Genomic DNA, 54,439 nt, shown 5'->3' with positions numbered 1-54,439 from the left:
CATGCGCGTGATCGGCGATGAGCCGCGCCATCGGCAGCTGCGCCCCGCCCACGGCGATGGCGGTGAGATCCAGCAGGCACATCCCGGCCCGCGCCTGCACCTCGGGCGGCAGATCTTCACAGGCGAGCGAGCGCAGGAGCGTGTCGATGTCCATGCCGCCATCCTGCCACGGCGCCCGCGGCCCTGCCTGACCGAAGTCGACATTCCCGCCCCCCGCCTGCGACATGCCGCCCCGCGTCGCGCCGCTCCCGAGGGCACGCCCGCCGTTGACGCCGCCTCCGCCTGCGTCCACTCTCGCGCGGTCCAGACAGGCGGATCGGAAAGGGAGCGCCATGCCCGAGCAGGAAATCTTCACCGGCAGCTTCACCCAGCAGGAGCCCATCCCCGAAGAGGGGATCGCCGCGGCCGTCGCCGTGATGCGCCACGGACGCCTGCACCGCTACAACGAGGCCCCGGGCGAACGCTCCGAAACCGCGCAGCTCGAACTGGAGTTCGCCGCGCAGATGGGCGCGAAATACGCGCTTGCCGTGGCCTCGGGCGGCTACGCGCTGGCCACGGCCCTGCGCGCGCTGGGCGTGAAGCCCGGCGAGCCCGTGCTCACCAATGCCTTCACCCTCGCACCGGTGCCCGGCGCCATCGCCGCGGTGGGCGGCGTGCCTGTCTTCGTCGAGGTCACCGAGGCGCTCACCATCGATCTCGCCGATCTCACCGTGAAGATCGGCTCCAGCGGCGCCCGGGTGCTGCTGCTGTCGCACATGCGCGGCCACCTCTGCGACATGGACGCCCTCATGGCGCTCTGCACCCGCGCCGGGGTGCAGGTGATCGAGGATTGCGCCCACACGATGGGCGCGCGCTGGGCCGGCCGGCTCTCGGGCCGCGACGGGATCTTCGGCTGCTACTCCTGCCAGACCTACAAGCACGTGAATTCCGGCGAGGGCGGGCTCCTCGTCAGCGACGACGCCGAGGCTATGGCCCGCGCCACCATGCTCTCGGGCAGCTACATGCTCTATGGCCGCCACCCCGCCGGCCCGCCCGAAAGCACCTATGAAAGCCTGCGCTACGACACACCCAACATCTCGGGCCGGATGGACAACCTGCGCGCCGCGATCCTGCGCCCGCAGCTGGCCCGGCTCGATGCCCAATGCGCCGCCTGGAACGCCCGCTACCAGGTGGTGGAGCAGGGCCTGCGCGGCACCCCCGGTCTGACCCTGATCGAACGCCCGCAGGCCGAGGCCTACGTCGGCTCCTCCTTCCAGTTCCTGCTGCTGGACTGGCCGCCCGAGGCCATCGCGTCCGTGCTCGAAGGCTGTGCCGCGCGCGGTGTGGATCTGAAGTGGTTCGGCGGCGCCGAACCCGTGGCCTTCACCTCCCGCTACGACAGCTGGCGCTACGCCCCGTGCGCGCCGATGCCAAAGACGGACCGCATCCTGCGCGCCATACTCGACATGCGCCTGCCGCTGACCTTCAGCCTCGATGACTGCGCCCTCATCGCCCGCATCCTGCGCGACGAGATCTCCCGCGCCGCCCCGGCGGGCTGACGGGCGCTTCCTCTCGCGCCATATACCTCGGGGGGAGCCGCCGCAGGCGGCGGGGGGGCAGCGCCCCCTGCCGTGCGCTCCGCCCGAGGCCGTTTTCACGTTGACACCCCCGCGCGGCCCTGTATAAGCCTGCCATCCCGGCTCTCGCAGCCGGGCTATTCATTTGGTGTTGGTGGCCCCCGCAAGGGGATGCCTGTCAGCCGCAAGGCCAAGGACAACGCCCTTCAACAGCGCCCTTCCGGGGCGCGGACATATCGAAGGAGATCAGCCGTGACCAAACGCACGTCTGCCAAGTACAAGATCGACCGCCGCATGGGCGAAAACATCTGGGGCCGCCCGAAGTCCCCGTTCAACCGCCGCGAATACGGCCCCGGCCAGCACGGCCAGCGCCGCAAGGGCAAGCTGAGCGACTTCGGCATCCAGCTGCGCGCCAAGCAGAAGCTGAAAGGCTACTACGGCGATCTGACCGAGAAACAATTCCGCCGCATCTACGGTGAAGCCGAGCGCGTGAAGGGCGATACCGGCGAGAACCTGATCGGCCTGCTGGAGCGCCGCCTGGACGCCGTCGTCTACCGCGCGAAATTCGTGCCGACCGTCTTCGCCGCCCGCCAGTTCGTCAACCACGGCCACGTGCTCGTGAACGGCAAGCGCGTCAACATCCCCTCCTACCGCGTGAAGGAAGGCGACGTGATCGAGGTCCGCGAGAAATCCAAGCAGCTGGCCGTCGTGCTGGAAGCCGTGGCGCTCGCCGAGCGTGACGTTCCGGACTACATCGAGGTCGATCACTCCAAGATGACCGCCACCTTCGTGCGCACCCCCGGCCTCGCCGACGTGCCCTACCCGGTGGTGATGGAGCCCAACCTCGTCATCGAATACTACGCGCAGAACTAAGCCTCTGCCGCGATCCCGCGACAAGGGAGGGCTGCGCATCCGGCGCGGCCCTCCTTTCTTTTTGCTCCCCAATCCGCAGCGCCCCCGAGGCGCAAAGGACACGCTCCCATGACCGACCCCCAAGATCGCAAGACGGCCGAAATCGCCGATCAGATCGCCGCCGATCCGCTGCTCGCCAAGGAGGCTTCGCCCGAAGCCGTGGCGCTGGCCGAAATCCTGCTCGCCCGCCACGGCGCCGACAGGATCGCCGCCGCCTTCGTCACCCTGTTCCTGGCGCGCGAAGCCGAGGCAAAGGCCGAGAAACCCGCCCGCGGCAAGGAGGCCAAGGGCCCGTCCGTGGCCCGCGACGATTTCGCCGACTGCTTCTGGATCCGCCTGTCGCTGGGCCATGACCGCAAGGCCGAGGCCCGCTGGCTGCTGCCCATGCTGCTCACGAACGGCAACATCGAGAAATCCGCCGTGGGCGCGATCCGCGTGCGCGACGAGGAAACCTTCGTCCAACTCGATCTCACCTGCGAAGAGGCCTTCTTCGCCGCCATCGGCGAGAGCATGATGCTGGAGGACAACATCAAGGTGACGCGGCTTGAGGGTGAGCCGAACCTGCCTTCCCGCGGTCCGCGCCCCGGCGGCCGCTCCGACCACCGAGGTGGGGACCGCGGCGGCTACAAGGGTGGCTACAAAGGCAAGCGCGACGACGATCGCGGCGGCTACAAGGGCGGTTACAAGGGCAATCGTGACGATGATCGCGGCGGCTACAAGGGCGGCTACAAGGGCAAGCGCGACGACGATCGCGGCGGCCACAAGGGCGGTTACAAGGGCAATCGTGACGATGATCGCGGTGGCTACAAGGGTGGTTACAAGGGCAGTCGCGACGATGATCGCGGCGGCTACAAGGGGGGCTACAAGGGCAGTCGCGACGATGATCGCGGTGGCTACAAGGGTGGCTACAAAGGCAAGCGCGACGGCGACGAGCGTGGGGCCGGCAAGCCCTATGGCGGCAAGCCCAAGTCTATTGGCGGCAAGCCCAAGGCCTACGGCGACAAGCCCAAGGGCAAGGGCTTTGCCAAGCCGGGCGGCAAGCCTTTCGGCAAACCTGCCCCGAAACCGGCCGCCCGCCCGAACCTGTCTGATGCCAGCGTGTCGCTGCGCAAGAAGGGCGGCGGGCGCCCACATACCGCCAGCAAGCGTGGATGAGCCTGGCTTGATCCAGATGCAAACGCCGCCCCTCGGGGCGGCGTTTTCCGTTTTCCGGTGCCTTTGGCGCGGGGCGGCAAGGGTCAGAGCGGCAGCGGGCGTTCCTCGGCGATGGCCTCCATCGCGAAGAAGGAGGTCACGCTGTCCAGTTCCACCCCGTCGATCAGCCTCTGGTAGACGCCGTCGTAGCTGTCCATGCTCTCGGTCACGACCTTCAGCAGGTAATCGTAGTCGCCGCTGATGCGGTGGAAATCGATGACTTCGGGGATCGTCAGCACGTGGCGGCGGAAGGTCTTCAGCCAGTCCGCCGAGTGGTGCCGCGTGCGGATCATCACGAAGACGACGAGCCCCAGCCCGGTCTGCCGCCGGTCGATGCGCGCCCGCGCGCCCTTCAGCACCCCGCGCGCGTTCAGCGCGTTCAGCCGCCGCCAGCAGGCATTCTGCGACATCCCCACCCGCTCGGCCAGATCCCGCTGCGAGAGGGTGGCGTCCTTCTGAAGCTCCGCGAGGATGCGGAAATCGATCTGGTCCAGCGGCTTTTCGGTCATGCATGGTCTCCGGGTTTTCCGGCGCCGCGCCCCGCATGAACGGCAGGGGTGGCGGCAATGTGTCAAATGACACGCACATAGATCAATTTCCCGACAAATGAAATGGAAATTGCGAATATTCCGTTCCAAATGGGAAGGATTTTGCATGCGTCGGTGGGCAGATTCCCCCTGCAAGCACAGGATACCGATCACATGACCCTCTCCCAGTTCCATCACTCACTCGAAACCCCGGGCCTGCTGGGAGAGCTGAGGGCAGGCTTGATCGGGGAGGGCGCGATGATTCCCGGCCTGAACGGGGATGTGCCGCTGGTCTATGCCGACTATGTTGCGTCTGGCAGGGCCCTGCGGCAGGTCGAGGAATTCATCGCGTCCACCGTCTTGCCCTTCTATGCCAACAGCCACACCGAGGCCTCCTACTGCGGTGGCTACATGACCCGGATGCGCCGCGAAGCCCGCGCCGAGATCGCCCGCATCACCGGCGCCGGGCCGGATTGCGCGGTGATCTTCACCGGCTCCGGCGCCACTGCCGGGCTGAACCGCCTCGTCTCGCTCTTCGGCGTGGCGCAGGCGCGCAAGGCGGTCGTCTTCATCGGCCCCTACGAGCATCACTCCAACATCCTGCCATGGCGCGAAAGCGGCGCCGAGGTGGTCGAGATCCCGGAGGCGCCCGAAGGCGGGCCGGATCTCGCCGCGCTGGCCGAGGCCCTGCGCGCCCACGCCGAGGCCGACCTCAGGATCGGTGCCTTCTCCGCCGCCTCCAACGTCACCGGCATCATCACCGATCCCGATCCCGTCACCCGGCTGCTGAAGGCCCACGGCGCGCTTGCCGTCTGGGATTATGCCGGCGCCGGGCCCTACCTGCCCATCACCATGGGCGCCGATGCCGCCACCGCCAAGGATGCCGTCGTCGTCTCGCCGCACAAGTTTCCCGGCGGCCCCGGTGCCTCCGGCGTGCTGATCCTGCGCAAGTCGGCCGTGCGCCGGCGCGCGCCCAGCTGGCCGGGCGGCGGCACCGTCTCCTTCGTCTCGCCCTGGGATCACGCCTATTCCGAGGACCTGGCCACCCGCGAAGAGGCCGGCACCCCCAACGTGATCGGCGACATCCGCGCCGCGCTGGCCTTCCTCGTCAAGGAAGCCGTGGGGGAAGACGTGATCGCCGAGCGCGAATGCGCCTACAACGCGATGGCGCTCGAAGGCTGGAAGGACAACCCGCGCCTCACCCTGCTTGGCGTAGACAAGCCCCACCGGCTGCCGATCTTCTCCTTCCTCGTGCGCGACGCGCAGGGCGCGCCGGTGCACCAGCAGCTCTTCACGCGGATGCTGTCGGACGTCTGCGGCATCCAGGCCCGCGGCGGCTGCGCCTGCGCCGGCCCCTACGCCCACCGGCTGCTGGGGATCGACAGGGCTGCTTCCGAGGCGCTCTTCAGCGATCTTCAGGCCGGGCGCGAGCTGCGCAAACCCGGCTGGGTGCGGCTGAACTTCAGCTATCTCATGGCGCCGGACACGGTGCGCTACGTGATCGACTCGGTGAATGCGCTCACCCTGCGCGCCGCCGAACTGGCGCCGCTCTATGCCGCCGATCCGGCCACCGCGCGCTTCCGCCCCGCCCACGCCGCCTGAGGCTGCGGCGGTGCCCCGCCGCCCTGGGGGCGAATAAAAGGGCACCCGCGCCTTCCTCTCGCCCGAAATACCTCGGGGGAGCCGCCGCGGGCGGCGGGGGCAGCGCCCCCATCTTGCCCGGCCATCCGTGCCCGCCTCCCGGCGCGGCGCTTTGGCGCGCGCAGGGGCGCACATTCCGTTGCAGTTCTCAGCGCCTTGCCTGTAGAACGGGCGCACAAAGGAGTGTGAGCATGCGTGCAGGCATCGAGCCCCAGCCGGGGATCATGGAAATCGCCCTCTACGAGGGTGGGCAGTCGAAGATCGAAGGGATGAGCGACGTCGTGAAGCTCTCCTCCAACGAGAACCCGTTCGGCGCCAGCGAAACCGTTCAGGAGGTGATCCGCCGGGCGGCGTTGTCGGTTCATCGCTACCCCTCCACCGATCACGCCGAACTGCGCGCCGCCATCGCCGAGGTGCACGGGCTGGACGCCGAACGCATCATATGCGGCGTCGGCTCCGACGAGATCATCACCTTCCTGTGCCAGGCCTATGCCGGGCCGGGCGACGAGGTGCTCTACACCGAACACGGCTTCCTGATGTACAGGATCTCCGCCCACGCCGTGGGGGCGACGCCGGTCGAGGCGAAAGAACGCGAACGCACGGTGGACGTGGACGCGCTGCTCGCGGCCTGCACCGAGCGCACCAAGCTGGTTTTCGTCGCCAACCCCAACAACCCGACGGGCACGATGATCGGCGGCAACGAGATCGCCCGCCTCGCCGACGGCATCCCCGAGGGCGCGATCCTCGTGCTCGACGGCGCCTACGCCGAATACGTCGAAGGCTACGACGGCGGCGCGGCGCTGGTGGAAGCGCGCGACAACGTGGTGATGACGCGCACCTTCTCCAAGATCTACGGGCTCGGCGGCCTGCGCGTGGGCTGGGGCTATGCGCCCAAACCGATCATCGACGTGCTCAACCGCATCCGCGGCCCCTTCAACCTGTCCAACATCGCGCTGGCCGCCGCCGAGGCCGCCGTGCGCGACACCGCCTACACCGAGAAATGCCGCGCCGAGAACACCCGGATGCGCGCCTGGATGGCCGAGGCGCTGGCCGAACTGGGGGTGCCCTCGGATACCTCCTGCGGCAACTTCATCCTCGCGCGTTTCCACGATGCCGACGAGGCCGAGGCCTGCGATGCCTACCTGAAGCGGCAGGGGCTGATCGTGCGCAAGACGGGCGGCTACAAGCTGCCCCACTGCCTGCGCATCACCGTGGGCGACGAAAGCGCCTGCCGCCGCGTGGTGGCGGCGGTCCGGGCCTTCAAGGAGCAGCCCGCATGAGCGCACCCGTCTACGATCGCGTCGCGCTGATCGGGCTGGGCCTGATCGCCTCCTCGATGTTCTGGGCGATGAAACGCGCCGGCCTCGCGGGCGAAGTCACCGGCTATGCCCGCTCCGCCGAGACCCGCGCCACCGCGCGCGAAATCGGCCTGTGCGATCGTGTCTGCGAAACGGCGGCCGAGGCCGTCGAGGGGGCCGATCTCGTGGTGCTCTGCGTGCCCGTGGGCGCCATGGGGGCCGTGGCCGAGCAGATCGCGCCGCACCTGAAACCGGGTTCCACCGTGAGCGACGTGGGATCGGTGAAACAGGCGGTGATCGATGCCGTCGGCCCGCATCTGCCCGAGACCGTGCATTTCGTGCCCAGCCACCCGCTGGCGGGCACCGAGCACTCCGGCCCGCGATCGGGCTTCGCCACGCTCTTCGACAACCGCTTCACCCTGCTCGTGCCCGTGGAGGGCACCGACCCGGAAGCGACCGCCCGCCTGCGCGCGCTCTGGGAAGGCATGGGCGCCAACGTCGAGGAGATGGACGCCGAACACCACGATCTGGTGCTCGCCGTCACCTCCCACGCGCCGCACCTCATCGCCTACACGATGGTGGGCGTCGCCGACGATCTGCGCCGCGTGACCGACAGCGAGGTGATCCGCTACTCCGCCGCCGGTTTCCGGGATTTCACCCGGATCGCGGCCTCCGACCCCACCATGTGGCGCGACGTGTTCCTCAACAACAAAGCCGCCACCCTGGAAATCCTGGGCCGCTTCACCGAGGAGCTCTTCGCGCTCCAGCGTGCCATCCGCACCGGTGACGGCGACCAGCTCTTCGACTACTTCACCCGCACTCGTGCCATCCGGCGCGGCATCATCGAGGCGGGGCAGGACACCGACGCGCCGGATTTCGGCCGCGTCCTCCCGCGCCCGGCAGGCAAGACCGAGGCGGGCAAGACCGAGGCGGGCAAGACCGAGGCGGGCGGATGAGGCGCAGGGCGCAGGCCGGGCGGGCCATCGCGGCCCGCGCATCGGCGCTGGCGGCAGGGCTCGCGTTGGCCGCCTCCGTGGCCTCCGCCGCGCTGGCGCCCGAAACCTCCCTGCGCCCGCTGCCCCGCGCCTCCGAAGCGGCGCCATCCGCGCCCGCCGGCAGCGGCGCGGCCGCCGAAGCGCAACCGGCGCCGCGGCCGGTCTACGTGCCGGTCTTCTACAAGGCCGAGGTGCGCCCGACGCCGCGACCGGGGGGCGCCGGGAGCCAGCGGGCCAAGGCGCTCGTCGCGCCCCGTGCGGCGCTGGCGGACGGCCCGGCCTCCGCTCTGGCCGTGGCCGCCTCCCTGCGGCCGTCGCTGCGGCCGCGCGGGCTGCGCGCGCCGGCGCCTTCGAACCGGCCGGCCAAGGCCGCCGTGCTGCCGGCCTCAACGGCCGTGCGCACGCCGGTGCCGACCGTCGCGATCAACAGCAAGCTCGGCAAGGTCTGCGGCAGCAAGGAGATCATCGGCCGCAAGCTCGCCCCGATCCCGGGCCGCATCAACGGCTGCGGCATCGCCGATCCGGTGCAGGTCTACGAAGTGAGCGGCGTGCGCCTGTCCAACCCGGCGCGGATGGATTGCGTCACCGCCAAGGCCCTGAACGACTGGACGAAATCCGCCGTGAAACCCACCTTCGGCCGGCTCGGCGGCGGCATCCGCGAATACCGCGTGGCCGCGGGCTACGCCTGCCGCACGCGCAACAACCAGCCGGGCGCCAAGATCAGCGAGCACGGCAAGGGCCGCGCCATCGACATCTCCGCCTTCACCCTGAAGAACGGCCAGACGATCACCGTGCTGCAGGGCTGGAACCGCAAGGTCGAGGGCAAGCTGCTGCGCAGCGTCCACAAGCAGGCCTGCAAGCCTTTCGGCACCGTGCTCGGCCCCAATGCCGACAGGTTCCACCGCGATCACTTCCACCTCGATACCGCCCGCTACCGCTCCGGCAGCTACTGCCGCTGATGCGCGCCGCCCTAGGCAGGGGGCGGCGGCGTGCCTATGTTCACACGACCGTGACCGCAGCAAGGAGGGCCCCGTGCGGCTGAGCGATCTGGCAGATGGCGTAACCCGGCAGGTGGAAAACCTCGGGGCCAGCGTTTCGGAAACCTTTCTCGAGCCCACGGTGAGGCTCGGAGTCACCGGGCTGGCGCGCTCGGGCAAGACGGTCTTCATCACCTCGCTGGTGGCCAACCTGCTCGACCGCGGGCGGATGGCGCAGTTCACGCCGGAAATCAACAAGACGATCCGCGCCGCCTACCTGCAACCGCAGCCCGACGACACGATCCCCCGGTTCGATTACGAAAGCCACCTCGCCGCGCTCACCGGCCCCGCGCCGCACTGGCCCGAAAGCACACGCTCGGTGTCCGAGTTGCGCCTGAGCTTCCGGGTGCAGCCCACGGGGCTCCTGGGCGGGCTCTCGGGGCCGCGCACCGTCCATGTTGATATCGTGGACTACCCGGGCGAATGGCTGCTGGATCTGGCGCTGCTGGATCAGGATTACGCCGGCTGGGCCGAGCAGGCGCTGGCCAAGGCGCGGGCGCGCGCCGAGGGCGCCGATTTCGCGGCGATGGCGGCGGCCGCCGAGGCCGATGCCCCCTTCGAGGAGCCGCGGGCCAAGGCGCTGGCCGAGGCCTTCACCGCCTATCTGAAGGCGGCGCAGGCGGCGGGCTTTTCCGATTGCTCGCCGGGGCGCTTCCTGTTGCCGGGCGAGATGGAGGGCTCTCCCGTGCTCACCTTCGCGCCCCTGCCGCGCCCCGAGCGGCCCGCCCGCCGCGGGCTCTGGCGCGAGATGGAGCGCCGCTTCGAGGCCTACAAGGCGCAGGTGGTGAAGCCCTTCTTCCGCAACCATTTCGCCCGGATCGATCGGCAGATCGTGCTGGTGGATGCGCTCGGCGCCATCCACAACGGCCCGCAAGCCGTTGAAAACCTGCGCCAATCCATGGGTGAGATCCTCTCTGCCTTCCGGCCGGGCCGCAACGGTTTCCTGCAACGGCTGCTGCTGGGCAAGCGGGTGGAGAAGATCCTCTTCGCCGCCACCAAGGCCGATCACCTGCACCACCGCCAGCACCCGCAGCTCACCGCCATCATCGAGGCGCTGGTGCGCGATGCCCGCGACCGGGCCGATTTCGCCGGTGCGCAGACGGGCGCGCTCGCCATCGCCGCGCTGCGCGCGACGGTGGAGGAAACCCGCACCCACGCGGGTGAAAGCCTCGATCTCGTGCGCGGCACGCTGCTGGAGACGGGCAAGCCCGCCGCCTTCCACCCCGGCACGCTTCCCGATGATCCCGCCCGCCTGCTTGCGCCGGCGCGGCAGGGGGCGGAAAGCTGGCTCGACGGCGATTTCGCCGCGATGCGCTTCGCCCCGGCGCCGCTCACGCTGAAACCCGGCGAGGGGCTGCCCCACATCCGGCTCGACAGGGCCGCGGAGTTCCTGATCGGAGACATGCTGACATGAGCGATACCCGCCCCACATCCGCCCGCGGGCCTGTCCTGATCGACATCGAGGAGGGCGAGGCGCAGGCCGGGGCAGCGTCACCCGCCACCGCGCCGCCGGTGCCCGATGCGCTGCCCCCCTCGGGTGCGGCGATGCAGCAGATCGCCCAGATCGCCGTGCGCCCGCGCTCGCGGCTGAGCCGCTGGTTCTGGGGGCTCTTCGGGGCGCTCTTCACCTTCGTGCTCTCGGTCGCGGCCTGGGATTTCGTCACCGGGCTGCTCGCCCGCAACCCGATCCTCGGCAACACGGCTCTGGCGCTGGTGGCGCTCTTCGTGGCGGTGATGCTGGCCATCGCGGGGCGCGAATGGCTGGCCTTCGCGCGTCTGCGCAGGATCGACACGATCCAGCACGCCGCCACCGAGGCCCTGACCCGCGCCGATCTCGGCGCCGCCCGCAAGGTGGCGGGCGATGTTCGCAAGCTCTACACGGGCCGCGCCGATCTGGAATGGGCGCTGGCGCGCTTTGCCGAGCGTGAGGCGGACCAACTGGACGCCGACGCCCTGCTCGGGCTGGTGGAAACCGAGATCCTCGCGCCGATCGATGCCGCCGCCATCCGCGAGGTGGAGGCCGCCGCGCGGCAGGTGGCCACCGTCACCGCCATCGTGCCGCTGGCGCTGGCCGATGTCGTCGCCGCGCTCACCGCCAACGTGCGCATGGTGCGCCGGATCGCCGAGCTTTACGGCGGTCGCGCCGGCACGCTGGGCAGCTGGCGGCTGATGCGCACCGTGGTGGCCCATCTCGTGGCCACGGGGGCCGTGGCCGTCGGCGATGATCTGATCGGCTCCGTTGCCGGGGGCGGGGTGGTGAGCAAGATCTCGCGCCGCTTCGGGGAGGGCATCGTCAACGGAGCTCTCACAGCGCGCGTGGGCGTGGCCGCGTTGGAGGTCTGCCGCCCGCTGGCCTTCTCCGCCCGCAAGCGCCCCTCGGTGACGGGGATCGTGCAGCGCGCCCTGCGCGGGCTGTTCGGAAGCTGAAGGCGGCCGGGCGCGCCAGCGCGCGCCCCCGTCCGGTGCCTGTCAGAGCCGGGGAACGGCGCCTGCCGGGGCGTCGCGATCCTCTACCCCCATGCGCAGCCCGCGCCCGATCCGGTGGGCCAGCGCCGAAAAAGCGTTGGCGGTGTCCTCGGGCAGGGTCTCGGCGAGGGTTTCGTCAAACAGCGCCAGCCACAGGGCGAAGTGGTCCGGTTTCACGTCCCCGGCCGCGAGGTGGGCACGCATCGGGTTGCCCGAATAGCCGCCTTCCAGAAGGATCGCATTGGCCCAGAAGGCCGCGATCTTCGCTTCATGCGCTTCCCAGGCGTCCCGGCTGGTGCCGACGTGGCGCAGGAACACCGGGCCGAGCACCGGATGCACCCGGATCTTCGCGTAGAAGCGGGTGACGACGGTTTCGATCTGGGGGCGGGTGATGGGAAAACGCGCAAGCATCGGGCCTGTCCTGCAATGTCTGCGCCAGCCATAGCGAATGCCGTGCCGGCGCGCGAGCGGGCGCGGCGCCGCAGGGGGGCTTGAAGGCGTCGGCGGGGGCCTCAGCCGTCGGCCGCCGGGGTGGAGAGCTGCGGCGCTTCCGCCGGGGCGGCGCAGTTCAGGGTGGTGCGCACGATGCCCTTCACCTCTTCGGCTGTGGTTTCGATGGCGTGATCGATCAGGATTTCCGGCTCATCGATGAGCGCGCGCACCTTCTCGCGCGTCTGCGCCACTTCGCCCTCGATCCGCTGCACCCGTGCCTGCACTGCCTGCAAGGCCTCGCTGCCGGCCTCGCCGGAGGCGCTGCGGATGTCGGCAAGATCGCCGCGCAGCCCCGCGAGGTTGTCGTTCAGGGCTGCCAACTGATCGCGCACCGGCTGCACTTCGATGAGGTTGCTGGCGAAGGTGGCGGTGATGCCGTCCACCTTCTTCACTGTCAGGTAGGCCACAAGCAGGCAGGCGAGCGCCAACAGCAGCGTTGCGTTCAGAAGCGCAAGCGCCAGATCCTTGAGAAGCTTCAGGAAACGGTTCTGCTCTGCCATCGGGGGCCTCGTGGTCTAAAGGGCTTTCGCCTCACTATGCACGGGCGGGCAGGGGGGCGGTCAAGCGCTTCCCGCGTGAAGCCAGCGCGCGGCGGAGGCGCGCACGGCGCGCGTCAGCGGCGCCAGCGGCTCCCGCACCAGCCGGTTGACCTGCCAATGCAGCGCCACGTCGAGCACCGGCCGCGTGCCGAGCGCCACCAGCCGGCCCGTGCGGATGTGCTCTGCCACCAGCGCCTCCGGGTTCATGCCCCAGCCGAGGCCCAGCAGGGCGCCGTCCACGAAGGCCTGCGTCGAGGGCAGGAAATGGGTGGGGAAGGGGGCCTCGCGGCCCAGCTCCTGCTGCACCCAGCGCTTCTGGAGCGCATCGCGCGTGGTGTAGGTCATCCCCGGTGCCTGTGCGAGCGCCTGCGCGGTGATGCCCTCGGGGAAGTGGCGTGCGGCGAAGCCGGGGCTGGCGGTGGCGATGTAGCGCAGCGCGCCCAGCGGGCGGGAGTCGCAGCCCTGAACGGCGGTGCCGTGGGCGGTGACGGCGGCCATCACCTCGCCCCGGCGCAGCCAGTCGGCGGAGTGATCCTGATCGTCCACCACGATGTCGAAGAGCAGGCCTTCCGCTTCGGCCATCGCCGGCAGGAACCAGGTGGCGAGGCTGTCGGCATTCACCGCGATGCGCAGCTGCGCCCTTTCGGCGGGTTTGCCGAGGTCTTCGGCCAGCGCGCGCTCCAGCAGCGCCACCGCCTCGCCGTGGCGGCACAGACGCGCCCCGGCCGCCGTGGCCTCGCAGGGGTGTCCCCGGCGCACCAGCACCGTCCCGATGCGCTCCTCCAGTGCCTTGATGCGCTGGGACACTGCCGAGGGCGTGATCCCGAGCGCGGCGGCGGCGGCCTCGAAGCTGCCCGTGCGCACCACCGCGCGCAGGGCCTCCAGATGGGCATCGGCAAACATTAGAAATCCTTAATCAATACAAGGAACATTAATTTGTCTTGCGCGCCTGCCTGCCGTAGTCAAGCCACCAGACGCCCGAGGCCACCCATTCCAACCGCAGGACACCATCCATGAGCGCCTATTTCGCCGGCTTCGCCCTCGGCTTCAGCCTGATCCTGGCCATCGGTGCGCAGAACGCCTTCGTGCTGCGGCAGGGGCTGCGCAACGAACACGTGCTGCCGGTGGTGCTGACCTGCGCGCTGTCGGACGCGGTGCTGATCGCGCTCGGGGTGAGCGGCTTCGGCGCCATCGCCGGGGCCGCGCCCTGGCTGATCCCGGCCTTCCGCTGGGGCGGGGCGCTCTTCCTGCTGGGCTACGGTGCGCTGGCCTTCCGGGCCGCCTACCGGGGCGGGGCGGCGCTTTCGGCGGGCGATCAGCCGCGCCAGAGCCTTGCCGCCGCGCTCACAACCTGCCTCGCGCTGACCTGGCTCAACCCCCATGTCTACCTCGATACGGTGGTGCTGCTGGGCTCGATCTCCACCCAGTATGAAGGCGCGCGGCTGGCCTTCGGGCTGGGGGCGGCCTCGGCCTCCTTCACCTTCTTCTTCGGCCTCGGCTTCGGCGCCCGGCTGCTGCGCGGGTTCTTCGCGCGGCCGGCGGCCTGGCGGGTGCTGGACGTGGTGGTCGGGGCGACCATGTGGGCGATCGCGGCCTCGCTCATCATCAATTGAGCTTGCCAATCCGGCCCGGATCGGATTGGCTCGCGCCATGCAGCCCACTCAAAGCCCGAAGGCCACCCCCGCCGCCGGCATTTTCTGGATGATCGTGACCGGCCTGAATTTCGTCGCCGTGACGGCCATCGTCAAACACGTGGGCTCCGGGCTTCCGGCGGCGCAATCGGCCTTCCTGCGCTACGTGCTGGGGCTCGTTTTCCTGCTGCCGATGCTGGGCCCGATGCTGCGCACGCGCATGGACCGCCCCCTGGCCACGCTCTTCGCCGCGCGCGGGGCGGTGCACACGCTGGGCGTGATCCTCTGGTTCTACGCGATGACGCGCATCCCGATCGCCGAAGTCACCGCGATGAACTACCTCTCGCCGGTCTACGTCACTCTCGGCGCGGCGCTCTTCCTTGGGGAAACCCTCGCCCTGCGCCGCATCCTCGCGGTGCTGGCGGCGCTGCTGGGGGCGCTGGTGATCCTGCGCCCGGGGCTGCGGGAGGTGAACGCGGGACACCTGGCGATGATCGGCACGGCACTGGCCTTCGCCGGCTCCTACCTGATCGCCAAGCGCGTCTCCGGGCAGGTGAGCCCGGCCGTCGTCGTCGGGATGCTCTCGGTCACCGTCACCATCGGCCTTGCGCCCTTCGCCTTCGCCGTCTGGGTGCCGCCCTCGGGCAGCGAGCTGTTCTGGCTCTTTCTCGTGGCCTGTTTCGCCACCGCCGGCCACTACACGATGACGCTGGCCTTCCAGGCCGCGCCGCTCACCGTCACCCAGCCGGTGACCTTCCTGCAGCTGATCTGGGCCACGGCGCTGGGCGCTCTGGTCTTCGCCGAGCCGGTGGACGGCTGGGTGGTGCTGGGCGGGGCCATCATCCTGGGGGCGGTGAGCTTCATCACCTGGCGCGAGGCGATGCTGAAGCGGCGCGCGGTGACGCCACCGGCCAACGCCACGAAGATCTGACGTGCGCGCGGCGGGGGCGGAAGGGCTAGGCGCCCCCGCCCTGCGGCTCCGCCGGGGCGGTGAGCCTGTCGAGCAGGGGGGAGATGTCCTCCACATGTTCGGCGACCACGTGGACCACGCCGCTTTCGCGCTGGATGCGGCCGGTGACGCGCAGCAGCCGCCCCGAGATCACCGCCCGGCGGAACCGCTCGTAGACCTTCTGCCAGACGACGATGTTGCTCACCCCCGTCTCGTCCTCCAGCGTCAGGAAGATCACCCCCTTCGCCGTGCCCGGCCGCTGGCGCACCAGCACCAGCCCCGCCACGCAGACGCGCGCGCCGCTGGGCGGCTCGTCGAGCCGGGCATGGGGCAGGCAGGCGGGGGGGCGCGGCCAGTCCGGCCGGCCGTGAAACCCGCCGGCGGCCGGGAAAGAGGAAGAGGGGGGCGGGGCGTCCGTCATGGGAACAAAAATAGAACATTGATGCGCCGCTGCAAGCCCCGCGTGAAAAAATGATCGATGGAGACTGGCGCGGGAGGCATGGCGCCGCTAAGTCAGGCTCTGGCTCCACCGGGCCGGCGTGTGCGCCGGCGGGCGGGGCGGCGAGCCCGCAAGCACAGATCTGACGGAAAGGCACCGGAACACACATGGCGAAGATCACCTACATCGAGCACAACGGCACCCGCCACGAAGTGGACGTGGCCAACGGCCTCACCGTGATGGAAGGCGCGCGCGACAACAACATCCCCGGCATCGAGGCCGACTGCGGCGGCGCCTGCGCCTGCTCCACCTGCCATGTCTACGTGGATCCGGCCTGGGTCGAGAAGCTTCCGGCCAAGGATCCGATGGAAGAAGACATGCTCGACTTCGCCTATCAACCCGATCCCACCCGCTCCCGCCTCACCTGCCAGCTCAAGGTGACGGACGAGCTGGACGGGCTCGTTGTCCAGATGCCCGAGAAGCAGATCTGATGCGCGGGCGCGGGCCGAGGTTTTCGCAGGCCCGCGCGCCGATCCACGCGTGGGTCAGTGTTCTGGCCACGCGCCTTGCGCTGCTGGCCGGCGGCCTCGCTGCCGGGGGCGCCTTGGCGCAGACGGGCGCGGCGATCACCGCCGCCCGCTACGACGATCCCACCACCCGCTACGCCCACGGCGTGCTCGGCGACGCGATCGAGCACGGCACGCTGGTGCTGACGCTCTCCGACGGGCGCAGCCGCCGCATCGTGCTGCCCGAAAGCCGGGTGTTCGAGGATACCGCGCCCCGGCTCGCCGACCTGGACGGTGACGGCGCCCCCGAGGTGATCGTGGTGGAATCCGACGCGCGACGCGGCGCGCGCCTTGCCGTCCACGGCCCCGAGGGGCTGATAGCGGCCACCCCCTACATCGGCACCCGCAACCGCTGGCTGGCGCCCGTCGGCGCCGCCGATCTGGACGGTGACGGCAGGGTTGAAATTGCCTACGTGGACCGCCCGCACCTTGCCCGCATCCTGCGCGTCTGGCGCTATGAGGCCGGCGGGCTGACGGAAGTGGCGCAGATGCAGGGCATCAGCAACCACCGGATCGGAGAGGATTTCATCACCGGCGGCATACGCAGCTGCGCGGGAGCCCCCGAGATGGTGGTGCCCCGCGCCGACTGGCAGCGGCTCCTGTCGCTTCGTTTGACGCCGAAAGGGGAACTGCTGGAAACGGACATCGGGCCTTTCGAGGGCGCGGCGGCCACCGAGGCCGCCCTGCGCTGCGCCGGGGGCTGACGGCCCGTCCGGGCTTCGGCCCCGCGCTAGCGCTTCGCCGCCATCTCGGCCACTGGGGCGGCATCGCTCACCCCGGCCAGTAGCTCCACGTCCCGGTCGGCGGCGCGCAGAAGCTGCGTCGGCGCGCGCCCGGCGGTGATCTCCAGCAGATCGTCCACGATCATCTTGCCGATCAGGTGCCGCCCGCCCTTCACGGCCGCGGCCCGATGGGGCGAAAGGATCAGGTTCGGGTTGAACCGCATCTGCGATTTCCTGTCCACGGGCTCCTGCGGGAAGACGTCGATCGCGGCGCGGATGCGCCCGAAGGTGGTGTCGCGCAGCAGCGCGTCGAAATCCACGAGATGGGCGCGGCTGGCCAGCACCAGCAGGCTGCCGTTGGGCATTTTCGAAAGCTGCTGGGCGCCGATCATGCCCTTGTTCTCGACGGTGGGCGCGGCCATCACGAAGATGCACCGGCTCTGGCTCAGCACCTCTTCGAGGCTGGTGAGGATCACGCCCTTCGCGGCGGCGGCGTCATCATCAAGGAAGGGGTCGTAGGCGCGCACGACGGGGCGGAAGGGGCGCAGAAGGCGCAGGGTTTCCTGCGCGATGGCGCCGAATCCGACGAAACCGACGGGGCAGTCAAAGAGCGAGAAATCCCGCTCGGGGTGATCGGCCAGCCAGCTTTCGCGCCCGTTGCGGAACAACTCGTGCTCAGTCACCAGCCCGCGCGCCCCGGCCAGCGCCATCGCCACCGCCATTTCCGCCACCGACTCCCGGAACCCGGGCGAGCAGCTCAGCACCTCAACGCCGCGTTTCGCACAGGCCGCGTAGTCGATCGAGGCCGGAAACGCGCCCGAAACCTCCACCACGGCCTTGAGCCCCGGCGCCGCCTCCAGCGTGTCGCGGCTGACCCGCGGATCCGCCGAGATCAGCGCCACCGCATCCGGCAGGGCGCCGTCGAGCACCTCCTGCGGGATCGGGGCGTCCTGGCCCCAGACCACGTCGAACGCGGTATGCAGCCGGGCGAAATCGGCCTCCGAGAACAACTCCGAAACCTGCCGCCAATAGGCATCCAGTACGATGGTGGGTTTCTGCATCCGCTTCTCCTTGCGCCACCCTGCACAATGGCGGGCCGTGCGCCACCGAACAAGGGGATTTCTCCGGCGCTGTTGCCCGGAGGCAGCCGCTTGCCTAAGGTTTCGGGCAAGAACGGGCGCCCCGCCGGCGGGCAGGCCCGCATTTGGGAGGAGAAGGGCGGATGCGTTTCCTGAAACTGTTGCTGCTGACGGTGGTCGTGCTCTGGGGGGCGGGCTTCGTGGCCCGGCTCGTCTTCGCGCCGCCCTCGCAGGAGGGGCGCAGCGAAAGCCGCGCGCTGCCCGCGCCACCCGACAGCCCGATCGCGCGCCACGTGGCCGACGACATGGCCGCCAACCCCGGCAGGAACGGCGTCACCCCGCTGCAGAACGGCGCGGTGGCCTTCGCCTCGCGCGTGCTGCTGGCCCGCGCCGCGCAGCAGAGCATCGATGCGCAGTATTACATCTGGCAGAAGGACATCACCGGCCTGCTGCTGCTGGACGAGCTGAAGGCGGCGGCCGATCGCGGCGTGCGCGTGCGCCTGCTGGTGGATGACAACGGCACCCCCGATCTCGATCCCGAACTGGCCGAGCTCGACAGCCACCCCAACGCGGAGGTGCGGCTGTTCAACCCCTTCATCCTGCGCAACCCGCGCGTGCTCTCCTACATGTTCGATTTCCGCCGCCTGAACCGCCGGATGCACAACAAGTCCTTCACCGTGGACGGCATCGCCACCATCGTCGGCGGCCGCAACGTGGGCGACATCTACTTCGCCACCGCCGAAGACGTGAACTACTTCGATCTCGACGTGCTCGTGGTCGGCAATGCCGCCGGCGAGGTGGAAGAGGATTTCGACCGCTACTGGGCCAGCCTCTCGGCCTATCCGGTGTCGCGCATCCTGCCGGCCGACGATCCCGAGGCCTCCTCCATAGAAGCCTCCGCCGATGCGGTGCGCGAGGATCCGGCGGCCCAGGCCTATCTCGCCGCGATCGAGAACACCCGCATCATCGCCCGCATGCTGGAAGGCTCGCTGTTGCTGGATTGGGTGCCCACCCGCCTCGTCAGCGACGATCCCGCCAAGGGGCTCGGGCCCGCGCGCGAGGATCAGCTGATGATCACGCGGCTGTTCTCCATCCTGGGCCGGCCCACGAAAAGCGTCGATCTGGTTTCTGCCTATTTCGTGCCGGGCGATGGCTTCACCGATCTGCTCACCGGCTTCGCCGCCGAAGGCATCCGCGTGCGCACCCTGACGAACTCCCAGGCCGCCACCGACGTGCTGCCGGTGCACGGCGGCTACGTGCGCTACCGCGACAGGCTGCTGGAAGGGGGCGTGGAGGTCTACGAGCTGAAGCCCGACGTCGAACAGGCCCGCCTCGGCGGACAGCTCGGCCTGCTGGGCTATTCCACCACCAGCCTGCACGCGAAAACCTTCGTGCTGGACCGCGACGAAACCTTCGTCGGCTCCTTCAACTTCGATCCCCGCTCCGCCAACCTCAACACCGAGATGGGTTTCCTGATCGACAGCCCCGCGCTGGCCCGCGGCATGGCCGAGGCCTTCGACGAAAACCTCGCCCTCAACGCCTACCGCGTCTCGCTCACGCCAGACGGGCGCAAGACGTGGCGGGAAACGGCCGAGGAGGGCAACGAGGTGGTCCATACCACCGAGCCGGCCACCAGCGCCTTCAGCCGCGCCCTGGTGACCTTCATGAGCTGGCTGCCCATCGCCTGGATGCTCTGACGCTTCACGGCGCCTTCCAGCGGGGGGCTTCCCGCACATCGGGGTGATTGCAGTCAAGAAATCGGGGCCCCGCTTTCAGTGCGCGGGGTCCCACTTTGTTCCGGAAATATCCCCGCCGGAGGCAGGAAAGTCAGTCTTCCAGCGCTTCCAGCTCGTCGATCATGCCAGAGATCATCGAAAGCCCCTTGTCCCAGAATTTCGGGTCGGAGGCATCGAGCCCGAAGGGCGCGAGCAGTTCGGAATGGTGCTTGGAGCCGCCGGCTTCCAGCATCTCGAAGTATTTCTTCTGGAAGTCGGGATCGCCCTCTTCGTAGACGGCGTAGAGCGCGTTCACCAGCCCGTCGCCGAAGGCGTAGGCATAGACGTAGAAGGGCGAGTGCACGAAGTGGGGGATATAGGCCCAGAAGGTCTCGTAGCCGTCCATGAAGTCGAAGACGGGGCCGAGGCTTTCGGCCTGAACGCTCATCCAGAGCGCGTTGATGTCCTCGGGCGTCAGCTCGCCTTCGGCGCGCGCGGCATGGAGCTTGCACTCGAAATCGTAGAAGGCGATCTGGCGCACCACGGTGTTGATCATGTCCTCGACCTTGCCCGCAAGCAGCGTCTTGCGCTCTTCCTTCGTCTGCGCGGCATCGAGCAGCTTGCGGAAGGTGAGCATCTCGCCGAAGACGGAAGCCGTCTCCGCCAGCGTCAGCGGCGTGGAGGACAGCAGCTCGCCCTGTTTCGCGGCCAGCACCTGGTGCACGCCATGGCCCAGCTCATGAGCGAGCGTCATCACGTCGCGCGGTTTGCCGAGGTAGTTCAGCATCACGTAGGGGTGCACGTCGGTGACGGTGGGGTGCGCGAAGGCGCCCGGCGCCTTTCCGGGCTTCACGGCGGCGTCGATCCAGCCTTTCTCGAAGAAGGGTTCGGCGATCTCGGCCATTTTCGGATCGAAACTCGCATAGGCTTCCATCACCGTTTTGCGCGCGGTGGCCCAGTCCACGGTCCGGGTGTCCTCGGTGGGCAGCGGCGCGTTGCGGTCCCAGACCTCCATGCGCTCCAGCCCCAGCCATTTCGCCTTCAGCGCATAGTAGCGGTGCGAAAGCTTCGGGTAGGCGGCTACGACCGCATCGCGCAGCGCTTCCACCACTTCCGGCTCCACGTGGTTGGCGAGGTGGCGGCCGGTCTGCGGCGTGGGCATCTTGCGCCAGCGATCCTCGATCTCCTTCTCCTTCGCCAGCGTGTTGTGGATGCGGGCGAAGAGCTTCACGTTCTCGCCGAAGACCCGCGCCAGTTCGCGCGCCGCGGCCTCGCGCTTGCCGCGATCCTGCTCGGTGAGAAAGTTCAGCGTGGCTTCGAGGTTCAGCTCTTCGCCGTCGATCTCGAAGGTCAGCCCGGCGATGGTTTCGTCGAACAGGCGGTTCCAGGCGGCGGCGCCCACGGTGGACTGATCGTGCAGGAACTGTTCCAGCTCGTCGGAGAGCTGGTGCGGCTTCATCGCGCGCAGGCGGTCGAAGATCGGCTTGTAGCGGGCGAGGGCGGCATTCTCGGTGAACATCGCCTGAAGCTTCTCATCCTCGATCCGGTTGATTTCCAGCGTGTAGAAGACGAGCGGTGTGGTGAAAGTGGTGATCCGGTCCTGGCAGTCGGCCATGAACTTGGCGCGGCCCGAATCCGTGGTGGCCTGGTAGTAGCGCAGCCCCGCGAAAGACATGATGCGCCCGGCGATCAGGTCGATCTTCTCGTAGGCCTGCACGCAGTCAAGCAGCCCCTCGGCGTCCAGATCCGCGAGCTTGCCCTGGTAGGTGGCGGCGAAATCGGCGCAGGCTTTTTCGAGCCAGGCCATGTCGCGGGCCAGTTCCGGCGCATCCTCGGAGGCGTAGAGGTCGCTCAGGTCCCATTCGGGCAGGTCGCCGAGCGCGCCGCCTCCGGCGGAGGCATTGGCGTCGAACAGGGGGGCGGGGAAAGCAAGCTGCATGGGAACCTCATGTGTCAGTCGTTACCGCAAGACATAGGGCGCGCGGGCGGGAAGGTTCAAGGCGATGGGCCGGATTGGCGGCCGAAAGCGCTCTCAGGCACCGGCCTGCGCTGCCATCTTCCGGTCCACCGCGATCACCCAGAGCGCGGCGATGAGCGAGATCACGACGGAGACGAGCATCATCGCCAGCAGAAGCGGCGCGCTCGGATGCGCGGCCACCGCGAGCCCCGTGGCCCATGTCATCACCGCGCCGCCGCCCACCATCAGCGCGCCCGACAGCCCCGAGGCGCTGCCGGCAAGCTCCGGGCGCACCGAGAGCACCCCGGCACTGGCAGAGGGCAGGGTGAGCCCGTTGCCCAGCCCCACGAAGACGACGCTGCCCAGCAGCACCGGCACGGTCACGTAGCCAGCCAGCATCACCAGAAGGCCAAGGCTCATGCCGCCGAAGGCCAGCAGGCGGCCCGCGAGCATCATCGTGGTGAGGGGCACCCGCGTGCCCAGCCGCCCGGCGGCGAAGGAGCCGAAGAAGAAGCCCACCGTGGTGAAGCCGATCACCAGCCCCTGCATCGCCGGGGAGAGATCGAAGACGACCGTCGCCACCAGCGGCGCGCCGCCGAGGAAGGCGTAAAACGCCCCCACCGAGAAGCCGAGGCACAGGGCGTAGCCCCAGAAGCGGCGCGAACGCAGCAGTTCGGGGTAGCTCCGGAATTGCTCGCGCATCGGGCGGCCCTTGTAGGCGTTGGTCTCGCCCAGATCCGCCCATGTGGCCCAGAGCATCGCCGCGCCGAAGCCTGCGAAGATCCAGAAGTTGCCGCGCCAGCCGAAGACTTCGCCCACCACGCCGCCCAGGATCGGGCCGAGCATGGGGGCGATCGCCATGATCATGGAGATGTAGCCCAGCTTGCTGGCGGCCTCCTGCGGGGCGAACATGTCGCGTACGATGGCGCGGGAGAGGGCGACGCCGGCGATGATGCTGCCCTGCGCCACGCGCCAGGCCAGAAAGACGGTGATGCTTTCGGCCAGTGCCGCGCCGACGGAGGCCAGGCAGAAGCAGGCGAGCGCGATCAGCATCACCGGGCGCCGGCCGAAACGGTCCGACAGCGGGCCGGCGACGAGTTGCAGAAGCGCGGTGAGGGCGAGGTAGCCCGCCACCGAGAGGTTCACCAGTGCGTAGTCGGCGCCGAGGTCCGCGGCGATCTGGGGCAGGGTGGGCAGGAAGAGGTTCAACGTCAGGATCGCCAGCGCGGTGAGGCCGATCAGCGTGGCCAGACGGGGCGGTGAGGTGGCGGGGGTGAACATGCGCGGGCCTTTCCGCCGCCCACGGAAATGCCGGGCGGCCCGGCCACGGCTAGCACGGGGCAGGGCGCAGGGGCAACCGCGATTGACGAAGCGCGCGGGGCGGCCTAGCGGTGGCTGGCGAAATGGGCTGCCGTCATCTCGAAGACGCGATCCCGAATGCCGGGGGCTTCCATCATCGCCTCGTGTTCGGCGCCCTCGATGATCTCCAGCGTGCCGCGCGGCCAGCCTTTCTTGTAGAGCACGATCGCATCCTTGCTGACGATGCGCTCGTTGGTGCCAAGGAAGGTGAGCGTGGGCAGATCCGGGGCCTGCATCGCCATCAGCGCCCGGCATTCGGCCAGCGCCTCATCGAGCCAGCCCAGCGACGGCCCGCCGAGCGCCAGCTCGGGGTGCGCGTCCGTCTGCCGCTTCATGTAGGCAAACATCTCGGGGTCGGTGGTGAGCATGTTGTCTTCGAAGGGGGCCGTCTTCACGTAGGTCTCCCCGCCGGTGCCCGGCGCGCGGACATGGGGAAAGCGCAGCTTGCGGCTCAGCCAGGAGAGCGCCACCGCGATGGGTTTGCGCCAGGGCTCGATCACGATGCCCCACATCGGGCCGGTGAAGGCGGCGGCCTTCACGGGCAGGCCGTTCTGAAGCGCGCGCAGGCCGATGCAGCCGCCCATGGAATGGGCGAGCAGGTAGAAGGGCTCGGGCAGCTCCAGATCTCGGGCGGCCTGGAGCAGCGCCTGCACGTCGTGCTGGTAGTCCCGGAAGATGTGCACGTGGCCGGTGGCGCGATCGCGGGTCAGGCGGTCGGACAGGCCCTGGCCGCGCCAGTCCACCACCAGGGTGGCGAAGCCGCGCGCGTGGAATTCCGCCACCGCGCGGCCGTATTTCTCGATGTATTCGGTGCGGCCCGGAAACAGCAGGATCGTGCCCTTGGCATCCTGCGGCACCCAGGCCGCCACGCGGATGCGCACGCCATCCGCTGCCGTCAGCCAATAGGCCGCGCCCCCCTCGGGAGCTTCGGCCACGTCTTCGAACAGCGGCGCGCGCTCCATGCGCTCAGCCCAGGGCCGCGCCGAGTTTCATGGCGGCGCCCATGTCGCCGTCCACGGTCAGCTTGCCGCCCATGAAGGCGGCGGTCGGGTTCAGATCGCCGTCGAGGATGGATTGGAAGGTCTCGGCGTCGGCGGTCATGGTGACGTCGGTCTCGTCGTCGCCGGCGCGCACGCCGTCCGAATCGATCACGATGGAGCCTTCGCCCTCGATGACGAATTTGGCGGAGCCGTCGAAGCTGTCGATCTTCTCGGACAGGGCGGCAACGGCTGCGGTGATGGTATCGCTCATGGGGTATCCTCCGAAAATGTGATCTGCGGGGATCTCGCTTTTCCCGCAGCGTGAGCTAAACTCACGGATGTTATGCGTTCTGTAAGCCTGATCCTCAAATATACCGTTACGGCACTTTCGCTGATTTTGACGCCCGCGTCAGCCTTCGCCGATGACGCAGCCGATCTGGACGCGCTCTTCGAGCAGCTTTCCGACACCGAGAACGAGAACTGGCAGGAGGTCGAGAACAAGATCTGGCAGGCGTGGTCGGACTCCGGCTCCGACACGCTGGATCTGCTTCTGGAGCGTGGCCGTGCTGCGCTGCAGGCCGGGGACGTGAATGCCGCGATCTGGCATCTCTCCTCGCTGGTGGATCATGCGCCCGAGTTCGCCGAAGGCTGGAACGCCCGTGCCACGGCCTATTTCCAGGCCGGGCTCTACGGCCCCTCGATCAACGACATCCAGGTCACGCTTTCGCTCAATCCGCGCCACTTCGGCGCGCTCACCGGGCTGGCGCTGATCATGGAGGAACTGGGCTACCCGAAGGACGCGCTCGCCGCCTACCGCGAGGTGCTGGCTATACATCCCCACCGCCCTGACGTAATCAGCGCCGTGGAAAGGCTTGAGAAAGAGGTCGGCGGCCTCGATCTCTAGGCCGCGACACACGAGCAAGCGCGAAGGCTCCCATGGCAACGATCAAGGCCGTTCTCGGCCCGACGAACACCGGCAAGACCCATTACGCCATCGAGCGGATGCTGGGCCATCGGACCGGTATCATCGGCCTGCCGCTGCGGCTGCTGGCGCGCGAGGTCTATGACCGCATCGTCGCCATCCGCGGCCCCAACGTGGTGGCGCTCGTCACCGGCGAAGAGCGCATCGTGCCACCGCGCACGCAGTATTGGGTCTGCACCGTGGAAGCCATGCCCGAGGGCATCGGCGCCGATTTCGTGGCGGTGGACGAAATCCAGCTCTGCGCCGATCCGGAACGCGGCCACGTCTTCACCGATCGCCTGCTGCGCGCCCGCGGGTTGCATGAAACCCTGTTTCTGGGCGCCGACACCATGCGCGGAGCCATCGGCGCACTCGTGAAGGGTGTGGAGTTCATCAGCCGCGAGCGGTTTTCCGAACTCACCTATACAGGCCAGAAGAAGATCAGCCGGATGGTGGCGCGCTCCGCCATCGTCGGCTTCTCGGTGGACAACGTCTACGCCATCGCCGAGCTGCTGCGCCGCCAGAAGGGGGGCGCGGCGGTGGTGATGGGCGCGCTCAGCCCGCGCACCCGCAACGCGCAGGTGGAGCTCTACCAGAACGGCGACGTGGACTACCTCGTCGCCACCGACGCCATCGGCATGGGGCTCAACCTCGACATCAACCATGTGGCCTTCTCCTCGCTCACCAAGTTCGACGGCCGCCGGATGCGTCCGCTCCAGCCGGGCGAGCTGGGCCAGATCGCGGGCCGCGCCGGGCGGCACATGAACCACGGGACCTTCGGCGTGACGGGCGAGGCCCCGCCGCTGAACGAGGCCGTGGCCGAGGCGATCTGCGAGCATCGGTTCGCGCCGGTGAAAAAGCTCTACTGGCGCAACGCCAACCTGCAGTTCTCCACCGTGCCGCGCCTGATCGCATCGCTGGAGGAGATGACGCAGGACGAATGGCTCACCCGCACCCGCGACAGCGACGATCTGCTTGCGCTCAAGGCGCTGGCCGGCGCCCCGGCGGTGATGGAGCGCGCTGTGGGCGGGGCGGCGGTGAAACGGCTGTGGGATGTCTGCCGCATCCCCGATTTCCGTGGCATCTCCCAGGCCGAGCACGCGCGGCTGCTGGAAGAGATCTACCGCTACCTGATGGATCTGGGGCGGGTGCCGGACGACTGGCTCGCCCGGCAGGTCAAGCGGATCGACCGCACCGATGGCGAAATTGACACTTTGTCCAAAAGATTGGCCTATATCCGCACATGGACCTACGTCGCGCAGCGAAACGGCTGGCTGGATGATGAAAACCATTGGCGCGGGGCGACGCGCGCGGTAGAAGACCGCCTGTCGGACGCACTTCATGCGCGTCTGACCCAGAGATTTGTTGACCGGCGCACCTCCGTTTTGCTGCGCCGGTTGAAGCAGAAGGAGGGCCTTGTGGCCGACGTGAACGACAAGGGTGAAGTGACGGTGGAAGGCGAATTCATCGGCCGTCTGGAAGGTTTCCGTTTCCAGCAGGACAAGAGCGCCAGCCCCGACGAAGCCAAGACGCTGCGCAGCGCGAGCCTTCAGGCGCTTGCTCCCGAATACCATCTGCGCGCCGACCGCTTCTACAACGCGCCCGATACCGAGATCGATTTCACCGAGCAGGGTGGTCTGATGTGGGGCGAATATGCCATCGGCAAGCTGGTGGCGGGCGACGATGCGCTCAAACCCCGCGTCGAGGCTTTCGTGGACGAGGAAGCCGGCCCCGACGTGGCGCAGAAGGTCCAGCGCCGGCTGCAGCACTTCATCGACCGCAAGATCGCCGCGCTGTTCGAGCCGCTGCTGGCCATGCAGCGCGACGAGGCCCTCACCGGCATCGCCCGCGGCTTCGCCTTCCGCATGATCGAGGCCTTCGGCATCCTGCCGCGCGATCAGGTCGCGCAGGAAGTGAAGGATCTGGACCAGGACGCCCGCGCCATGCTGCGCAAGCACGGCATTCGCTTCGGCCAGTACACGATCTTCATGCCGCTGCTTCTGAAACCCGCGCCCACGCGGCTGCGTCTGGTGCTCTGGTCGCTTTCCAAGGGGCTGCAGGAGTTCCCCGAAAGCCCGCCGCCGGGTCTGGTGACGATCCCCACCGTGGCGGGCTCCGTCGAAGGTGCGGACGCGATGTCGGGCTACCGCATCGCCGGCGCCCGCGCGATCCGCATCGACATGCTGGAACGCCTCGCCGACATGCTGCGCGCGCAGGATAGCCGCGCCGGTTTCGAAGCCAATGCCGACATGCTCTCGATCACGGGTATGACGCTGGAGCAGTTCGCCGACCTGATGGAAGGCCTTGGCTACAGGGCCGAGAAGGGCGAGCGCGTGAAGGTCAAGCCCGCCCCCGAGGCCGCGCAGGCCGAGGCCCCGGCCGCCGCCGAGGCCACGCCGGAAGCGCCGCAGGCCGACGCCGATGCGCCTGCCGAAGCGGCCCCCGAAGCCGTTGCGGAGGCTGCTGCCGAGGAGGCTCAGGCTGAAGGTCAGGCCGAAGTTCAGGCAGAGGCTCCGGCGGAAGCAGGGGCCGAAGCTCCGGCCGAAGGCGAAGCCGAAGCCGCGCCCGAAATGGAAGTGTTCTACACCTTCACCTGGGCCCGCACCCAGCGCCCGCGCCGCTCCGGTGGCGAGCGCCCCGCACGCTCCGGCGGCAAGGGCGAACGCGGCCAGGGCAAGGGCAAGCCGAAGGGCAAGCGCGGCGGCCCCGACCAGAAGGGCGGCGGCAAGGCCAAGTCCTACAGCGCGCGTCCGGCCCGCAAGGAGAAGCAGATCGATCCCGACAACCCCTTCGCCGCCGCGCTGATGGGGCTGAAAGACAAGTCCTGACGTGAGCGCGCCCGAACGCGCCACCCTGCGCATCGACAAGTGGCTCTGGCACGCGCGTTTCTTCAAGACGCGCAGCCTGGCCGCGAAGGTGGTGACAGGGGGGCACCTGCGGGTGAACGGCAGCAAGATCGCCAAGGCCTCCTACGCGGTGGCGCCCGGCGACGTGCTGACCTTCCCGCAGGGGCGCGCGATCCGGGTCGTGCAGGTGCTGGCGCTTTCGCAGCGCCGCGGCCCGGCGCCCGAGGCGCAGGCGCTCTACGAGGATCGGTCGCCGCCACCGCCGGCGCCGCGGGAGGCCGTTCCACCGGCGCCGAAATACGAGGGAAAAGGGCGGCCCACCAAGAAGGATCGCCGCAATTCCCTCCTTTCCCGGTCCGCAGAGCTTGAATGATGCGCCGCTTCGTTCTAGCTAGGCGCCCAAAGATGAAACGAAGTGGTTGAGCCGCAATGACCTATGTCGTCACCGAGAACTGCATCGCCTGCAAATACACCGACTGCGTGGAAGTCTGCCCCGTGGACTGCTTCTACGAAGGCGAGAACACGCTGGTGATCCACCCGGACGAATGCATCGACTGCGGTGTCTGCGAGCCGGAATGCCCCGCCGACGCGATCCGCCCGGACACCGAGCCGGACATGGAGAAATGGGTCGAGTTCAACCGCAAGTATTCCGAGCTGTGGCCCGTCATCATCACCAAGAAGGATCCTCTGCCCGGTGCGGAGGAACGCGATGGTGAAGAGGGCAAACTGGAGAAATACTTTTCCGAGGCCCCCGGCGAGGGCGGCTGAGCGATTCGGCGCCCGGGCCTGCCCGGGCCGCCGCCGAGCGGCGCGGCGCGCGCCGATCTCCCTTGCTTGCAAGGGTATGCGGCCATGCATGCGCCGCACTGTAAATCCGTGCCGATTCGTGCTATATATCCCTTACAAATGAAGTTCGGACACCCGGCCCCATCCGCAGTGCTGCTCGCCTGCAGGATGGTTTTCTAGCGATACGGCACAGCAACGCATTCGGCCCATGCCCAATGCGCGAAAATCTGTCTGCACCGCGGATTTCCGGGGCCCCTTGAGGAAGTAAGTGAATGACCAAAGCGAAGAAATCTGAATTCCGCCCTGACGATTTCGTTGTCTACCCCGCGCATGGCGTGGGCAAGATCCTCTCCATCGAGGAACAGGAAATCGCCGGAATTCGGCTTGAGCTCTTCGTCATCTCTTTCGAGAAGGACAAGATGACGCTGCGCGTGCCCACCCACAAGGCCGCCGAGGTCGGGATGCGGACGCTTTCCAGCCCCGACATCGTTTCCAAGGCGATGGAAACCCTGAAGGGCAAGGCGAAGGTGAAGCGGGCGATGTGGTCCCGCCGGGCACAGGAATACGAACAGAAGATCAACTCCGGCGATCTGATCTCCATCGCGGAAGTGGTGCGCGATCTGCACCGCACCGACGATCAGCGTGAACAGAGCTACTCGGAGCGTCAGCTCTACGAAGCCGCGCTGGAGCGCCTGACCCGCGAAGTGGCCGCCGTGGCCGGCACCGACGAGGACAAGGCCCAGAAGCGCGTGGACGAGGTGCTGCTTTCCCGCGCCGCCTGATCCTTTCGAAAACGTGAAAAAAGCCGCCGTTGGTCGATGCCAGCGGCGGTTTTTTCTTTGGTTTTGACTCTGACTCGACGCTAGCGCCGTTCCGAGGGGTGGCGCAATCGCGCCGCCCCGTGGGGGCGGGATGGCGCGGCCCAACAGTGCCTGTCGGGCAAAAGAGTGAGAACTCTTGCCGGTGTCGCGCTCAGACCAGCAGCGCGACGAGCACCATCAGCCCGGTGATCTCGGCCACCTGCTGGCAGGTGCCCAGCACGTCGCCGGTCTGGCCGCCGATCTTGGCCTTCGCCACGGCCGCCACGCCGGCGCAGGCAAGCCCTCCCCAGAACAGCAGGGCAAGGCTGGCACCGACCCCCGTGAAGAGCAGCGCGGCCAGCAGACCGCATCCCAGCGCCAGCCAGGCGGCTTGGGCCGGGGGGCGCCCGACGCGGGCCGAGAGCCCGCCGCCGCGCGCGTTGCCCATGAAGGCCATCAGCAGCACCATCGGCACCCGTGAAAGCGCGCCGAGCGCCAGCAGTGCCCAGAAGGGGTTGCCCGCGGCGCAGAGGCTGGCCAAGGCGCTCCAGCGCAGCGCGAAGCTTGCCACCAGCGCCAGCACCCCGTAGGCGCCGATGCGGCTGTCCTTCATGATCTCCAGCCGCCGGGCCCTGTCCCAGCCGCCCCAGAAGCCGTCGGCCACATCCGCGAGCCCGTCTTCATGCAGCGCGCCGGTCACGGCGATCTGGGTGCAGAGCGCCAGCGCGGCGGCCATGGCCGGGGGAAGGCCGAAACCGGCCGCGATGAGCGCGGCGAGCCCGGCCAGCGCCCCCACGCACAGACCGGCCAGTGGGTAGGCCCAGGCGCCCTGCGCGCCCCGTGCTTCGGCGCTCGGGCCGTCCACCGGCACCGGCAGCCGGGTGAGCAGGCCGATGGCGGCTGGGATGTCGGACAGGGCAGGGCGGAAGGGCACGGCTGGGGCTCCGGTGACAGGGTTCCCCGTTTAGCGCATGAAAAGGCGCCGGATTGCAAGTGCTTGCGCAGGAGGCAGGCGCGGCCGGCCGCACGCCGCGCGCGCGGGTTACTCGGCGGCGTCCTTGTTGGCCTTGCGGCTGTCGGCGATGGCGTCAAGCTGGGTGAGCAGCGTGGTGTGCAGCTCGTCCTCCAGCTCGCGCACGCGGGCGAGATAGGCGGGGTTTTCCTCCGGCGGCACGCCCGGCTTCCAGAGCTTGGCCAGTTCGCGCACCGCGTAGCGGTCGTGCTTGTAGAAGGCCTGCTCGGCCACGCTGGCTTCGTATTCGTCCAGCCCGGAGTTCTCGAGCACGTAGCGCCCGGCGCGCAGGGAGGAGTCGAACAGCTCGCGCACGATGTCGTTCGCGCCGGCCTGGTAGAGCTGGTAGACGTGGCTGCGGTCGTGGGCGCGGGCGACGATGTGCAGATCGGGCCGCTCGCGGCGGGCCAGCTGGGTCAGGCGCACCGCGGACTCCTCGTCGTCCATCGCCACCACCAGCACGCGGGCCGTCTTCAGCCCGGCGGCATGCAGCAGTTCGGGCCGGGTCGGATCGCCGAAGAAGCTCTTGTAGCCGTAGCGGCGCATCTGCTGGATCGCGTTCAGATCGTTGTCCAGCACGACGGTTTCGAAGCCGGCGGAGCGCACCACCCGGTTCACCACCTGCCCGAACCGCCCGATCCCGGCGATGATGATGGGGCCCTGCGTGTCGATCTCGTCGAAGGGTTCGGCTGCCTTCTTCCGCTTGCCGGAGCGGCGTGCGAGCACCTCGTAGAGGATGAAGAACAGCGGGGTGAGCAGCATCGAGAGCGCCACCACCAGCACCAGCTTGTCGCTCAGCTCCGCCGGGAAGACGTTGGTCTGGGTGCCGAAGCTCAGAAGCACGAAGCCGAATTCACCCGCCTGCGCGAGGCTGAGGGTGAAGAGCCAGCGATGGGCGCCGCGCAGCCGGAAGATGGTGCCGAGCGCGAAGAGGATGCCTCCCTTGAGCAGCATCAGCAGCAGCGTCAGCCCGAGGATGTCGCCCAGGTCGGCCCAGAGCCGGGTGAAATCGATGCCCGCGCCCACGGTGATGAAGAAAAGCCCCAGAAGCAGCCCCTTGAAGGGCTCGATGTTGCTCTCCAGCTCGTGGCGGAATTCGGTGTTGGCCAGCACAACGCCGGCGAGGAAGGCGCCGAGCGCCGGGGAGATGCCTAGGATGAGCATCACGCAGGCGATGCCCACCACGATCAGCAGGGCGGTGGCGGTATACATTTCCCGCAGCTTGGCGGCATGGATGAAGCGGAACAGCGGGCGCGTCAGGAAGATACCGAAGAGGATGATCGAGGCCAGCACGCCGAGCGTGACGAGCGCGACCTCGTAGCTCTCCATCTCATCGACGTAGCGGATCAGCCCCTCGACCTGCTCCAGCCCGGCGCCCGTGCCGGCGCCGTGATCGTCATGGGCGGCGGGCGCCTGGTTGTGGATGCCCGAGATCGCAAGCAGCGGGAAGGCGGCGAGCATGGGGATCACCGCGATGTCCTGGCTCAGCAGCACCGAGAAGGCGGAGCGCCCGCCCGTCGTCTGCATCAGCCCCTTCTCCGAAAGCGTCTGCAGCACGATGGCGGTAGAGGAGAGCGAGAGCGTCAGCCCGATGGCGAGCGCGACGGGCCAGGGGTGGCCCATCGCCATCGCCGCACCGCAGACGACGCCTGTCGTCAGCAGGATCTGCAGGCCCCCAAGCCCGAGCAGGCGGTGGCGCATGCTCCAGAGCACGTGGGGCTCCAGTTCCAGCCCGATGATGAAGAGCATCATCACCACGCCGAATTCCGCGAAATGCTGCAGATCCGCCGTATCGCCCACCAGCCCCACCACGGGGCCGATCACGATGCCCGCGATCAGGTAGCCGAGCACAGAGCCCAGCCCCAGCCGCGCGGCGATGGGCACCGCCACGACGGCGGCAAGCAGGTAGATCGTGGCCTGGAACAGGAAGGCTTCCATGGGCTCCTCAGGTGGGCAGCGGGGCGTCGGCCTTGAACTGATCCATCACGATCTGGCTCTGGACACGGGCGACGGACGGGTGGGGCAACAGCACGTCGTGAATCAGGCTGTTGAGGGCGGAAAGATCTTGGCAATACACCCGCAACAGATAGTCCGCCTCGCCGGTCAATGTCCATGCGCTGATGATTTCCGGGCGGGTTTCCACCAATCGCGCGAAGCTTTTGGCCCCTTCCGGCGAGTGGCTCTGCATGGCGACCTGCACGAAGGCCTGCACCGAAAGCCCCACGCGGCGCGCATCCAGCCGGGCCGCATAGCTGCGGATCACCCCTTCGGCCTCCAGCCGCTGCCGCCGCCTCCCGGCTTGAGAGGGCGAGAGGTTCAGAAGCGCGCCCAGTTCCTGCGCGGTGAGATGGGCGTCGCGTTGCAGCGCCGCCAGCAGGCGCTTGTCCTGCGCATCAAGGGGTGTGCGTGTTTCACTCATTATTCGATTATTTCATGCGCGCCTTGCGCATTTCAAGGGGTGGATGTGCCAAATTTTGCGCAAACGCCGCGGGGCTTCCTCTCTATCCTTTCAGGCAGGAAACGGCACGCACGCGCAACAAGGAGAGCCGCCATGGGCCCGTTCCCGCATGACGCCCCGAAATCCGAGATCAGCCCCGAGAACCCGGCCGGCACCGATGGGTTCGAATTCGTCGAATTCTGCCACCCCGAGCCGCAGGCGCTGCGCGATCTCTTCACCCGGATGGGCTACACCCATGTGGCCAACCACAAGCGCAAGGCGGTGGAACTCTGGCAGCAGGGCGACATCACCTACGTGCTGAACATGGAGCCCGCCTCCCACGCGGCCGCCTTCGCCGAAGAACACGGCCCCTGCGCCTCCGCCATGGCATGGCGCGTGGTGGACGCCCGGCACGCCTTCGAGCACGCCGTCTCCAAGGGCGCGCGGCCCTATGAAGGCGATGGCAAGACGATGGATGTGCCCGCGATCTACGGCATCGGCGACTCGCTGATCTACTTCATCGACCAGTATTACGAGCAGAGCCCCTACAACGAGGAGTTCGACTGGATCACCACCGCCCACCCCGAGGGCGTGGGCTTCTACTACCTCGACCACCTGACCCACAACGTGTTCAAGGGCAACATGGACAAGTGGTTCAAGTTCTACGGGGATCTCTTCAATTTCCGCGAAATCCGCTTCTTCGACATCCAGGGCAAATACACCGGCCTCTTCTCGCGCGCGCTCACCAGCCCCTGCGGCAAGATCCGCATCCCGATCAACGAGGATCGCGGCGAGGAAGGGCAGATCGTGGCCTACCTCAAGAAATACAAGGGCGAAGGCATCCAGCACATCGCCGTCGGCACCGAGGACATCTACGGCGCCACCGACGAGATCTACGAGCGCGGCCTGCGCTTCATGCCGGCCCCGCCCAAGGCCTATTACGAGATGAGCCACGATCGCGTGAAGGGCCACGAGGAGCCGCTGGACCGGATGATGAAGCACGGCATCCTGATCGACGGCGAAGGCGTGGTGGACGGCGGCGAGACCAAGATCCTGCTGCAAATCTTCTCCAAGACGGTGATCGGCCCGATCTTCTTCGAATTCATCCAGCGCAAAGGGGATGACGGCTTCGGGGAAGGCAATTTCAAGGCGCTCTTCGAAAGCATCGAGCGGGAGCAGATCAACAACGGCGAGCTGTCCGCCGCCGAATGACACCGGACAAAGTCCGGCAGGGAAAGGCCCGCGGCGGGAGGAGCCGCGGGCCTTTTGGTTTCTGTGGGTTGATTGCAGTTTCGCCCGGCGGCAACGCCGGGCAGCGCCGTCCCGCCCCCTCGGGGCGGCGCTTCACGCCACCCCGCGGGACGGCGCTACCCTCATCTCAGTCTTACAACGCCCGCCAGCCAATATCGGAGCGGCAGAAGCCCTCCGGCCAGACGATCTTGCCGATCATTTCGTAAACCGCATCATGGGCTTCCTGCAGGGTCGCGCCGCGCGCGGTCACGTTCAGCACGCGCCCGCCGCTGGCCACGATCTGCCCGTCCTTCTCGGCGGTGCCGGCGTGGAAGACCATATGCGAGGAATCCTCGGGGAGCGCGTCCAGCCCCTTGATCACGCTGCCTTTCTCATAGGCGCCGGGGTAGCCCTGGGCGGCCAGGACCACCGTCATCGCGTGATCATCGGCCCAGTTCGCCTGTGCCTTGTCCAATTCGCCGCGCGCGCAGGCCTCCAGCAAGTCCAGCGCCTGTGCGCCGAGGCGCATCATCAGCACCTGGCACTCGGGATCGCCGAAGCGCACGTTGTATTCCACCAGCCGCGGCTGGCCGTCCTTGATCATGAAGCCCGCGTAGAGCACGCCCTGGTAGGGGGTGCCGCGCCGGGCCATTTCCGCCACCGTCGGCTTGATGATCTCGTCGATGGCCTTCCGGGTCACCTCCTCCGTCATCACCGGCGCGGGCGAATAGGCCCCCATGCCGCCGGTGTTGGGGCCTTCGTCGTTGTCATAGGCGCGCTTGTGATCCTGCGCCGTGCCCACGGGCAGGATGTTCTCGCCGTCCGACAGCACGAAGAAGGAGGCCTCTTCGCCCTCCATGAACTCCTCGATCACCACTTCCGCGCCCGCGGCGCCGAATTCGCCGCCGAACATGTCGTCGATGGCGGCCAGCGCGGTCTCCTCGTCCATGGCCACGATCACGCCCTTGCCGGCGGCCAGCCCGTCGGCCTTCACCACGATCGGCGCGCCCTGCTTGCGGATGTAGGCCTTCGCCGGCTTGGCCTCGGTGAAGCGGGCATAGGCGGCGGTGGGGGCACCGGAGGCGTCGCAGATCTCCTTGGTGAACGCTTTGGAGGCCTCGAGCTGCGCCGCCGCCTTCGACGGGCCGAAACACAGGATGCCGGCTTCGCGCAGGCGGTCGGCGACGCCGGCGGCCAGCGGGGCCTCGGGGCCGATGATCACGAAGTCGATGGCGTTTTCCTCGGCGAAGGTCACCACGGCGCCGCCGTCCTCGGCGTCGAGCTGGGCGCATTCGGCGATGGCGGCGATCCCGGCATTGCCCGGCGCCACGATCAGCCGGTCGCACTTCGGGTTCTGCTTCACCGCCCAGGCCAGCGCGTGCTCGCGCCCGCCGGATCCGAGAATGAGGATGTTCATGGCCGCCCCTTCGCTTTTCCTTTGCTGCGGCGCGTTCTAAGGTGGCCGCGCCCACAAGACAAGCGAGCAGTGATGAGCGATTTGTTCGACGATCCCGAACCGGGCGACAACGCCCCCGAGTTCACCGTGTCCGAAATCTCCGGCGCGGTGAAGAAAACCATCGAAGGCACCTTCGGCCACGTCCGCGTGAAAGGCGAGGTTGGGCGGGTGAGCCGCCCGCGCTCGGGCCATGTCTACCTCGATCTGAAAGACGATCGGAACGTGCTCTCCGGCGTGATCTGGAAAGGCGTTTCGGCGCGGCTGCGCACCCAGCCCGAAGAGGGCATGGAGGTGGTGGCCACCGGCAAGCTCACCACCTTCGGCGGGCAGAGCAAATACCAGATGGTGATCGAAGACATTGCCCCCGCCGGCATGGGCGCGCTGATGGCGATGCTGGAAAAGCGCAAGGCGCAGCTGGCCGCCGAGGGGCTCTTCGCGCCCGAGCGCAAGAAGCCGCTGCCCTTCCTGCCCGAGATCATCGGCGTGATCACCTCGCCCTCGGGTGCCGTGATCCGCGACATCCTGCACCGCCTGCGCGATCGCTTCCCCCGCAAGGTGCTGATCTGGCCCGTGGCCGTGCAGGGCGCGAAATGCGCGCCCGAAGTGGCGGCGGCCATCGAAGGCTTCAACCGGCTCACCCCGGGCGGTGCGCTGCCCCGGCCCGATCTGCTGATCGTGGCGCGCGGCGGCGGCTCGATCGAGGATCTCTGGGGCTTCAACGAGGAGATCGTGGCCCGCGCGGCCGCCGCCTCGCGGATCCCGCTGATCTCCGCCGTGGGGCATGAAACCGATACCACGCTGATCGATTTCGTCGCCGACCGCCGCGCTCCCACGCCCACCGCGGCCGCCGAACTGGCGGTGCCGGTGCGGCTGGAGCTGATGGCCGGGCTCGATACGCTCAACGCGCGTCTGCTGCGCGGCCTGGAGCAGGGCGTGCGCCAGCGCCGCCAGCGGCTCTCCGATCTCTCCCGCGCGCTGCCGCGCGCGGATACGCTGCTGGCCGGTCCGCGCCAGCGGCTCGATGCCGCCGCGACCCTGCTGCCGGTGGGGCTCAAAAGCGTCACCGGGGTGAAGCGCGGTCAGCTCTCCAAGGCCGCCGGCCCGCTCACCGCCGCGCTGCTGACACGCCGCATCAAGGAGGAGGCCCGCCGCCTCTCCGACCGAAGTGCCGCGCTTGAGCGCGGCCTGTCGCGCACCGTCGACATCCGCGCGCGCGATCTGGCCCGCGAAGCCAGCCGCCTGCGCCCGGACGCGATCAGCCGCGACATCCAGCGCAAGCAACGCGATCTTGCGGCGCTGTCGGCCCGTTTCGCCCGCGCCGCCTCGGCGCAGGTCACCGGCTGGCAGGCGCGGCTGGACGCGGCGGAACGGATGCGCCAGACGCTGGGCTACACCGAAACCCTCAAACGGGGCTACGCCGTGGTGCGCGGCGAGGGAGGCGTGCTCACGACGCGCTCCGCCGCTGAAGCCGCCAGCCGGCTGGAAATCGAATTCGCCGACGGCCGCCTCGAAGTTCCGGGGGCAAAAAAAACGGATCAGGGCAGCCTGTTCTGAAAACGCTCCGGGAATTCTGGGGCTGAAACATGGCCCCTTCCTCTCGCGCAAAATACCTCGGGGGTGCGGGGGGCAGAGCCCCCGCCCGCGCCGTCAGACGCCCGGCTCCACGCCCTCGCAAGCCAGCGGCGCCGGGCTTTGTTCCAGCTCGTAGAGCGTCGTGGCCTCGGGATCGTTCATGAACCGCGCCATCAGCCGCCCGCCGAGCGAGTAGAAGGCCCAGCATTGCGGCTCGGGCGCGTTCTCGTAGGTGAAACAGACGAGATCGCCGGCGGGGTACCACTCCCCGTCAAGACACTCGCCGTTCAGGAAGGCCCAGCGCACCTTCCGGCCCGGCAGGTATTGCTCCGCGCCATAGACCTGCCCGTTCAGCGCGTAGGTCAGGGTCTTGCCTGAGGTGTAGCCGTCGAAGGCCGCGGGCGGCAGCGCGGTCTCAGCCGTGGCGGGCAGGGCAATGGCTTGATGAACGGCCAGTGCGAGGATCGCGGATCGCCTCATGCCGGCACCTGCGCGTGCAGCATCAACAGGCCCGAGGCCCAATGCGGGCTGTTCCAGCTGTCGGAGGCGGACACCGGCAGGGGCTGCCCCTCCGCATCGGTCGCGCGCTGCAGCCCGTAGTGCTGCACGTAATCCGACTGCAGCAGCTGCATCTGCGAGAAGAAGGCCAGCGGCAGGAAGGCCGCAAGCCCAGCCAGCCCGCCGATGGCGAAGGCCGCCGCGCAAGCCGCCAGCCCGCCCGCAACGTAGAGCCAGTAGGGGTTGCGCAGCCATTTCTGCCAGCGGGCCCGCCCGGCCAGCCGACCGCGCTCCATCTCGTAGCCGGCCACGAAGGAGCCGATCCAGGCGCGCGGCACGAAGGCATAGAAGCTTTCCCCCAGTGCCGGCGTGTTGGGATCCTCCGCGCAGCCCACCCAGCGGTGATGCACCAGCCGGTGCGCGCTGGTGTGGTGGCCGAACAGCAGCGAGATGTAGATCCACTTGCCCAGCCGGAAAGGCAGCCGCGCGGTGCGGTGGATCAGTTCGTGGGCCGCCGAATTGCTCACCTGCCCGAAGTAGAGCACGAAGGCGAGAAACAGCCCGAGCCAGCCCGCAGGCCCAACGGGTGCACCGCCCGACAGCGCCCGGACGGCCAGCCCGAGCAACACGAAATGCGCCACGCCCAGGGCGATCAGCAGCCTGTCGGCAGCCGGAAATTCGCTGGCCGGCGCATTGGGCTCGGCGCCCTGCGCGATCAACATGTCGAGCGCGGCGGTGAACAGGCTCAGGTAGATCAGCGCGGCCGCGATCCAGAGCCCGCCGACGAGGGCGGCGAGCACGAGCAGGGCCACCGGGCAGAGGGTGGCGAGGGTGAAAAAGAGCTGCCGGGGCCGCATGGGGCCATAGTCCTTTCGCCTGCAGGGTCTGGTATGGTTGCACCACGATGGGCGGCGCTTGTCCACCATAAGAACGCCCGGGGCGCAGGCGGCACCGCAACGGGGCCAAATTGCGCGCGAATGGTCGTTTTTGCGGTATGGTCGCTGCAGGGGCAGGCGTTAGATTGCAGGCCAGAGCAAGGAAGCGGGAGTCGCGCAATGGCGCTGGATCAGCAGAAACCGGGGATCTGGAAATCGGGCAGGGGCAAGGGGCGCACAACGCCCAAGGGCCGCCAGCTCGACGAGGCCGCCTGGGAAGAGGTGAAGGCGCTCCTGGGGGATCGCCCCCGCCGGCGCGACCTGCTCATCGAACACCTCCACCTGATCCAGGATGCCCATGGCCACCTGTCGGCGGCCCACCTGCGCGCGCTCGCCGAGGAGATGGGGCTGAGCCAGGCCGAAGTCTACGAGGTGGCCACCTTCTACGCCCATTTCGACGTGGTGAAGGAAGGCGAGGCGCCGCCGCCCGCGCTCACCATCCGCGTCTGCGATTCGCTCTCCTGCGAACTGGCCGGGGCCGAGGCCCTGCGCGCGGCGCTGGAGGAGGGGCTGGACCCGGCCGAGGTGCGCGTGCTGCGCGCGCCCTGCATGGGCCGCTGCGATACCGCCCCGGTGCTGGAACTGGGGCACAACCACATCGATCACGCCACGCCCGAGAAGGTGCGCGCGGCGATCGAAGCCGGGGACACCCACGCCCATGTGCCGCCCTACGAGGATCTCGCCGCCTACCGCGCCAAGGGCGGCTACGGCCCGTTGCTGCGCTGCCGCGCCGGTGAGGTGAGCCCGGAAGAGGCGCGCGACCGCGTGCTCGCCTCCGGCCTGCGCGGGCTCGGCGGCGCGGGCTTCCCGGCCGGGAAGAAATTCGATTTCGTGCGCCTCGCCGAAGGCCCCAAGTATCTCTGCGTCAACGGCGACGAGGGCGAGCCCGGCACCTTCAAGGACCGCTATTATCTGGAGCGCGTGCCCCATCTCTTCCTCGAAGGGATGCTGCTCACCGCATGGGGCGTCGGAGCTGATCGCTGCTACATCTACATGCGCGACGAATACCCGGCGGTGCTGGAGATCCTGCGCCGCGAGATCGCCGCGCTCGAAGCCGAAGGGCTGGCGGCGCCGGGCTTCATCGAACTGCGCCGCGGGGCCGGGGCCTACATCTGCGGCGAAGAAAGCGCGATGATCGAATCCATTGAGGGCAAACGCGGCCTGCCGCGCCACCGCCCGCCCTACGTGGCGCAGGTGGGGCTCTTCGGCCGCCCGACGCTGGTGCACAACGTCGAAACCCTGCACTGGATCGCCCACATCGCCCATGAAGGCCCCGAGATCCTCTCCGGGGTGGAGAAGAACGGCCGTTCAGGGCTGCGCAGCTATTCCGTTTCGGGCCGCGTGGCCAAGCCGGGCGTCTACCTGCTGCCCGCCGGCTCCACCATCACCGACATCATCGCCGCCGCCGGTGGCATGGCGGAAGGGCACAGCTTCATGGCCTACCAGCCGGGCGGCCCGTCCTCCGGGCTGCTGCCGGCCTCGATGGATGACATCCCGCTGGATTTCGACACGCTCCAGCCCCACGGCACCTTCATCGGCTCCGCCGCCGTGGTGGTGCTCTCGGATCAGGACAGCGCGCGCGAGGCGGCGCTCAACATGCTGCGCTTCTTCGAGGATGAAAGCTGCGGTCAGTGCACGCCCTGCCGGGTGGGCTGCGAGAAGGCGGTCAAGCTGATGCAGGCCGAGCGCTGGGATCAGCCGCTGCTGGAAGAGCTCTGCACCGCCATGGCCGATGCCTCCATCTGCGGCCTCGGGCAGGCCGCGCCCAACCCGATCCGGCTGGTGATGAAACACTTCGGCCACGAGATCTGATGCCGCAGCTTGCCTTGCTTGCCGGGCTCGTGCTGGCGGGCCTCTACCTGCCGTGGCTGGATCGTGCGCCGTCAGCGCTGCGCAGCCTGCTCAAGACGCTGCCCGTGGTCGTCTTCGCCCTTGGTGCCCTTGTGGCGGATGCGCCCTTGCTGGCCGTGGCGCTCGGCGCCTGCGCCCTCGGGGATCTGGCGCTTTCGCGCGATGGCGAGCGCGCGTTTCTGGCGGGAATGGCGGCTTTTGCCCTCGGCCACCTCTTGTACATCGCGAACATTCTGCAACTTTCAGCAAGCGACAACCTGCTGAATCTTCCGTGGCTGGCTTTCCCTTTCCTGCTTTTGGCGGCTTCCACCGAGATCTGGCTGCGCCCCCATACGGGCGCCTTCCTCTGGCCGGTGCGCGGCTACGTGGCGATCATCACGGCGATGGGGATGGCGGCGCTTTCGGTGCCGGATGCGCCGCTGGTGGCGCTGGGCGCGGCGAGCTTCGTGCTGTCGGACCTGCTTCTTGCGATCTTCCTCTTCCGGCTTTCGGAAGATCATCCCGCGCGCGGATGGGTGAGCTTGGGCGTCTGGATCACCTACATCGGCGCGCAGGCGCTGCTTTCGATGGGGCTGCTCAGCCTTGCGGGGGTTGGCTGAAGAGGGCGAGCGTCAGCGGTACCGCCTTGAATTCGAGGTTCTTCTTGTCTTTCCGGTTCCGCAGCGGGCGGCTGAGCGGCTCCACCCAGCGCAGCCGGGCGCACAGGGCGCTGGCCGCCTCCCACACGCCGCCCGGATCCGCCGCGCGATAGGCGGCGGCCGCCGCCTGCGCTTCCGGGCAGTCGCGCCCCAGCGTGGCGAAGATGTTGAAGAGGAAGATCACCAGATCGTTGCGGTGGCCCTTCGGCGTGTTTCGGCTTGGTGAATAGCGCTCCAGGTCAAGGAAGGTGATCCGGCCCTCCTGCCAGCAGATGTCGCGCGGGGCGGGGCGCCCGTGGGAGAGCCCCTTGCCGTGCATCGCCGCCAGTTCCCGCGCCGCAGCCTCGAAAGCCGCGCGCCGCTCCGCCTCCGGCCAGCCGTCCTGCCGCAGCATCGCCTGAAGGCTGGTGCCGCTGTCGGAAAGGGCCATGAAATCAGGGCCTTCCGCAAGGATCTTCGGAACCGGAACGCCCCGCTCGCCCAGCGTGTGAAGGGCGCGGCGCTCGGCCTCGAAGGCCTTGGCGCTGTCGCCCTTTGTCAGCCTGCGGCGCAGCGGCGGACGCTCCTTCTGCTTCACCCAGACGCGCTGGCCGCCCACCTCGACCGGCGCCACCCGCGCCTTGCTGCGGGCCAGATGCGCCTGCACGGCGGCGTCGATGTCGTCTTGGGTCGGGGCTGTCATGGCGGGCCGCTGAATTGGAAAGGCCCGCGCTATATAGGCGCCCGGAAGCACGGCCACAACGCCCCGCCGTGCCGGCCCCTTTCACCGCGCCCCCTTTTCACCGCGCCCATCCTCCATTAGGTGAAGGAAAACCCGCGCAAGAGGCCAGGCCCCATGTCGTTCTTCAAGAAACTCCGTAGCAAGATGTTCAAATCCTCCTCTCGGCTGGAGGAAGGGCTCGAGGCCATCGTCGAGGATGGCGGCGCGGAAGAGATCGTGGAGCAGGCCCCGGCGCACCAATCCGAGGCACCCCAACCCGAGGCCCCGCAACCCGAGGCCCCGGCAGCCGCCGCGCCCGCGTCCGCACCTGCGCCGCAGCCCGATCCGGGCCGCAATCCGGCGCCCGCCACCGAGCCCGCGCCGCAGCAACCCGAAAGTGCCAGCCTTCTCAACCGCCTGCTGGGCGGTGAGCGCAAGGCCGTCGTGCGTCGCGAACTCGACGACGAGATGCTCGAAAGCCTCGAAGAGCTGCTCATCACCTCCGACATGGGCGTGGACACCGCCATGCGCGTCACCGCGAACATGGCCGAGGGGCGCTACGGCAAACGCCTCTCCACCGAGGAGATCAAGCGCCTGCTCGCCGACGAGATCGCCCGCATCATGGAGCCCGTCGCCCGCCCGATGCCGCTCTATGCCAAGCGTCCGCAGGTGGTGCTGGTGGTCGGGGTCAACGGCTCCGGCAAGACGACGACCATCGGCAAGCTCGCCAGCCAGTTCAAGGCGGCTGGCAAATCGGTGGTGATCGCCGCCGGCGATACCTTCCGCGCCGCTGCCGTGGAGCAGCTTCAGGTCTGGGGCGAACGCGCCGGCGTGCCGGTGCTCACCGCGCCCGAGGGCTCTGATCCGGCCAGCCTCGCCTATGACGCCATGACCAAGGCGCAGGAAGAGGGTGCCGACCTCCTGATGATCGATACCGCCGGCCGCCTGCAGAACCGCGCCGACCTGATGGAGGAACTGGCCAAGATCGTCCGCGTGATCCGCAAGAAGGACGAAACCGCCCCCCACAACACGCTGCTCGTGCTCGATGCCACCACCGGCCAGAATGCGCTCTCGCAGGTGGAGACCTTCCGGAAACTCGCCGATGTCTCGGGCCTCGTGATGACCAAGCTCGACGGCACCGCCCGCGGCGGCGTGCTCGTGGCGCTGGCCGACAAGTTCGGCCTGCCGATCCACGCCATCGGCGTCGGCGAGCAGATCGACGATCTCGCCCCCTTCGATCCCGAGGATTTCGCCCGCGCCCTGACGGGGCTCGATGGCTGACCTTCTCTTCTGACCGGAGGTATCCGAAAAGGGGGAGCGACCTCTCCGCGGCTTGCACAAGGCACCTCACGGGCGTATGGCGGGGGCCGGTCGGGCCGTTGGGGCTGCCCGGCCAGACCGATCATCGCGGCCTGACGAGGGAAGGGGCTGCAAGCAGTTGGAACCCGACCCATGAGCGATTGGCTCCTGTCCATCGAAGGCACCGAGGCCGCACGCCCGATCGCCCTAGGCCTTGCGCTGCTGGCGGCCTTCCTGCACGCCGTCTTCGGGGCGCTGCAGAAGGGGCGCCACGATCCTTGGCTGTCGCGCGGGGCGATCGATTTCTGCTACGGCGCCATCGCAGCGCCCTTCGCGCTTTTCGTGGTGCCCTGGCCCGAGCCGCACATGTGGCCGATTTTCGGCTGGGCCTTCGTGATCCACCTGATCTACAAGGTCCTCCAGGCCAAGACCTACACGCTCGGGGCCTATACGGTCGTCTACCCGGTGGTGCGCGGCACGGGGCCGCTCTTCGCGGTGATCGGGGCGGGGCTGATCTTCCACGAAAGCTTCTCGCCGCTGCAGTGGCTGGGTGTCGCCGTGCTGCTGGCCGGGATCTACGGCTTTGCCGTCTACAACCTGAAATTCACGGTGGTGAACCGCGAGAACCTGCCGCTTGCGCTCCTGTTCGCGGTGATCACCGGCATCTTCGTGGCGCTCTACACCACCTATGACGCCTACGGCATCCGTGCCACGGCCAACCCCTTCACCTTCCTCGCGTGGTTCTTCCTGATCGACGGTCTGGCCATGCCCATCTATGCCGCGTGGCGCTGGAAACACATGGAAGTGCGCCCCACGCTCGGCCCGCTGCTCAGACGCGGGGTGCTGGGGGCCTTCGTGGCCTATTTCAGCTTCGGCTCGATCATGCTCGCCACCCGGATCGACAGCGTCGGCCAGGCCGCGGTAATGCGCGAAACCAGCACGCTCTTTGCCGCGCTGATCGGCTGGCTCGTGCTGAAAGAGAGCGTCGGCCCGCGCCGGCTGGCACTGATGGGGTTGATTGCGCTGGGCGCGGTGATAGTTGAGTTGGGCGGTTAGGAAAGCGAGCGAGATGAGCGAAAGCGACGTGGAAAAACCCGAAACCCGGACGGTGAACCCCTTCCTGAAGATGGCGCTCGAACTGGGCCCGATCGCGGCCTTCTTCATCGGCTACGTCCGGCTGAAGGATACGATGTTCACCATCGGCGGCACCGAGTACGAAGGCTTCATCGTGGTCACGGCAGCCTTCATCCCGATCCTGCTGGCCTGCACGGCGATCCTCTGGATGCTCACCGGGAAGCTTTCCAAGATGCAGATCGTGACGGCGGTGCTGGTGGTGCTCTTCGGCGGGCTGTCCGTCTGGTTCAACGACGAGCGCTTCTTCAAGATGAAGCCGACGATGATCTACCTGCTCTTCGGGGGCGTGCTGGGCTTCGGCCTGCTGCGCGGCGAAAGCTACCTGCGCGTGGTGATGGAGGAGGCGCTGCCGATGCAGGAGGAGGGTTGGATGATCCTCACCCGCCGCCTCTGCGCCTTCTTCCTCGGGCTGGCGGTGCTGAACGAAGTGATCTGGCGCACGATGAGCACCGATGCCTGGGTCAACTTCAAGACCTTCGGCCTCACGGCGGCCGTCTTCCTGTTCTTCATGACCCAGAGCAAACTGTTCCAGACCTACGCGCTGGAAGAGGACGAGGGCGCGGAGTAGCGCGCGTCTGCGCTAGCTGCGCTGCTTGCCGAAGAGCACGTCCTGCGCGCCTTTCTCCTTGCGGAAATCGCCGCGCAGTTCGGCGGCCAGCGCGCGGCCGGCCTTGACGCCGGGGCGGGCGGCGCAGGTTTCCAGCCAGCGGGCCATGTGGGGTTTGTCCTCCAGGGTCTGCTGCTGGCCTTCCCAGAGCGAGGCCCAGCCCCAGATCGCCATGTCGGCAATCGAGAAGAAATCCCCGGCGACGTAAGCGTGTTTCGCCAGCTGGCGATCCAGCACCCCGTAGAGCCGCGCGACCTCGTTGCGGTAGCGATCCTTGGCGTAGGGCAGATCCTGCGGCGGATCCATCGCGGGCGCGTATTTCAGGAAGTGGTGGGCCTGCCCCGCCATCGGCCCGAGCCCGCCCATCTGCCACATCAGCCATTGATCCACCGCGATCCGCTCGCGCTGGGTCTCGCCGTAGAAACGGCCCGTCTTGCGGGCGAGATACTGCAGGATGGCGCCGCTTTCGAAGATCGAGATCGGCGCGCCGCCGGGGCCGTCCGGGTCCACGATGGCAGGCATCCGGTTGTTGGGGGAGATCGCGAGGAACTCAGGCGCGAACTGTTCGCCCTTGCCGATATTGATGAGGTTCAGCCGGTAGGGCAGCGCCATTTCCTCCAGCGCGATGGAGATCTTCCACCCGTTCGGCGTGGGCCAGAAATAGAGCTCGATCGGTTGCTGCATGGGGGCGCCTCTTCGCTGGTGTTGCAGCCCGCATGGTTTCCGCGATTGCGCCCCGGCGCAAGGCCCCATCGGGCTGTTTCCCGGCCCTAGCGCTCCAGGTGCAGCGCGTCGCCCTCGATCCGGATCGTGCCGTAGCGTTGCAGGTAGCTCATCCCCAGCAGCGATTCCGACATCTCGCCTTCGTTCACGTAGGCCGGGACGTTCCGGTCGATGACATCGCCGAGCACCAGTTCATCGAGCTTCACCCGCGCCGTGCGCACGATGCCGTTGGCGGTGTTGGCGGCGTTGACGTAGGCCAGTTCGCCCGCATCCAGCCCGACCCGCGCGGCATCGCGTTGCGTGAGCACGATGTTGGTGGCGCCGGTGTCCACCACGAAGCGCACGGGGGTGCCGTTGACCTCGAGCGTGGCGTAGAAGTGGCCATTCGGGGCGCGGGGCAGGGTGATCTCACCGCTGCCTTCGACGTAGCTCTGGCGGGGCATCACGTCGCGGCGGATGTCGCCCCAGAGGCCGACGGCCGCGATGGCGCCGACGAAGATCAGCACCCAGACGAGCGCCTGTTGCAGCACCTTGCCCTTGCTGGCGCGGTTCTGGGCGAAGAACCACAGCGTTACCGCGCAGCCCAGCAGGACGAGGTAGAACACGCTTCCGATCTGATCTCCGCTCATGGGGCCTCCGGTGGGGTTGCCCCTCACATGTAGGCAGCGCGCGCGCTCAGTGAAGGGGGGCGCCGCCGGTCTGGGCCATGAAACCGGCCACGCCGTCGAGCACGAACTGCACCGAAAGTGCCGCCAGCAGCATGCCCAGAAGCCGGGTCACCACGAGGATCCCGGTGTCGCCCAGCACCCGCTCCAGCAGCGGCGCCATGTGGAACAGCACGAAGACGACGAGCACCACGAAGACCATCACCGCCATGTAGGCGGCATAGAGCGCCGGGTCGCCCTCGGCCTGCCCGGTGAGCAGGATCATGGTGGCGATGGCGCCCGGCCCGGCGATCAGCGGGATGCCGAGCGGAAAGATCGAGGGATCGTCGCGGTGGTCCTCGTCGGCCTGTGCGTTCTCGGCCTGATCTTGCCGGCGCTTGGTGCGGCGTTCGAACAGCATGTCGAGCGCGGTGAGAAAGAGCAGGATGCCCCCGGCCACGCGGAAGGCCGAAAGCGAGATGCCGAGGAACTGCAGAAGGGAATCGCCGAACAGGCCGAACACGGTGAGCACGCCCACGCCCACGAGGCAGGCGCGGCGGGCAATGGCGCGGCGGCGTTCATCGCCCATGCCCTGCGTCATGGCGAGGTAGAGCGGCGCGAGGCCGATCGGATCGATCACCACGAAGAGCGCCACGAAGGCGGTGATGAGTGCGGTTGCGTCCATGCCGTCAGCCTTCTGCCGCTTCCAGTTTTTCCAGGGCCTTCATCCAGAGATCCTCAGCCCGATCGAGCCCTTCCATCACCTCGGCGTATTTCTTCTGCCAAGCGACGGCCTTCTCGGCGTCGGGGCCGTCATAGAGGCCCGGCTGCCCGAGGCGTTCGGCCAGAGTATCGCGCATCTCGTTGAGCTTGTTGACTCTTTCTTCGCACTTGCGCACCTCCGCCCGCAGCGCGAGGATCGCATCGCGCGAGGGGCGCTTGGGTGCGGGCTTTTCCTTGGCCGGCCGCGCCGGGGCATCGGCGGTGAGCAGCATCTTCCGGTAGGCTTCCAGATCCTCCTCGTAAGGGGTCACGGTGCCGTCCTTCACCAGCCACAGCCTGTCGGCCACCAGCGAGAGCAGGTGCATGTCGTGGCTGACCAGCACCACCGCGCCGGAATAGGCGGTGAGCGCTTCCACCAGCGCCTCGCGGCTTTCGATGTCGAGGTGGTTCGTCGGCTCGTCGAGGATCAGCAGGTGTGGGGCGTCGATGGTGGCCAGCAGCAGGGACAGCCGCGCTTTCTGGCCGCCCGAGAGCCGGCCGACCTCGGTTTCGGCCTGGTCCGCCATCAGGCCGAAGCCCGCCAGCCGCGCGCGCAGGCGGGCCGGGGTTTCGTCCGGGCGCAGCCTTTGCAGGTGCTGAAGCGGCGTCTCCTCGACGTGGAGTTCGTCCACCTGGTGCTGGGCGAAATAGCCGATCCGCAGCTTGTTGGCGGTGATCATGCGCCCGCTCATCGGCTGCAGCCGGCCCGAGATCAGCTTGGAGAGCGTGGATTTGCCCTGGCCGTTCCTGCCCAGCAGCGCAATGCGGTCATCCTGATCGATGCGCAGCGACAGGCGCGAGAGCACCGGCGTGCCGTCATAGCCCACCTGCGCGCCCTCCATGTTGACGATGGGGGGCGACAGCTCTTCCGGTTCGGGGAAGGTGAACACCCGTTTCGCGGCCTCTTCCGGCGCGGCGATGGGCTCCATCCGTTCGATCATCTTCAGCCGGGCCTGCGCCTGCTTGGCCTTGGACGCCTTGTAGCGGAAGCGGTCCACGAAGCTTTGCATATGGGCCTTGCGGGCTTCCTGCTTCTTGGCCATCGCGGCCTGCACGGCGCGCTGCTCGGCGCGGGTGCGGGCGAAGGTATCGTAGGGGCCCTGGTAGTAAGTCAGCTTGCGGTCTTCCAGGTGCAGGATGCCGCCCACGGCGCGGTTCAGCAGGCCCCGGTCATGGGAGATGATGATGACCGTGTGCGGGTATTTCGCAAGGTAGCTTTCCAGCCAGAGCGCGCCTTCGAGATCGAGGTAGTTCGTCGGCTCGTCCAGCAGCAGCAGGTCGGGCTGGGCAAAGAGCACCGCCGCCAGCGCCACGCGCATGCGCCAGCCGCCGGAGAAGGCGGAGCAGGGCATGAGCTGTTCTTCCGCATCGAAGCCGAGCCCCTTCAGGATCGAGGAGGCGCGGCCTTCCGCGCTCCAGGCGTCGATGTCGGCCAGCCGCGTCTGGATCTCGGCGATGCGGTTGGGATCGGTGGCGATTTCGGCCTCCGCCATCAGGCTCGCGCGCTCTGTGTCGGCGGCCAGCACCGTGTCGAGCAGGGAAGTCTCAGACGAGGGGACCTCCTGTGCCACCCCGCCGATGCGGGCGCGGCTGGGCAGGGTGATCTCGCCGCTCTCCAGCGCCAACTCGCCCCGGATCAGGCGGAAGAGCGTGGTTTTCCCGGCGCCGTTGCGCCCCACGAGGCCGACCTTGTGGCCGGTGGGAATCACGGCGGAGGCGCCCTCGAAGAGGGGGCGGCCTTCGACGGCGTAGGAAATATCGGAAATCTTCAACATGGCCGCGCTCTAGCAGAGCCGGCGCGGCCATGAAAGGGGGGGGTGAAGCGCGGCGCGTTTTAGGGAGGCCAGCCCCGGGCTCTGGGTGGGGGCGAAAGCCCCCTCCCGTGGGGAGGGTCGGGGGCTGGCCGGCTGCGCCGGCTGATTGACCTTGCGGCTACGCTTGTGCCTTCACCGCGCGGATCAGGGCAAGCGCCGCATCGGGCGGGCGCTGTTCCACCCGGCGGTAGACGGCGCCGTCATTGGTGCGCCACAGCAGGCCCGCGCTGACAAGCGAGCGGCGCAGCAGCGCGTGATCGCCGAAGTTGTGGCCCTCGGTGATGGCGGCGTTCACTTCCGGCTCGGTCATCTCCCGCCGGGGCGGCAGGCGATCCCACAGGGGCCAGAGGCAGAGCGCCTGCACGCCGCGCAGCTTGGGCCAGCGGCGCATCCGGCCCTTGGTGAAGACCATCAGCGCCCGGCGGTCGGGTTCGGGCAGCGGGCTGGCCTCGGCCTCGGCGCGCAAGGATTGGTAGTTGCGCTTGCCGGCGGCCCGCGCCACCACGCCCATCATCTCGAGATGGCCGGGCAGGCCCTCGACCTTGGCGAGTTCGCTGCGCAACGCCTTGGTGAAGCTGGAAAGATCCGCGATGTAGAGGCTGATCTCATCGCGCTGTTTGGGCGCCTTGGCGCCGGTCTGGGTCGTCATCGTTTCCTCGATCGGTCGCGCGGAAGAGTCGGGTGGTGCCGTGTGTCGCCCTTGACGGCCCGCGCGCGACGCGGGTCGGGAATGCGGAGATGTGCGTCTCACAGGTTTAGCGTGGCGCATGCGCCGGCGACGACTGGGTGAACTGCGGACCCTGCACCCCTCTTACGCGCTTTGGCCCGAAGCGGCAAGCGCACAGGCGGATTCGCGGCTTTTCATGGGCCGGATGGCATGTTAGAGGGGCGGCGAAATTCAGACGCCCGCCGCGATCCCCGCGCCCGGGCACCAGAACCGAAAGAGCTGTATCATGGCCATTCAACGCACCTTCTCCATCATCAAGCCCGACGCCACCAAGCGCAACCTGACCGGCGCCATCAACGCCAAGCTGGAGGCCGCCGGCCTGCGCATCATCGCCCAGAAGCGCATCCACCTGACCAAGGCCCAGGCCGGCGAGTTCTACGCCGTGCACAAGGAGCGCCCCTTCTACGACGAACTCTGCGAGTTCATGGCGTCCGGCCCGATCGTGGTGCAGGTTCTGGAAGGCGAAGACGCCATCGCGAAGAACCGCGAAGTGATGGGCGCAACCAACCCGGCCGAAGCCGCCGAAGGCACCATCCGCAAGGAATTCGCCCTGTCCATCGGTGAAAACTCCGTCCACGGCTCCGACGCGCCGGAAACCGCCGCCGTCGAGATCGCCTACTTCTTCTCCGGCCTCGAGCTGGTCGGCTGATACGCCATACCTTCCCGCTTCGGCGGGATCCCCCGGGAACTTTGCTCGTTTCCGAAGTCGGCGGGTTGCGCAAGCGGCCCGCCGATTTGCGTTTCCGTTTTGCAGCGCGGGTGGGGGCGCCCCGCTTCGCAAGCCGGCTTTCCCTCCGCACCGCACGCCGCTACCGTGGCGCCGGATACAGGAGGAAACCCCATGACAAAATGTGCCCTCGTCACCGGAGCCGCCCGCGGGATCGGGCTGGCCACCGTCCGCCTTTTTCTTGAAGAGGGTTGGCGTGTGGCGATGGTGGACCGCGACGGCACCGAACTGGCCGCGGCCGCCGCGGCGCTGGGCCCGCAGGTCTGCGCGCTCGAAGCCGACGTGTCCGAGCCCGGGCAGGTTGCCGCGATGGTGGAGGCCGCCGTGGCTTTCGGCGGCGGGCTGGACGCGCTGGTGAACAACGCCGGCGTTGCGGAGTTCGGCCCCATCGCGGACTGCGATTTCGCCATGTGGCGCCGGGTGATGGCGACGAACCTCGACGGGGTGTTCCTCTGTTCGCAGGCCGCGGCCCCGGCGCTGGCCGCCCGGAAGGGGGCGATCGTCAACATCGGGTCGATCTCGGGGCTGCGGGCCTCCACGCTGCGCGTCGCCTACGGCACCTCCAAGGCGGCGGTGATCCAGTTGACGAAGCAGCAGGCGGCGGAACTGGGCGAGCAGGGGGTGCGCGCCAACTGCGTCTGCCCCGGACCGGTGCGCACCAAGCTCGCGATGGCCGTCCACAGCCAGGAGATCATCGACGCCTACCACGACGCCATCCCGCTCAACCGCTACGGCAGCGAGCGCGAGATCGCGGAGGCGATCGTGTTTCTCTGTTCGGAGAAGGCCAGCTACATCACCGGGCAGGTGCTGGCCGTCGATGGCGGGTTCGAAAGCACCGGGGTGGGGCTGCCCGCGCTGCGGAAGTGATCACCGCCGGGTGCCGGTGCCGATCTCGTTGAGGATGCCCTCGATCCCGGCCAGCGGGTTGGGGCCGGCCTCGGCCTTGATCGCGTCGAAACGGGCGCGCAGGGCCTCTTTCTCCTTGCCCTTGCAATCGTTCCACGGGCGGCCCTGAAGCCCCATGACCATGGCGTAATAGCCGATGAAATGCGGCCGCGTGCCGGCCTGAAGCAGCTTCTTGTAGGCGGCGTCCGGGCCCATCTCGATCAGCTCTTCCGCGGAGCGGATCCCCGCGCGGGCAAAGCTTTCGTCGGAGGCGGGGCCGAGGTTGCGGATGCTGGAAACGGGGCGCGGCACGAGGGGCTCCTGCTTGGTCGTGGCCGCAGGATAACCGCAGGCGCCGGCAGTGAAAACCGCTCAGATGCTGGCCCAGTCGGTGAACCGGAAAGCCGCCGGCGCCTTGCTGTCGGAAGGGCGCGCGGTGGCCCGGTGCTTCGCAGGCCGGGGCAATCGCGGGGTCGCCGTGGCGGGGCGGGCGAGGGCGGCCGCGGCAAGCAGGGCGGGCTGCGGCGGCGTGCCGGCGTGACGCCGCGCAACCGTGGGGTGCCGGAAGGCTGTGGGGGGCGTGATCATCATGGGGCGCTCCTTCCTTGAGGGCGATGCCGGGCCCACGCGCGCGCGGGCCCGGATACTCGTCGTCAGATACTGGTTACGGGCTGCGCCGCACGGGCGGCGCATGGGGCAAGTTTCGCAGGCTTTTGTGCATCCCTGATGCCGCCAATGTGACCGTTCGGTGGAGCGGTCCGGCGCAGGGGCGCATTCCTGCCTGCTTCCTTAACGTGCCCTTGCCGCGGCTTTGGCTCTGCCTCACTTTCGGATAGGTCAAGGGGCAAACGGCTGCCCGCCCCCGCCAGGCGCACAGGACGGCGCATCCGTTCAGCGGACTTCGATTTCGGAAGGCCCAGACAAATGGACGGGGACCGCCGGGCAGCGGCCCCCGCCTTGGTGATTGAACTGGGATTTTTCCACGTTGGGGATGAAGACGTTTCGGAAAAAACCCGGTGATCAGAACCGGGTCAACAGCTTATGGGGATTGTCTGTTTACCCGCCATGGGGTTGGTCACTCACTCCTTGCCCACACATATCACCAGCTTCGAGCGTAGCGAGTCGCCCGCCACCGGGCAAGCCTGTTGATGGGGCGCGGGTGCGGGGCTGCGTGAAACTTTCATGACATCGCTTGACCCATGTCATGGCGCCGCCGCGCTCCGCGCGCCAAGGAATACGGCGAAACCGTTGCGAGAGAGGAGCCGAGATGACCCCGAAGGATGCCGTTCAGTCCATGCCCGAAACGACACAGGCAAAGGGGGATGCGCCGAAATCTCCTGCGCGTCCCATCCCCGAAGGCTCTGCCGCCACGGCGCCCCGCCCCTCGCCCGAGAAGGTGCGCGAAGCCTTCGAAAGCGGCGCCTACCCCTACAGCCAGCGCATGGGCCGCGCCGCCTACGAGGCGGAGAAGGCCAGGCTTCAGGCCGAGCTTCTGAAGGTGCAGCTCTGGGCGCAGGAGAGCGGGCAGAAATTCGTGCTTCTGTTCGAGGGGCGCGACGCCGCCGGCAAGGGCGGCACCATCAAGCGCTTCATGGAGCACCTCAACCCGCGCCAGGCCCGCGTCGTGGCGCTGAACAAACCCACCGACGAAGAACGCGGGCAGTGGTATTTCCAGCGCTACGTCACCCATCTGCCCACCGCCGGCGAAATGGTCTTCTACGATCGCAGCTGGTACAACCGGGCCGGCGTCGAGCGGGTGATGAACTTCTGCACCCCCAACGAGTATCTCGAATGCGGCAGGCGCCGGAGTTCGAGCGGATGCTGGTGCGCTCGGGCATCCGCCTGCACAAATACTGGTTCTCCGTCACCCGGGAGGAGCAGAAGAAGCGCTTCCAGTCGCGCGAGACCGATCCGCTGAAGCGCTGGAAACTCTCTCCGATCGACAAGGCTTCGCTGGCGAAATGGGATGACTACACCGAGGCCAAGGAGGCGATGTTCTTCTACACCGACACCGCCGATGCGCCCTGGACGATCGTCAAGTCCAACGACAAGAAGCGCGCCCGCATCCATTGCATGCGCCACTTCCTCTCCACGGTGGACTACCCCGACAAGGATCCCGAGATCGCCCTGCCGCCGGACCCGCTGATCGTGGGCAGCGCCGGGCACGTGGTGCATGGCTCCGATCACATCCTGGGGGCTTCCCTGCATCCGGACCTGCGCCATACGGGGGGCTGAGCCGCCGCGCTTTCCCGGCTTGCCGGGGCAGCGCAAAGCGCCTAAGCGTGGGGCATGTCCCAAGTTCGCCCGATTTTTCAGCACGTAAAGATGATTCTCACGCTTGGGCTGCCGCTGATCGGCTCCCACCTGGCGCAATTCGCCATCGGCGTGACCGATACGGTGATGATGGGCTGGTACGGCGTCGCGGAACTGGCCGCCGTCGTGCTGGGATCCTCGCTCTTCTTCGTGATCTACATCTTCGGCTCGGGCTTCGCGCTGGCGGTGATGCCGATGGTGGCCGAGGCCAGCGAGGCCGGCGATGAAACCGAGGTGCGCAGGGCCACGCGCATGGGCATGTGGCTCTCGATCGCCTACAGCCTGCTGGTGTTGCCGCTGTTCTGGAATTCCGGGGCGCTGCTGTCCCTGCTGGGGCAGGGCGATGAACTGGCCGCCAACGCGCGCGACTACATGCGCATCGCCGGCTTCGGCGTGCTGCCCGCGCTGCTGGTGATGGCGCTCAAGAGCTTCCTGTCGGGGCTGGAGCGCACGCAGATCATCCTTTGGGTCTCGATCGCCGGGGCGGTGCTGAACGGGCTGCTGAACTGGATCTTCATCTTCGGCAACCTCGGCGCGCCCGAGATGGGCGTGAAGGGCGCGGCGCTGGCCAGCGCGCTGGCCAACGGCGCCACTCTGGTGATGTTCGCCGCCTATGCCGGGCTCGCCCGCCCGCTGCGCGGCTACGTGCTGTTCCAGCGGTTCTGGAAGCCCGACATGGAGGCGATGAAACGCGTGTTCCTGCTGGGCTGGCCGATCAGCGTCACCCTGCTGGCCGAGGTGGGGCTCTTCGCCGGCGCGGCGGTGCTGGTGGGCTGGATCGGCACGCGCGAAGTGGCCGCCCACGGCATCGCGCTGCAGGTCTCCTCCGCCACCTTCCTCGTGCACCTGGGCCTCTCCAACGCCGCCACCGTGCGCGCCGGGCGCGCGCTGGGCCGCGGCGAGGTCGAGGATCTCAAGCGCGGAAGCCGCGTGGTGCTGGGCATGTCGATGCTCTTCGCCTGCGCCACCGTCGTCGTCTTCTTCACCGTGCCCGAGCTGATCACCGGGCTCTTCCTCGCGCCGGACAA

Annotated in this window: 54 protein-coding genes and 1 pseudogene (2 of these 55 only partly in view); 30 read left to right on the top strand and 25 right to left on the bottom strand. The window is 68.4% G+C overall.

The features are described from left to right. Positions 1-154, bottom strand: partial view of an MmgE/PrpD family protein gene (locus tag PSA7680_RS06045; protein ID WP_085867767.1) — the 5' portion only. 1,181 nt of this gene lie to the left of the window's left edge; the window shows 154 of its 1,335 coding nt (coding positions 1-154); it begins with the start codon at positions 152-154; its stop codon lies beyond the left edge, outside the window. A gap of 178 nt (positions 155-332) precedes the next feature. Here PSA7680_RS06045 and PSA7680_RS06040 point away from each other — a divergent pair, with 178 nt between their 5' ends. From PSA7680_RS06040 to PSA7680_RS06030, 3 genes are all read left to right on the top strand, one after another. After that, positions 333-1,538 carry a DegT/DnrJ/EryC1/StrS family aminotransferase gene (locus PSA7680_RS06040; protein ID WP_085867766.1) on the top strand — a complete coding sequence of 402 codons (1,206 nt, stop codon included), beginning with the start codon at positions 333-335 and terminating at the stop codon, positions 1,536-1,538. Between the two features lie 270 nt (positions 1,539-1,808). Continuing rightward, positions 1,809-2,429, top strand: a complete 621-nt coding sequence (rpsD, locus tag PSA7680_RS06035; protein ID WP_085867765.1) for a 30S ribosomal protein S4 — start codon at positions 1,809-1,811, stop codon at positions 2,427-2,429. A gap of 108 nt (positions 2,430-2,537) precedes the next feature. Then, the gene (locus PSA7680_RS06030; RefSeq protein WP_085867764.1) at positions 2,538-3,623 is read left to right on the top strand and encodes a DbpA RNA binding domain-containing protein; all 1,086 of its coding nucleotides are present in this window, start codon (positions 2,538-2,540) and stop codon (positions 3,621-3,623) included. An 83-nt stretch (positions 3,624-3,706) separates the two neighbouring features. Here the strand turns inward: PSA7680_RS06030 and PSA7680_RS06025 are convergent, their stop codons facing one another. Next, a complete protein-coding gene (locus PSA7680_RS06025; protein WP_085867763.1) occupies positions 3,707-4,171 on the bottom strand; it encodes an Lrp/AsnC family transcriptional regulator in 465 nt (154 codons plus the stop codon). A 192-nt stretch (positions 4,172-4,363) separates the two neighbouring features. Between PSA7680_RS06025 and PSA7680_RS06020 the strand changes: the two genes are divergently transcribed. The 6 genes from PSA7680_RS06020 (at position 4,364) to PSA7680_RS05995 (ending at position 11,587) form a co-directional block, all read left to right on the top strand. Then, the gene (locus PSA7680_RS06020; protein WP_085867762.1) at positions 4,364-5,791 is read left to right on the top strand and encodes an aminotransferase class V-fold PLP-dependent enzyme; all 1,428 of its coding nucleotides are present in this window, start codon (positions 4,364-4,366) and stop codon (positions 5,789-5,791) included. Between the two features lie 230 nt (positions 5,792-6,021). Continuing rightward, complete coding sequence (hisC, locus tag PSA7680_RS06015; protein WP_085867761.1) at positions 6,022-7,110, top strand: histidinol-phosphate transaminase; 1,089 nt, start codon at positions 6,022-6,024, stop codon at positions 7,108-7,110. Further along, positions 7,107-8,084, top strand: coding sequence for a prephenate/arogenate dehydrogenase family protein (locus PSA7680_RS06010; protein ID WP_085867760.1), 978 nt, complete (start codon positions 7,107-7,109; stop codon positions 8,082-8,084). Before hisC ends, PSA7680_RS06010 begins: the two co-directional genes overlap by 4 nt. Continuing rightward, the gene (locus PSA7680_RS06005; protein ID WP_085867759.1) at positions 8,081-9,082 is read left to right on the top strand and encodes an extensin-like domain-containing protein; all 1,002 of its coding nucleotides are present in this window, start codon (positions 8,081-8,083) and stop codon (positions 9,080-9,082) included. Before PSA7680_RS06010 ends, PSA7680_RS06005 begins: the two co-directional genes overlap by 4 nt. A gap of 73 nt (positions 9,083-9,155) precedes the next feature. Then, positions 9,156-10,574, top strand: coding sequence for a YcjX family GTP-binding protein (locus PSA7680_RS06000; RefSeq protein ID WP_085867758.1), 1,419 nt, complete (start codon positions 9,156-9,158; stop codon positions 10,572-10,574). Next, on the top strand, positions 10,571-11,587 hold the full coding sequence (locus tag PSA7680_RS05995; protein ID WP_085867757.1) for a YcjF family protein: 1,017 nt from the start codon (positions 10,571-10,573) through the stop codon (positions 11,585-11,587). The genes PSA7680_RS06000 and PSA7680_RS05995 overlap by 4 nt, the downstream gene beginning before the upstream one ends. Positions 11,588-11,629: 42 nt before the next feature. Here PSA7680_RS05995 and PSA7680_RS05990 read toward each other — a convergent pair whose 3' ends face one another. The 3 genes from PSA7680_RS05990 to PSA7680_RS05980 form a co-directional block, all read right to left on the bottom strand. Further along, on the bottom strand, positions 11,630-12,037 hold the full coding sequence (locus PSA7680_RS05990) for a group III truncated hemoglobin (RefSeq protein ID WP_085867756.1): 408 nt from the start codon (positions 12,035-12,037) through the stop codon (positions 11,630-11,632). Between the two features lie 101 nt (positions 12,038-12,138). Further along, positions 12,139-12,618: a hypothetical protein gene (locus PSA7680_RS05985; RefSeq protein WP_085867755.1), complete on the bottom strand. Its 480-nt coding sequence runs from the start codon at positions 12,616-12,618 to the stop codon at positions 12,139-12,141. A gap of 60 nt (positions 12,619-12,678) precedes the next feature. Beyond that, complete coding sequence (locus tag PSA7680_RS05980) at positions 12,679-13,560, bottom strand: LysR family transcriptional regulator ArgP (protein WP_085867754.1); 882 nt, start codon at positions 13,558-13,560, stop codon at positions 12,679-12,681. A gap of 110 nt (positions 13,561-13,670) precedes the next feature. Between PSA7680_RS05980 and PSA7680_RS05975 the strand changes: the two genes are divergently transcribed. Continuing rightward, a complete protein-coding gene (locus PSA7680_RS05975; protein ID WP_085867753.1) occupies positions 13,671-14,270 on the top strand; it encodes a LysE/ArgO family amino acid transporter in 600 nt (199 codons plus the stop codon). A 37-nt stretch (positions 14,271-14,307) separates the two neighbouring features. Then, a complete protein-coding gene (locus PSA7680_RS05970; RefSeq protein WP_245824484.1) occupies positions 14,308-15,219 on the top strand; it encodes a DMT family transporter in 912 nt (303 codons plus the stop codon). Between the two features lie 25 nt (positions 15,220-15,244). On the opposite strand, the gene PSA7680_RS05965 is transcribed toward PSA7680_RS05970, so the two are convergent. Then, a complete protein-coding gene (locus PSA7680_RS05965) occupies positions 15,245-15,658 on the bottom strand; it encodes an OB-fold nucleic acid binding domain-containing protein (RefSeq protein ID WP_085867752.1) in 414 nt (137 codons plus the stop codon). Between the two features lie 185 nt (positions 15,659-15,843). Here PSA7680_RS05965 and PSA7680_RS05960 point away from each other — a divergent pair, with 185 nt between their 5' ends. Then, complete coding sequence (locus tag PSA7680_RS05960; RefSeq protein WP_085867751.1) at positions 15,844-16,167, top strand: 2Fe-2S iron-sulfur cluster-binding protein; 324 nt, start codon at positions 15,844-15,846, stop codon at positions 16,165-16,167. Then, positions 16,167-16,946, top strand: coding sequence for an FG-GAP repeat domain-containing protein (locus PSA7680_RS05955; RefSeq protein WP_139838564.1), 780 nt, complete (start codon positions 16,167-16,169; stop codon positions 16,944-16,946). Before PSA7680_RS05960 ends, PSA7680_RS05955 begins: the two co-directional genes overlap by 1 nt. A gap of 26 nt (positions 16,947-16,972) precedes the next feature. On the opposite strand, the gene PSA7680_RS05950 is transcribed toward PSA7680_RS05955, so the two are convergent. After that, positions 16,973-18,025 carry an NAD(P)-dependent oxidoreductase gene (locus PSA7680_RS05950; RefSeq protein WP_085867750.1) on the bottom strand — a complete coding sequence of 351 codons (1,053 nt, stop codon included), beginning with the start codon at positions 18,023-18,025 and terminating at the stop codon, positions 16,973-16,975. A gap of 161 nt (positions 18,026-18,186) precedes the next feature. Here PSA7680_RS05950 and PSA7680_RS05945 point away from each other — a divergent pair, with 161 nt between their 5' ends. Next, positions 18,187-19,740, top strand: coding sequence for a phospholipase D family protein (locus tag PSA7680_RS05945; protein WP_085867749.1), 1,554 nt, complete (start codon positions 18,187-18,189; stop codon positions 19,738-19,740). Positions 19,741-19,870: 130 nt separating this feature from the next. Here the strand turns inward: PSA7680_RS05945 and PSA7680_RS05940 are convergent, their stop codons facing one another. From PSA7680_RS05940 to PSA7680_RS05925, 4 genes are all read right to left on the bottom strand, one after another. Next, positions 19,871-21,697: a M3 family oligoendopeptidase gene (locus PSA7680_RS05940; protein WP_085867748.1), complete on the bottom strand. Its 1,827-nt coding sequence runs from the start codon at positions 21,695-21,697 to the stop codon at positions 19,871-19,873. 93 nt (positions 21,698-21,790) lie between these two features. Continuing rightward, positions 21,791-22,996 (bottom strand): multidrug effflux MFS transporter, encoded by a 1,206-nt coding sequence (locus PSA7680_RS05935; protein ID WP_085867747.1) that lies wholly within the window; start codon positions 22,994-22,996, stop codon positions 21,791-21,793. A 104-nt stretch (positions 22,997-23,100) separates the two neighbouring features. Next, complete coding sequence (locus PSA7680_RS05930; protein ID WP_085867746.1) at positions 23,101-24,036, bottom strand: alpha/beta fold hydrolase; 936 nt, start codon at positions 24,034-24,036, stop codon at positions 23,101-23,103. Between the two features lie 4 nt (positions 24,037-24,040). Further along, positions 24,041-24,325: an SCP2 sterol-binding domain-containing protein gene (locus tag PSA7680_RS05925; protein WP_085867745.1), complete on the bottom strand. Its 285-nt coding sequence runs from the start codon at positions 24,323-24,325 to the stop codon at positions 24,041-24,043. 72 nt (positions 24,326-24,397) lie between these two features. On the opposite strand from PSA7680_RS05925, the gene PSA7680_RS05920 reads away from it, so the two are divergent. The 5 genes from PSA7680_RS05920 (at position 24,398) to PSA7680_RS05900 (ending at position 29,429) form a co-directional block, all read left to right on the top strand. Next, positions 24,398-24,958: a tetratricopeptide repeat protein gene (locus tag PSA7680_RS05920; protein WP_245824482.1), complete on the top strand. Its 561-nt coding sequence runs from the start codon at positions 24,398-24,400 to the stop codon at positions 24,956-24,958. A 32-nt stretch (positions 24,959-24,990) separates the two neighbouring features. Further along, positions 24,991-27,843 carry a helicase-related protein gene (locus tag PSA7680_RS05915; protein ID WP_085867744.1) on the top strand — a complete coding sequence of 951 codons (2,853 nt, stop codon included), beginning with the start codon at positions 24,991-24,993 and terminating at the stop codon, positions 27,841-27,843. A gap of 1 nt (position 27,844) precedes the next feature. After that, a complete protein-coding gene (locus tag PSA7680_RS05910; RefSeq protein WP_176244086.1) occupies positions 27,845-28,234 on the top strand; it encodes an RNA-binding S4 domain-containing protein in 390 nt (129 codons plus the stop codon). A 56-nt stretch (positions 28,235-28,290) separates the two neighbouring features. Next, the gene (gene fdxA, locus PSA7680_RS05905) at positions 28,291-28,629 is read left to right on the top strand and encodes a ferredoxin FdxA (RefSeq protein ID WP_085867743.1); all 339 of its coding nucleotides are present in this window, start codon (positions 28,291-28,293) and stop codon (positions 28,627-28,629) included. 290 nt (positions 28,630-28,919) lie between these two features. Beyond that, complete coding sequence (locus tag PSA7680_RS05900; protein ID WP_085867742.1) at positions 28,920-29,429, top strand: CarD family transcriptional regulator; 510 nt, start codon at positions 28,920-28,922, stop codon at positions 29,427-29,429. Between the two features lie 190 nt (positions 29,430-29,619). Here the strand turns inward: PSA7680_RS05900 and cobS are convergent, their stop codons facing one another. From cobS to PSA7680_RS05885, 3 genes are all read right to left on the bottom strand, one after another. Further along, a complete protein-coding gene (gene cobS, locus PSA7680_RS05895; RefSeq protein ID WP_085867741.1) occupies positions 29,620-30,381 on the bottom strand; it encodes an adenosylcobinamide-GDP ribazoletransferase in 762 nt (253 codons plus the stop codon). 108 nt (positions 30,382-30,489) lie between these two features. After that, complete coding sequence (locus tag PSA7680_RS05890; RefSeq protein WP_085867740.1) at positions 30,490-32,397, bottom strand: cation:proton antiporter domain-containing protein; 1,908 nt, start codon at positions 32,395-32,397, stop codon at positions 30,490-30,492. A gap of 7 nt (positions 32,398-32,404) precedes the next feature. Beyond that, a complete protein-coding gene (locus PSA7680_RS05885) occupies positions 32,405-32,878 on the bottom strand; it encodes an Lrp/AsnC family transcriptional regulator (protein WP_085867739.1) in 474 nt (157 codons plus the stop codon). Between the two features lie 132 nt (positions 32,879-33,010). On the opposite strand from PSA7680_RS05885, the gene hppD reads away from it, so the two are divergent. Next, the gene (gene hppD, locus PSA7680_RS05880) at positions 33,011-34,108 is read left to right on the top strand and encodes a 4-hydroxyphenylpyruvate dioxygenase (protein WP_085867738.1); all 1,098 of its coding nucleotides are present in this window, start codon (positions 33,011-33,013) and stop codon (positions 34,106-34,108) included. A gap of 172 nt (positions 34,109-34,280) precedes the next feature. Here hppD and purD read toward each other — a convergent pair whose 3' ends face one another. Further along, positions 34,281-35,543, bottom strand: a complete 1,263-nt coding sequence (gene purD / locus PSA7680_RS05875; protein ID WP_085867737.1) for a phosphoribosylamine--glycine ligase — start codon at positions 35,541-35,543, stop codon at positions 34,281-34,283. Between the two features lie 72 nt (positions 35,544-35,615). Here purD and xseA point away from each other — a divergent pair, with 72 nt between their 5' ends. After that, positions 35,616-37,136 (top strand): exodeoxyribonuclease VII large subunit, encoded by a 1,521-nt coding sequence (xseA, locus tag PSA7680_RS05870; RefSeq protein ID WP_085867736.1) that lies wholly within the window; start codon positions 35,616-35,618, stop codon positions 37,134-37,136. Positions 37,137-37,229: 93 nt separating this feature from the next. On the opposite strand, the gene PSA7680_RS05865 is transcribed toward xseA, so the two are convergent. Both PSA7680_RS05865 and PSA7680_RS05860 read right to left on the bottom strand, forming a co-directional pair. After that, positions 37,230-37,634 (bottom strand): hypothetical protein, encoded by a 405-nt coding sequence (locus PSA7680_RS05865; protein ID WP_085867735.1) that lies wholly within the window; start codon positions 37,632-37,634, stop codon positions 37,230-37,232. Further along, a complete protein-coding gene (locus tag PSA7680_RS05860; protein WP_176244085.1) occupies positions 37,631-38,509 on the bottom strand; it encodes an alkane 1-monooxygenase in 879 nt (292 codons plus the stop codon). The genes PSA7680_RS05865 and PSA7680_RS05860 overlap by 4 nt, the downstream gene beginning before the upstream one ends. Positions 38,510-38,707: 198 nt before the next feature. On the opposite strand from PSA7680_RS05860, the gene PSA7680_RS05855 reads away from it, so the two are divergent. After that, entirely contained in the window at positions 38,708-40,399 is a 1,692-nt protein-coding gene (locus PSA7680_RS05855) for an NAD(P)H-dependent oxidoreductase subunit E (RefSeq protein ID WP_085867733.1), read from the top strand. Continuing rightward, the gene (locus tag PSA7680_RS05850; protein ID WP_085867732.1) at positions 40,399-41,037 is read left to right on the top strand and encodes a lysoplasmalogenase; all 639 of its coding nucleotides are present in this window, start codon (positions 40,399-40,401) and stop codon (positions 41,035-41,037) included. Before PSA7680_RS05855 ends, PSA7680_RS05850 begins: the two co-directional genes overlap by 1 nt. Here PSA7680_RS05850 and PSA7680_RS05845 read toward each other — a convergent pair. After that, positions 41,015-41,758 carry a lipopolysaccharide kinase InaA family protein gene (locus PSA7680_RS05845; RefSeq protein WP_085867731.1) on the bottom strand — a complete coding sequence of 248 codons (744 nt, stop codon included), beginning with the start codon at positions 41,756-41,758 and terminating at the stop codon, positions 41,015-41,017. The two genes, PSA7680_RS05850 and PSA7680_RS05845, sit on opposite strands and share 23 nt — an antisense overlap. A 153-nt stretch (positions 41,759-41,911) precedes the next feature. On the opposite strand from PSA7680_RS05845, the gene ftsY reads away from it, so the two are divergent. The 3 genes from ftsY (at position 41,912) to PSA7680_RS05830 (ending at position 44,777) form a co-directional block, all read left to right on the top strand. Then, positions 41,912-43,057, top strand: a complete 1,146-nt coding sequence (gene ftsY, locus PSA7680_RS05840; protein WP_085867730.1) for a signal recognition particle-docking protein FtsY — start codon at positions 41,912-41,914, stop codon at positions 43,055-43,057. Between the two features lie 171 nt (positions 43,058-43,228). Continuing rightward, a complete protein-coding gene (locus tag PSA7680_RS05835; RefSeq protein WP_085867729.1) occupies positions 43,229-44,131 on the top strand; it encodes an EamA family transporter in 903 nt (300 codons plus the stop codon). Positions 44,132-44,144: 13 nt separating this feature from the next. After that, positions 44,145-44,777, top strand: coding sequence for an inner membrane-spanning protein YciB (locus PSA7680_RS05830; RefSeq protein ID WP_085867728.1), 633 nt, complete (start codon positions 44,145-44,147; stop codon positions 44,775-44,777). 12 nt (positions 44,778-44,789) lie between these two features. On the opposite strand, the gene PSA7680_RS05825 is transcribed toward PSA7680_RS05830, so the two are convergent. The 5 genes from PSA7680_RS05825 to PSA7680_RS05805 all read right to left on the bottom strand — a co-directional run bounded on the left by PSA7680_RS05825 (position 44,790) and on the right by PSA7680_RS05805 (position 49,408). Beyond that, complete coding sequence (locus PSA7680_RS05825) at positions 44,790-45,500, bottom strand: glutathione S-transferase N-terminal domain-containing protein (protein WP_085867727.1); 711 nt, start codon at positions 45,498-45,500, stop codon at positions 44,790-44,792. 86 nt (positions 45,501-45,586) lie between these two features. Then, positions 45,587-46,168 (bottom strand): retropepsin-like aspartic protease family protein, encoded by a 582-nt coding sequence (locus PSA7680_RS05820; protein WP_085867726.1) that lies wholly within the window; start codon positions 46,166-46,168, stop codon positions 45,587-45,589. A 46-nt stretch (positions 46,169-46,214) separates the two neighbouring features. After that, the gene (locus PSA7680_RS05815; RefSeq protein ID WP_085867725.1) at positions 46,215-46,868 is read right to left on the bottom strand and encodes a MarC family protein; all 654 of its coding nucleotides are present in this window, start codon (positions 46,866-46,868) and stop codon (positions 46,215-46,217) included. Positions 46,869-46,872: 4 nt separating this feature from the next. Beyond that, positions 46,873-48,720, bottom strand: coding sequence for an ABC-F family ATP-binding cassette domain-containing protein (locus PSA7680_RS05810; RefSeq protein WP_085867724.1), 1,848 nt, complete (start codon positions 48,718-48,720; stop codon positions 46,873-46,875). Positions 48,721-48,877: 157 nt separating this feature from the next. Next, positions 48,878-49,408 carry a DUF2087 domain-containing protein gene (locus PSA7680_RS05805; RefSeq protein WP_085867723.1) on the bottom strand — a complete coding sequence of 177 codons (531 nt, stop codon included), beginning with the start codon at positions 49,406-49,408 and terminating at the stop codon, positions 48,878-48,880. A gap of 304 nt (positions 49,409-49,712) precedes the next feature. Here PSA7680_RS05805 and ndk point away from each other — a divergent pair, with 304 nt between their 5' ends. After that, a complete protein-coding gene (gene ndk / locus PSA7680_RS05800; RefSeq protein ID WP_085867722.1) occupies positions 49,713-50,135 on the top strand; it encodes a nucleoside-diphosphate kinase in 423 nt (140 codons plus the stop codon). A 192-nt stretch (positions 50,136-50,327) separates the two neighbouring features. Continuing rightward, positions 50,328-51,080 carry an SDR family NAD(P)-dependent oxidoreductase gene (locus PSA7680_RS05795; RefSeq protein WP_085867721.1) on the top strand — a complete coding sequence of 251 codons (753 nt, stop codon included), beginning with the start codon at positions 50,328-50,330 and terminating at the stop codon, positions 51,078-51,080. Here the strand turns inward: PSA7680_RS05795 and PSA7680_RS05790 are convergent, their stop codons facing one another. Both PSA7680_RS05790 and PSA7680_RS05785 read right to left on the bottom strand, forming a co-directional pair. Further along, positions 51,081-51,410, bottom strand: coding sequence for a TfoX/Sxy family DNA transformation protein (locus PSA7680_RS05790; RefSeq protein ID WP_085867720.1), 330 nt, complete (start codon positions 51,408-51,410; stop codon positions 51,081-51,083). A gap of 60 nt (positions 51,411-51,470) precedes the next feature. Further along, a complete protein-coding gene (locus PSA7680_RS05785; RefSeq protein WP_085867719.1) occupies positions 51,471-51,689 on the bottom strand; it encodes a hypothetical protein in 219 nt (72 codons plus the stop codon). Positions 51,690-52,392: 703 nt separating this feature from the next. Between PSA7680_RS05785 and ppk2 the strand changes: the two are divergent. Together ppk2 and PSA7680_RS05775 are read left to right on the top strand one after the other, a co-directional pair. Next, a pseudogene (gene ppk2 / locus PSA7680_RS05780) lies at positions 52,393-53,333 on the top strand (polyphosphate kinase 2). Positions 53,334-53,423: 90 nt separating this feature from the next. Continuing rightward, positions 53,424-54,439: the 5' portion of an MATE family efflux transporter gene (locus PSA7680_RS05775; RefSeq protein ID WP_245824480.1), read on the top strand. Its footprint extends 319 nt past the window's final position; 1,016 of the gene's 1,335 nt are visible here — the first part of the coding sequence; its start codon is at positions 53,424-53,426; its stop codon lies beyond the right edge, outside the window.

This window comes from Pseudoruegeria aquimaris, from assembly GCF_900172235.1.
Classification (GTDB): domain Bacteria; phylum Pseudomonadota; class Alphaproteobacteria; order Rhodobacterales; family Rhodobacteraceae; genus Pseudoruegeria; species Pseudoruegeria aquimaris.
Note: the sequence above shows the minus strand (reverse complement) of the source record. Positions and strands in the feature narration are given on the sequence as shown.

Excerpts from the sequence above, each read along its gene's own strand:
- PSA7680_RS06040 (WP_085867766.1), top strand. The coding sequence starts at position 333 with ATGCCCGAGCAGGAAATCTTCACCGGCAGCTTCACCCAGCAGGAGCCC.
- PSA7680_RS06030 (WP_085867764.1), top strand. The coding sequence starts at position 2,538 with ATGACCGACCCCCAAGATCGCAAGACGGCCGAAATCGCCGATCAGATC.
- PSA7680_RS06025 (WP_085867763.1), bottom strand. The coding sequence starts at position 4,171 with ATGACCGAAAAGCCGCTGGACCAGATCGATTTCCGCATCCTCGCGGAG.
- PSA7680_RS06020 (WP_085867762.1), top strand. The coding sequence starts at position 4,364 with ATGACCCTCTCCCAGTTCCATCACTCACTCGAAACCCCGGGCCTGCTG.
- hisC (WP_085867761.1), top strand. The coding sequence starts at position 6,022 with ATGCGTGCAGGCATCGAGCCCCAGCCGGGGATCATGGAAATCGCCCTC.
- PSA7680_RS06010 (WP_085867760.1), top strand. The coding sequence starts at position 7,107 with ATGAGCGCACCCGTCTACGATCGCGTCGCGCTGATCGGGCTGGGCCTG.
- PSA7680_RS06005 (WP_085867759.1), top strand. The coding sequence starts at position 8,081 with ATGAGGCGCAGGGCGCAGGCCGGGCGGGCCATCGCGGCCCGCGCATCG.
- PSA7680_RS05995 (WP_085867757.1), top strand. The coding sequence starts at position 10,571 with ATGAGCGATACCCGCCCCACATCCGCCCGCGGGCCTGTCCTGATCGAC.
- PSA7680_RS05990 (WP_085867756.1), bottom strand. The coding sequence starts at position 12,037 with ATGCTTGCGCGTTTTCCCATCACCCGCCCCCAGATCGAAACCGTCGTC.
- PSA7680_RS05985 (WP_085867755.1), bottom strand. The coding sequence starts at position 12,618 with ATGGCAGAGCAGAACCGTTTCCTGAAGCTTCTCAAGGATCTGGCGCTT.
- PSA7680_RS05980 (WP_085867754.1), bottom strand. The coding sequence starts at position 13,560 with ATGTTTGCCGATGCCCATCTGGAGGCCCTGCGCGCGGTGGTGCGCACG.
- PSA7680_RS05975 (WP_085867753.1), top strand. The coding sequence starts at position 13,671 with ATGAGCGCCTATTTCGCCGGCTTCGCCCTCGGCTTCAGCCTGATCCTG.
- PSA7680_RS05970 (WP_245824484.1), top strand. The coding sequence starts at position 14,308 with ATGCAGCCCACTCAAAGCCCGAAGGCCACCCCCGCCGCCGGCATTTTC.
- PSA7680_RS05965 (WP_085867752.1), bottom strand. The coding sequence starts at position 15,658 with ATGACGGACGCCCCGCCCCCCTCTTCCTCTTTCCCGGCCGCCGGCGGG.
- PSA7680_RS05960 (WP_085867751.1), top strand. The coding sequence starts at position 15,844 with ATGGCGAAGATCACCTACATCGAGCACAACGGCACCCGCCACGAAGTG.
- PSA7680_RS05955 (WP_139838564.1), top strand. The coding sequence starts at position 16,167 with ATGCGCGGGCGCGGGCCGAGGTTTTCGCAGGCCCGCGCGCCGATCCAC.
- PSA7680_RS05950 (WP_085867750.1), bottom strand. The coding sequence starts at position 18,025 with ATGCAGAAACCCACCATCGTACTGGATGCCTATTGGCGGCAGGTTTCG.
- PSA7680_RS05945 (WP_085867749.1), top strand. The coding sequence starts at position 18,187 with ATGCGTTTCCTGAAACTGTTGCTGCTGACGGTGGTCGTGCTCTGGGGG.
- PSA7680_RS05940 (WP_085867748.1), bottom strand. The coding sequence starts at position 21,697 with ATGCAGCTTGCTTTCCCCGCCCCCCTGTTCGACGCCAATGCCTCCGCC.
- PSA7680_RS05935 (WP_085867747.1), bottom strand. The coding sequence starts at position 22,996 with ATGTTCACCCCCGCCACCTCACCGCCCCGTCTGGCCACGCTGATCGGC.
- PSA7680_RS05930 (WP_085867746.1), bottom strand. The coding sequence starts at position 24,036 with ATGGAGCGCGCGCCGCTGTTCGAAGACGTGGCCGAAGCTCCCGAGGGG.
- PSA7680_RS05925 (WP_085867745.1), bottom strand. The coding sequence starts at position 24,325 with ATGAGCGATACCATCACCGCAGCCGTTGCCGCCCTGTCCGAGAAGATC.
- PSA7680_RS05920 (WP_245824482.1), top strand. The coding sequence starts at position 24,398 with ATGCGTTCTGTAAGCCTGATCCTCAAATATACCGTTACGGCACTTTCG.
- PSA7680_RS05915 (WP_085867744.1), top strand. The coding sequence starts at position 24,991 with ATGGCAACGATCAAGGCCGTTCTCGGCCCGACGAACACCGGCAAGACC.
- fdxA (WP_085867743.1), top strand. The coding sequence starts at position 28,291 with ATGACCTATGTCGTCACCGAGAACTGCATCGCCTGCAAATACACCGAC.
- PSA7680_RS05900 (WP_085867742.1), top strand. The coding sequence starts at position 28,920 with ATGACCAAAGCGAAGAAATCTGAATTCCGCCCTGACGATTTCGTTGTC.
- PSA7680_RS05890 (WP_085867740.1), bottom strand. The coding sequence starts at position 32,397 with ATGGAAGCCTTCCTGTTCCAGGCCACGATCTACCTGCTTGCCGCCGTC.
- PSA7680_RS05885 (WP_085867739.1), bottom strand. The coding sequence starts at position 32,878 with ATGAGTGAAACACGCACACCCCTTGATGCGCAGGACAAGCGCCTGCTG.
- hppD (WP_085867738.1), top strand. The coding sequence starts at position 33,011 with ATGGGCCCGTTCCCGCATGACGCCCCGAAATCCGAGATCAGCCCCGAG.
- purD (WP_085867737.1), bottom strand. The coding sequence starts at position 35,543 with ATGAACATCCTCATTCTCGGATCCGGCGGGCGCGAGCACGCGCTGGCC.
- xseA (WP_085867736.1), top strand. The coding sequence starts at position 35,616 with ATGAGCGATTTGTTCGACGATCCCGAACCGGGCGACAACGCCCCCGAG.
- PSA7680_RS05865 (WP_085867735.1), bottom strand. The coding sequence starts at position 37,634 with ATGAGGCGATCCGCGATCCTCGCACTGGCCGTTCATCAAGCCATTGCC.
- PSA7680_RS05860 (WP_176244085.1), bottom strand. The coding sequence starts at position 38,509 with ATGCGGCCCCGGCAGCTCTTTTTCACCCTCGCCACCCTCTGCCCGGTG.
- PSA7680_RS05855 (WP_085867733.1), top strand. The coding sequence starts at position 38,708 with ATGGCGCTGGATCAGCAGAAACCGGGGATCTGGAAATCGGGCAGGGGC.
- PSA7680_RS05850 (WP_085867732.1), top strand. The coding sequence starts at position 40,399 with ATGCCGCAGCTTGCCTTGCTTGCCGGGCTCGTGCTGGCGGGCCTCTAC.
- PSA7680_RS05845 (WP_085867731.1), bottom strand. The coding sequence starts at position 41,758 with ATGACAGCCCCGACCCAAGACGACATCGACGCCGCCGTGCAGGCGCAT.
- ftsY (WP_085867730.1), top strand. The coding sequence starts at position 41,912 with ATGTCGTTCTTCAAGAAACTCCGTAGCAAGATGTTCAAATCCTCCTCT.
- PSA7680_RS05835 (WP_085867729.1), top strand. The coding sequence starts at position 43,229 with ATGAGCGATTGGCTCCTGTCCATCGAAGGCACCGAGGCCGCACGCCCG.
- PSA7680_RS05830 (WP_085867728.1), top strand. The coding sequence starts at position 44,145 with ATGAGCGAAAGCGACGTGGAAAAACCCGAAACCCGGACGGTGAACCCC.
- PSA7680_RS05825 (WP_085867727.1), bottom strand. The coding sequence starts at position 45,500 with ATGCAGCAACCGATCGAGCTCTATTTCTGGCCCACGCCGAACGGGTGG.
- PSA7680_RS05820 (WP_085867726.1), bottom strand. The coding sequence starts at position 46,168 with ATGAGCGGAGATCAGATCGGAAGCGTGTTCTACCTCGTCCTGCTGGGC.
- PSA7680_RS05815 (WP_085867725.1), bottom strand. The coding sequence starts at position 46,868 with ATGGACGCAACCGCACTCATCACCGCCTTCGTGGCGCTCTTCGTGGTG.
- PSA7680_RS05810 (WP_085867724.1), bottom strand. The coding sequence starts at position 48,720 with ATGTTGAAGATTTCCGATATTTCCTACGCCGTCGAAGGCCGCCCCCTC.
- PSA7680_RS05805 (WP_085867723.1), bottom strand. The coding sequence starts at position 49,408 with ATGACGACCCAGACCGGCGCCAAGGCGCCCAAACAGCGCGATGAGATC.
- ndk (WP_085867722.1), top strand. The coding sequence starts at position 49,713 with ATGGCCATTCAACGCACCTTCTCCATCATCAAGCCCGACGCCACCAAG.
- PSA7680_RS05795 (WP_085867721.1), top strand. The coding sequence starts at position 50,328 with ATGACAAAATGTGCCCTCGTCACCGGAGCCGCCCGCGGGATCGGGCTG.
- PSA7680_RS05785 (WP_085867719.1), bottom strand. The coding sequence starts at position 51,689 with ATGATGATCACGCCCCCCACAGCCTTCCGGCACCCCACGGTTGCGCGG.